This window comes from Chryseobacterium mulctrae (assembly GCF_006175945.1).
Taxonomy (GTDB): Bacteria; Bacteroidota; Bacteroidia; order Flavobacteriales; family Weeksellaceae; genus Chryseobacterium; species Chryseobacterium mulctrae.
On sequence record NZ_VAJL01000003.1, the window covers coordinates 1 to 41172 of the forward strand.

The 41172-nt window shown below is 29.1% G+C and carries 42 protein-coding genes; 21 read left to right on the forward strand and 21 right to left on the reverse strand.

The window, feature by feature from the left end; all coding sequences use genetic code 11:
* Positions 1-288 (forward strand): hypothetical protein (locus tag FDY99_RS23110; protein ID WP_162304204.1); only part of this gene is annotated, 288 nt, incomplete at its 5' end.
* Positions 289-301: 13 nt separating this feature from the next.
* Here FDY99_RS23110 and FDY99_RS22565 read toward each other — a convergent pair.
* From FDY99_RS22565 to FDY99_RS22575, 3 genes are all read right to left on the reverse strand, one after another.
* A complete protein-coding gene (locus tag FDY99_RS22565; protein WP_139423917.1) occupies positions 302-505 on the reverse strand; it encodes a helix-turn-helix domain-containing protein in 204 nt (67 codons plus the stop codon).
* 501 nt (positions 506-1006) lie between these two features.
* Positions 1007-2269 carry a hypothetical protein gene (locus FDY99_RS22570; protein ID WP_139423918.1) on the reverse strand — a complete coding sequence of 421 codons (1263 nt, stop codon included), beginning with the start codon at positions 2267-2269 and terminating at the stop codon, positions 1007-1009.
* Positions 2270-2274: 5 nt separating this feature from the next.
* Entirely contained in the window at positions 2275-3207 is a 933-nt protein-coding gene (locus FDY99_RS22575; RefSeq protein WP_228448985.1) for a lytic transglycosylase domain-containing protein, read from the reverse strand.
* 20 nt (positions 3208-3227) lie between these two features.
* Between FDY99_RS22575 and FDY99_RS22580 the strand changes: the two genes are divergently transcribed.
* On the forward strand, positions 3228-3623 hold the full coding sequence (locus tag FDY99_RS22580) for a hypothetical protein (RefSeq protein ID WP_139423920.1): 396 nt from the start codon (positions 3228-3230) through the stop codon (positions 3621-3623).
* On the opposite strand, the gene FDY99_RS22585 is transcribed toward FDY99_RS22580, so the two are convergent.
* The 18 genes from FDY99_RS22585 to FDY99_RS22670 form a co-directional block, all read right to left on the reverse strand.
* The gene (locus FDY99_RS22585) at positions 3607-3987 is read right to left on the reverse strand and encodes a hypothetical protein (RefSeq protein ID WP_139423921.1); all 381 of its coding nucleotides are present in this window, start codon (positions 3985-3987) and stop codon (positions 3607-3609) included. The genes FDY99_RS22580 and FDY99_RS22585 overlap by 17 nt on opposite strands.
* Positions 3980-4261, reverse strand: coding sequence for a hypothetical protein (locus FDY99_RS22590; RefSeq protein ID WP_139423922.1), 282 nt, complete (start codon positions 4259-4261; stop codon positions 3980-3982). Before FDY99_RS22590 ends, FDY99_RS22585 begins: the two co-directional genes overlap by 8 nt.
* Positions 4262-4340: 79 nt before the next feature.
* Positions 4341-5315 carry a hypothetical protein gene (locus FDY99_RS22595; protein WP_139423923.1) on the reverse strand — a complete coding sequence of 325 codons (975 nt, stop codon included), beginning with the start codon at positions 5313-5315 and terminating at the stop codon, positions 4341-4343.
* Positions 5316-5375: 60 nt separating this feature from the next.
* On the reverse strand, positions 5376-5852 hold the full coding sequence (locus FDY99_RS22600) for a hypothetical protein (RefSeq protein WP_139423924.1): 477 nt from the start codon (positions 5850-5852) through the stop codon (positions 5376-5378).
* Positions 5853-6009: 157 nt separating this feature from the next.
* On the reverse strand, positions 6010-7251 hold the full coding sequence (locus FDY99_RS22605) for a Y-family DNA polymerase (RefSeq protein ID WP_139423925.1): 1242 nt from the start codon (positions 7249-7251) through the stop codon (positions 6010-6012).
* Positions 7251-7724, reverse strand: coding sequence for a LexA family protein (locus FDY99_RS22610; RefSeq protein ID WP_139423926.1), 474 nt, complete (start codon positions 7722-7724; stop codon positions 7251-7253). Before FDY99_RS22610 ends, FDY99_RS22605 begins: the two co-directional genes overlap by 1 nt.
* Positions 7725-8045: 321 nt before the next feature.
* Entirely contained in the window at positions 8046-13610 is a 5565-nt protein-coding gene (locus tag FDY99_RS22615; RefSeq protein ID WP_162304205.1) for a hypothetical protein, read from the reverse strand.
* 10 nt (positions 13611-13620) lie between these two features.
* Positions 13621-13971, reverse strand: a complete 351-nt coding sequence (locus FDY99_RS22620) for a hypothetical protein (protein ID WP_139423928.1) — start codon at positions 13969-13971, stop codon at positions 13621-13623.
* A gap of 5 nt (positions 13972-13976) precedes the next feature.
* Positions 13977-15371, reverse strand: coding sequence for a toprim domain-containing protein (locus FDY99_RS22625; RefSeq protein WP_139423929.1), 1395 nt, complete (start codon positions 15369-15371; stop codon positions 13977-13979).
* Between the two features lie 37 nt (positions 15372-15408).
* Positions 15409-17388 (reverse strand): TraM recognition domain-containing protein, encoded by a 1980-nt coding sequence (locus tag FDY99_RS22630; RefSeq protein WP_139423930.1) that lies wholly within the window; start codon positions 17386-17388, stop codon positions 15409-15411.
* A gap of 2 nt (positions 17389-17390) precedes the next feature.
* On the reverse strand, positions 17391-19529 hold the full coding sequence (locus tag FDY99_RS22635) for a DNA topoisomerase (RefSeq protein ID WP_139423931.1): 2139 nt from the start codon (positions 19527-19529) through the stop codon (positions 17391-17393).
* A gap of 78 nt (positions 19530-19607) precedes the next feature.
* Positions 19608-19967, reverse strand: coding sequence for a single-stranded DNA-binding protein (locus FDY99_RS22640; protein ID WP_139423932.1), 360 nt, complete (start codon positions 19965-19967; stop codon positions 19608-19610).
* A 24-nt stretch (positions 19968-19991) separates the two neighbouring features.
* Positions 19992-20426 (reverse strand): hypothetical protein, encoded by a 435-nt coding sequence (locus FDY99_RS22645; RefSeq protein WP_139423933.1) that lies wholly within the window; start codon positions 20424-20426, stop codon positions 19992-19994.
* Positions 20427-20614: 188 nt separating this feature from the next.
* On the reverse strand, positions 20615-21784 hold the full coding sequence (locus tag FDY99_RS22650; protein ID WP_139423934.1) for a hypothetical protein: 1170 nt from the start codon (positions 21782-21784) through the stop codon (positions 20615-20617).
* 70 nt (positions 21785-21854) lie between these two features.
* Entirely contained in the window at positions 21855-23708 is a 1854-nt protein-coding gene (locus tag FDY99_RS22655; protein WP_139423935.1) for a hypothetical protein, read from the reverse strand.
* A gap of 77 nt (positions 23709-23785) precedes the next feature.
* Complete coding sequence (locus tag FDY99_RS22660; RefSeq protein WP_139423936.1) at positions 23786-24508, reverse strand: hypothetical protein; 723 nt, start codon at positions 24506-24508, stop codon at positions 23786-23788.
* A complete protein-coding gene (locus FDY99_RS22665; protein ID WP_162304206.1) occupies positions 24505-25290 on the reverse strand; it encodes a relaxase/mobilization nuclease domain-containing protein in 786 nt (261 codons plus the stop codon). Before FDY99_RS22665 ends, FDY99_RS22660 begins: the two co-directional genes overlap by 4 nt.
* On the reverse strand, positions 25280-25651 hold the full coding sequence (locus FDY99_RS22670; protein ID WP_139423938.1) for a plasmid mobilization protein: 372 nt from the start codon (positions 25649-25651) through the stop codon (positions 25280-25282). Before FDY99_RS22670 ends, FDY99_RS22665 begins: the two co-directional genes overlap by 11 nt.
* Positions 25652-26263: 612 nt before the next feature.
* Here FDY99_RS22670 and FDY99_RS22675 point away from each other — a divergent pair.
* From FDY99_RS22675 to FDY99_RS22765, 19 genes are all read left to right on the forward strand, one after another.
* A complete protein-coding gene (locus FDY99_RS22675; RefSeq protein ID WP_139423939.1) occupies positions 26264-27034 on the forward strand; it encodes a ParA family protein in 771 nt (256 codons plus the stop codon).
* Positions 27035-27049: 15 nt separating this feature from the next.
* Positions 27050-27316, forward strand: coding sequence for a hypothetical protein (locus FDY99_RS22680; protein ID WP_139423940.1), 267 nt, complete (start codon positions 27050-27052; stop codon positions 27314-27316).
* Positions 27317-27597: 281 nt separating this feature from the next.
* The gene (locus FDY99_RS22685; protein WP_139423941.1) at positions 27598-28305 is read left to right on the forward strand and encodes a hypothetical protein; all 708 of its coding nucleotides are present in this window, start codon (positions 27598-27600) and stop codon (positions 28303-28305) included.
* Between the two features lie 18 nt (positions 28306-28323).
* Entirely contained in the window at positions 28324-28629 is a 306-nt protein-coding gene (locus tag FDY99_RS22690; protein ID WP_139423942.1) for a DUF4134 domain-containing protein, read from the forward strand.
* Between the two features lie 4 nt (positions 28630-28633).
* Entirely contained in the window at positions 28634-28939 is a 306-nt protein-coding gene (locus FDY99_RS22695) for a hypothetical protein (protein ID WP_139423943.1), read from the forward strand.
* Positions 28940-29104: 165 nt separating this feature from the next.
* Positions 29105-31627, forward strand: a complete 2523-nt coding sequence (locus tag FDY99_RS22700; protein ID WP_139423944.1) for a TraG family conjugative transposon ATPase — start codon at positions 29105-29107, stop codon at positions 31625-31627.
* 54 nt (positions 31628-31681) lie between these two features.
* Positions 31682-32266, forward strand: a complete 585-nt coding sequence (locus FDY99_RS22705) for a hypothetical protein (protein ID WP_139423945.1) — start codon at positions 31682-31684, stop codon at positions 32264-32266.
* A 4-nt stretch (positions 32267-32270) separates the two neighbouring features.
* Complete coding sequence (locus FDY99_RS22710) at positions 32271-33365, forward strand: hypothetical protein (protein ID WP_139423946.1); 1095 nt, start codon at positions 32271-32273, stop codon at positions 33363-33365.
* A gap of 7 nt (positions 33366-33372) precedes the next feature.
* Positions 33373-34074 carry a hypothetical protein gene (locus tag FDY99_RS22715; RefSeq protein ID WP_139423947.1) on the forward strand — a complete coding sequence of 234 codons (702 nt, stop codon included), beginning with the start codon at positions 33373-33375 and terminating at the stop codon, positions 34072-34074.
* Positions 34064-35134, forward strand: a complete 1071-nt coding sequence (gene traM, locus FDY99_RS22720) for a conjugative transposon protein TraM (protein WP_139423948.1) — start codon at positions 34064-34066, stop codon at positions 35132-35134. Before FDY99_RS22715 ends, traM begins: the two co-directional genes overlap by 11 nt.
* 18 nt (positions 35135-35152) lie before the next feature.
* On the forward strand, positions 35153-35833 hold the full coding sequence (locus tag FDY99_RS22725; protein ID WP_139423949.1) for a DUF4138 domain-containing protein: 681 nt from the start codon (positions 35153-35155) through the stop codon (positions 35831-35833).
* A gap of 7 nt (positions 35834-35840) precedes the next feature.
* Complete coding sequence (locus tag FDY99_RS22730; RefSeq protein WP_139423950.1) at positions 35841-36413, forward strand: hypothetical protein; 573 nt, start codon at positions 35841-35843, stop codon at positions 36411-36413.
* Between the two features lie 12 nt (positions 36414-36425).
* The gene (locus FDY99_RS22735; protein WP_139423951.1) at positions 36426-37880 is read left to right on the forward strand and encodes a hypothetical protein; all 1455 of its coding nucleotides are present in this window, start codon (positions 36426-36428) and stop codon (positions 37878-37880) included.
* A 193-nt stretch (positions 37881-38073) separates the two neighbouring features.
* Entirely contained in the window at positions 38074-38313 is a 240-nt protein-coding gene (locus FDY99_RS22740; RefSeq protein ID WP_139423952.1) for a helix-turn-helix domain-containing protein, read from the forward strand.
* A gap of 609 nt (positions 38314-38922) precedes the next feature.
* Entirely contained in the window at positions 38923-39153 is a 231-nt protein-coding gene (locus tag FDY99_RS22745) for a helix-turn-helix domain-containing protein (RefSeq protein ID WP_139423953.1), read from the forward strand.
* A 16-nt stretch (positions 39154-39169) separates the two neighbouring features.
* Positions 39170-39790, forward strand: a complete 621-nt coding sequence (locus tag FDY99_RS22750) for a recombinase family protein (RefSeq protein WP_139423954.1) — start codon at positions 39170-39172, stop codon at positions 39788-39790.
* 18 nt (positions 39791-39808) lie between these two features.
* Entirely contained in the window at positions 39809-40033 is a 225-nt protein-coding gene (locus tag FDY99_RS22755) for a hypothetical protein (protein ID WP_139423955.1), read from the forward strand.
* A gap of 39 nt (positions 40034-40072) precedes the next feature.
* Positions 40073-40408, forward strand: a complete 336-nt coding sequence (locus FDY99_RS22760) for a hypothetical protein (RefSeq protein ID WP_139423956.1) — start codon at positions 40073-40075, stop codon at positions 40406-40408.
* 18 nt (positions 40409-40426) lie between these two features.
* Positions 40427-40771, forward strand: coding sequence for a hypothetical protein (locus tag FDY99_RS22765; RefSeq protein WP_139423957.1), 345 nt, complete (start codon positions 40427-40429; stop codon positions 40769-40771).
* Positions 40772-41172 lie beyond the last annotated feature (401 nt).

Genomic DNA, 41172 nt, shown 5'->3' on the forward strand with positions numbered 1-41172 from the left:
ATGGTATTAACGAAAATACAGGAAATAGAAATTAAAACTATCGCTCTTAATTTTTTTGAAGGTTTAGGAGAAATACAAACAATTACAGTTAATCAATCTGATATTTTTTTTAATATTAACATATTCCCAAAATCATCATTAGTTTTTGGATTTCATGATATAGAGACATTTACAGAAAAATTGGAAGACAATAATTTTCCATTAAGACATTCTGCAAATTTAATTGTTATTGATTTTAACTTATTAAATCATTGTATAATACTTTCATTAAATTTTTTAGAAGTATAATGTTAAAAAACAATCAACTTTGGAAATCTAATTGATAAAGAATATATCCCAAATGAAACATAGTCTTTGCTCCATATTCTTTGCGCATTACGCTTAGATATTTTTCTACTGTACTCAAGCTATTCGGTTTTATTTCAAGTTTAACCAATTGTTCAGAAATTTCTTTTTGATTCATTCCTTTCTTTAGTAAATTTAAAATTATAGTATTTACTTCCATAAAGTAAAATTAAGAATGTGAGCTTATAAATAATTACGGAATACCGTAGTTTTAATAAATATCTAACTAAAATTATTTATAGGTAGTGAAAATGAGACATAAAATACAAATATTGTGGATAGGTAGTGAAAATGAGAAAAAAGGTAGTGAAAATGAGATTTACAGGTAGTGAAAATGAGACTCTTTTTTTTAAACTTTTCTTTTAATGTCATTTTAATATATAAAAAGGATCGTTATTTTTATTTTTTCTCCTTTATTTTATTAATAAAAAGCACATGAGCCGTTAGGCGAATTCCTTTTTTATAAAAACTATACACTTTCTATAATACTTTTTAGACCCCCGAAATCACCTTTATTCATCGGGCTTTAAGGCACTATCTTGGTAGTGAAAATGAGATTTACAGGTAGTGAAAATGAGACAATAGGTAGTGAAAATGAGACAATCTCTACTTTTCAAGGTAGTGAAAATGAGAAAAGCCCGTATGGGCTTTCTCAATTCTATTATATTCTTGGATATCCATTCGGATAATCTTTGTATCGTTGAGACTTTTTATATTCTTCAAAAATGTAGGTATTCCATTTACTTAAAAACTCGTCCCCTTGATACTCTAGTACAGAAACTTTAATTTCTTTGCTTCTACAAAACCTTTTAAATTCATTGTAAGCGTTTTTTAATGTGTTTTTATCAAGGTTCGAACTTTTAATGACGTCAAGTATGCTTTGTTTTTTTTCCTTGCTTAAACCATGCCTTCTGCTTACATAGTTAGCAAAGTGATTTTCATCTAATTTTTCAAGAGTTTTCGTTTCTAACTGGATATCATTTTTTGCAACAATATTTTTCATTTCATACGGGTATATTAAAATGTTCTCTCCTTTAACCCTATATTGAAAACTTCTTAGTGAGTTTTTATCTAACTTATGTCTTACCTCTCTAAAAAAACCTTTTGCCAAACTGTTTGCATCTGAGTAATTGAGTTCAAAGATATCATTGATATTTTGGTAGTTCCAAGGTTTCCATTGATTTCGTTCAAATCTTTCTAAGTAAAGAGAAAATAAAACATGCCTAGTATTCTTAAGTAATTGTGGTAACTGAAGTAAGGTAGTGTTGTAAACCTTTAAGTTTATCAATTTTTCTAGCCAAAAGACATTCATATCAAAACAGACTATTCCGTTTGTAAATGAAGGTGATTCTATGAAAGATTGTTTATAATCTGTAGTCTTACCATTGGAATTTTTACCAACAACCCAAACAAATAAATTATACTGAAGAAAGTCTATGGCTTCCCGAACTTTTTCTCTTCTACCTTTTACTTTTCCATCAGCTCTTACATTGAATGAGAGATCCTTAATATTAATCACTACTGATACTTTAGCATTTTGCTTTGTTTTGTACTCTTCTTCAAAAAGTTCTAATTGTAATGGCCGAGACTTAGAGTTGAATTGTTTCGACTTTACTAAAGCAATCGTTCTAAACAATAAATTCATTGCCGCAATGGGCATGTCCATTAAACTTACTTTCGTTGAATTATTACCCGTTTTTATTCCTAAAAGAAGATCAATAAATTCGTTAGGCACATCAATTTCATCAGTTCTTACTTCTTTATCAAATATTCTAATAATCGTATTGGGTTTGTCTTCGTCTATTAAAAAAATTTCTTCAGTATCAATGATCCTTATATTTTCAGTCTCATTTTCACTACCTAAATTTTCTTTAGAATTATCAGATAACTTCTTAATCTTGTCAGTCCATTTCTTATTATTCATAATTTTTATTTTGTGTAAATGATTGAATTTGTTGGAATATAATCTGTGATAAACTGTGGATTTGCAAACCTCAAAAAAGCAGTATCGCCATTTATGTTTTTGAAGGTAGTTGGATTAGAATTTGAAATCATCCGGACATCATAAAAATTATATTTAAAGTACATTGGTTTTATACTGTGTAATTTATAATAATTGAAAATATAATTTACAGCTATAAAGCTAGGAACATAAGCCTGTGTTTCTTTAGGAAGGAATTGTCGTACTTTCCAATAACTCTTTGTGCCAGCTTTTCTGATAGCCTTATTGACATTTCCTGCACCACAGTTATAAGCAGATATTGCAAGATTCCAATCTCCCAATTGTCTGTATAAATCTCGCAAATAACGTGCAGCTGCGTCAGAACTTTTCACTGGATCATAGAAACCACTATAATACTTCGTATCATACAATCCATATTCTTTACCTGTTGCTTGCATAAATTGCCAGATTCCTTTTGCTCCTGCCCAGGATCCCGCACGAGGATTTAGTGCACTTTCGACAACTGCTAAATATTTTATTTCTTTAGGTAATCCGTACTTTTCCAACGCAGCTTCAAAAAGAGGAAAATAGTAAGAAGACAATCCTATAATTCTATGATACCATCTATAGGATAAGTATTTTTTAACATAGGAATAGGTAACATCATTGTAATCAATATTTAATCTTGTGTTAGCATCGAGTAGATAAAACCGTTCCTTATAAGTGTCCAGAGATAAGGTATTTTCATAGCTTTCTCCGGTGTTATTATCATATTTTTCAAGTGACTTAACCCAATTTTCATCCACCTTTAAAAATACTTCATTACCTTCTTGGTAAACTCTAGATTTATCTTGTGAGTTAAAGAATAAAGGGGTAAAAGAAAAGAAAATTAAGAGTTTTTTTACATTAAAATTCTTCATATTTTCATACATTTGTTTTTATGAGCGAGTTATTAAACGACATAGTATTTAAGAGACTAATCTTTCTTAGGAAAGAACTAAACTTTACGCAAAGTGAATTCGTTGATAATTTTAATAATTTCATCAAAATAAATAATATTAAACTTACTAATAAAAGTAATAATCCATTAAAAGCGGATAACTACAGTAATATTGAAAGAAGACTAACTTCTCAGACTGAAACTTTTATACATTTTGTAAAATATTACCAAGTAGAACATGACATTAATCCTGCTTGGCTCTTTACTGAAGACAATACCTTAGTTTCAAAATATATGACAAAAGATTTAGAAGCTGGCCGTTATAATGTATTAAAAGAAAAATTATCAAAACTTAAAGAATTCGTTGATAAAATGCAGCTTACTCTGAAGGAGTAGCAATTGCTCTTTCTTTTATCGTATAATTTCCCTGGTTAATAAGTGTTGTTTTACCATCCTGATGATAAATAACCAACTGGTCTTTTTTCTTAATGTATTTATACTTGACATTTACATAGTTAATAATCTGTCCATTATTATTTAGTTCAATATCATAACTTTTCAAATTCCCTCGAATTAATGATAAAAAGAAAATTATAGCAAAGGTTACTAAAAGTAGATATAAGGGTAAGTTTAAAGACAGCATAATCCAATTAGAAATTAAAATAAGTAGCATAACTACAATTAAGTGATTAGCTGTGCTTATTGAACTATATTTTTCTAAATAAGATTTAATTTTGGGTAGTACTTGATTTTTATTCATTATGTTTTGTTTTAAATATTAAAAGTTTTTTTGCTTCAAGTTGTAAATCATCGGAAGCTTCTTTTAAAAATTCATTTTTATTTTTACTTATAAAATCCTGAAGCGCTTCTGATATGATGTCAGTTCTTGTATATGCAAGTTTGTCGTATCCTTGCTCATGCTTATATTGTACAAAAAGAGACATAAATTGAATTTGATTTTCGTACACTTTAAAAAGCACAGGTTTTTTAAGATTAGAGTTTTTAGATCCTCTCTTATATTTTTTCTCATTCATAACTTATTTTTCTATTACTAAAGGATTATTAATCATTTTTATATACCAGAATTATTTGGATCATCGTGAGCTGACCCCATTAAGAACAACTAAGAAAACTACTATGCAATAATTCTGTTCTTTCTTTGGAAATAAATTCATAAAAACAATTCTTAAATAATGTCAGATTAATATTTTCCATTTCTGCTATTTTAGATATCTGATAGCATTTCTTAAATGTTTCTAATGTTTCTTTTATATTCATTTCTTCATTCAAACAAAATTCTTTTATATCGTCATAAAGAAGTTTATTCATTTGAAAATTCAGATCCTTTTGAATAAATTCAAAAATAGTGTCGTAATCTTTATTAGTTGTTTTAGAAAGGCATTTAATTTTTTTATAAGGAAATTTATTATTTCCAATATCCGTTTTATAGGTACAGCCCTCTAAAAAATTTTGAGTAGCATTCAGCCCTGAAAAAATAATTTTAATACCCAAATTTTTATATAAATGATAAAAATAATTAATATTATTATTTTTTATTTTTTTTAATGTATTAAATTCATCTACAGTCGTTTCTGAATCCCAAAGATCATCAGATGTTCTCTCAATTTTAATCCCATAATGTACTAAATCAATAGACCCCATCTTAAAAAGATAATCTGAATTTTCAACTATCAAATTTTTGCAATCTAAATTTTTAAGAAGATTATATATTTTATTGGTATCATTATAAGTTTGAGGAGTAGCAAAACATTCTTTTCCAATTTTAGCGTCAATTGTGCTTGTATCTAAAACAATCCTATCAAGGGTTATTTTTACGCATGGATTTTTAACTTGACTATCCTTTCCTATATAAGCTGGAAATTTTTGATTATAACAAGTTGCAATATATGTTCTAAAGCTTTCTTCCATACCGTACAAAAGGACAAAACTGTTTGTAGTATCAATTGTTTTGAAAATCCTTTTAATTTGTGAAGTTTGTAATATTGGTTTCGCAGGAATAGAACTATTAAAAGCATCTTCCCATTCCTCTTCCTGATTATTCCAATCATTTAGATTATTATTTTTCATAATATTTTGTATTTGGTTGAATTTAGTATTTTATAAAAATTTGGTTAACATAACTTATAATTATAGGGAAAAATCTTTTAACATCCTTGCAATATTTTTTTGCATTGTTTCCGGATCTGGTCTGATAGAAATAGGATTTTGGAAATAATAATCAGATATATTCTGCAATAGTAAATTTTGATCTGCAGTATTAAAAATAAGAGATCTTTTATTGTTGATAAACAGAAGGGAAATACCTGTTAATTTTCCTCTTTCCTTTATTGTAAAAACCGATAATTTCAGATCAGGAATCACATGATGGTAAACCAAAAAATATTTATTATTTAAGCACAACCCATCGGCAACAGTTTTGTCGATAAATGAATCTGATAAATTATTCAGTGAATTCTCAAGTTCATTTAATATTGGATTAGATAAAGGATCACTTTCAAGGTCTGTTTTCTTAAGAAAGAAATGAAGATTATTCATTGCGTCTCTTTCTATGAAATATTCTTCGCCAAGAATATGATAAGTTTTAAGGAATTTAATATCAGACATTTTTTATTTGCAGACTTTATCCACCTGCTCCGGTGTAAATGATTTGATTGGACTTTAACTATTTTATAATGACAAATATATAAAAAATAATTAGGTATATATATATACTTAACTTTATTTCTATAATTTTCCGAAAGATGTTGAAATGTTAATCAAATTAATATGCTCTCAAAGTTAAAATTTCATTAGCTGTTAAATATTCCTGTTTCATGATCCAAGTCTTAACAAGGTTCATTCCTGCAAGTTTTACCTTAGGAACACCAAGCTTTTTATTGATGCTATCTACTGCATCCATTACAGGTTTATGTTTCGGAAACAGATCATCATCATATAGGCTAATTATTCTCTCATTTTCCGGAACAAAGGTGCTTAGTATTACTCCTGCCTTTTTATATTGAAATCCTTTTTTATATACTCTATTTAAAGCGATTTTAGCATATTTAGCAATCTCTATTGATGAATTGTAAGGGTTAGGTAAAGTAATGGTAAAACTGTTACTGTATTGAGGCTGATCAGGTCTGAAAAAGTTTGTTGTTAAATATACAGTTACATGACGGCAACAGCTTTTTTGATTTCTCAATTTGCGGGAGCATTCTGCCGAAAATGTTACAACCCTCTCCTGTATAAAATCAAAATCATCTGTACCTGTGTCAAATGTTCTAGTTGTCGCTATTTGCTTATTGGGCTCACTGAAAGAAATATCATATTGTCTAATACCCAATAATTCATTTTTCATCCGGATTCCGTAAATACCCATTTCCTTTTTTATAAAAGCATCCGGTAGATTAACAAAATCAATCGCTTTTTTTACACCATAATTTAAGAATCGCTTTTCATATTTTCTTCCAATGCCCCAAACATCGCCAATGGGAAACCATTTCAAAGCTTTCTCTATTTTTTCCTGTGAATCAATTGTGTAGACGTGGCCAAGATCAGCAGAGTATTTTTTTACTATTTTGTTGGCTACTTTTGAGAGCGTTTTTGTTGGGGCGATTCCCACAGATGTGGCAAGATCAAGACCTGTGAAAATTTTGTTTCTCATTTCTAGCATTTTATTTTCAAAATCTGAGTGACCATCACCAAAAATAAAACTTTCATCCACGGAATATGATTCTGTTTGATCGCAGTATCTGTTTATAATAGATTTCATTCGGTTACTGAGTTCACCGTAAAGTTGAAAGTTACCAGAACAGATTATTAAGCCATGAGATTTTACAAAGTGTAGTATTTTAAACTTAGGTTCACTCATTTGTATGCCAAGTTCTTTTGCTTCCTTACTTCTGGCCACGACACAACCATCATTATTCGAGAGAACAACTAAGGGTTTTCCCCTGTATTTTACATTGTAAAATCCTTCGGCACTTGCATAAAAGTTGTTGGCATCGACTAAAGCTATCATTATCTATATTTTCTTACTATCCCAATAATTACACCCCATAAAATGAATTCTGAATCTTCATTTATATCAAAGTCCGGATAATCTATGTTTGCTGTTTTAAACTTTATAGATTCTAAACGGTTATTATCTCCATATTTAGGCTTAAATCTCTTAATATAGGGTTCACCATCAATATATACAGCAACAAGATCAAGATCATTTGGCTGAATCCCTTTTTCAATTATCGCCCAGTCTTTATCAAAAACACCAATGTCATTGAGGCAATCTCCCTCTATTCGTGCTGGAAATGAAACGTCAATATCTTTTATCAAAAATTTAAATAGATCCATTTCCGGAAAATCTTCAGCTGGGCTTGAAAAACTTTGGTATCCACCCGCTTTTAATGGTTCATTAAAAGGCCGTAATATAATCGGATCAGTACAGGCAATACTGAATATTTCTAATTTTCCGCTATGTTTTGTAGGGCTTTTCATAATGCAAAATTAGGTGTTTTTGAGAAGGCAATTTTATGATTAAGATTTATTTTTTTTCAATATAACAGAATTAATACGACAGATCTTGACGTATAAAATAATTTTAACATATTATTCTGCGAAGTGTTATCCTGGCTAAATAGATATCCGGATCCGGAAAGAGTTCCGGCAGCAGCTGGCCAACATCACCGGGTGTGATCAGGATCCGGAACCGGTGCCCTGGGAAGATCGCCTGCAGACAAAAATTAATAGTTAAAAAATATTTTAAGACGATATTCAAAAGCAGAAGGCATACACGATTGTATGCCTTCCTTCTCTATATTACAAATTTTGTTTATTTCTAATTTTCTTGCTCTGCCGTTCAACCTCTATACTTTGTTTAAGATCTACTATCTGTTTTGTTACCTTTTCAATTTCGCTATCTCCATCAAATTTTTTGTAATCATTTTTTAGACTTGAAAAATAGTGAAGCTTTTCTTTCGATCCAGTAATATCAATTTCTACATTTTCAATTAATCTGGGTATTCTCTTTGATATTTCATTATAAATAATAGTAGCAGCTTCTATTGGATCCTTCGGTATTACATCCATCCTTTTTTGGATTTTAAGTGAGTTAAAATCATTGTCTAACATAATTTTAAGATGTCCTTTTTTAATTTCACTAAAAGAAATATTAGTTAAAGTCATATTAAGATTAAACGCTCCTATTTTGCATAGAGGAATTTTGTAAGCTACACTTCCAGAAATTACAGTTCTGTATGGTTCCAAATTTCTTAAATTGTTAGTGTCAACAATATTAAGCACTGCTTCATATTTTTTACGAAGCTCTGTACCAATCAATTTGAGATCTTGTACCCCCGATATTTCATCATTCCCATTAAAAAGGCGTATTTCTGGATGATTTTTAAAAGTTTCAGTATTCATATCTTCAAAAGTCTTTTGAAAATTGCTATAAACTTCCTTATAAAGACTTAATTGAGTAGATTCTTTCTCAAGAATCTCATTATAATAATTAAAGTTTCTGTTAAGTTTTATACCTTCATTTTCAATAGCTTCTTTATTGTTATATAGGTTTTCTAATTTCTTCTCAAGCTTAGCAATCTCTAACATTTGAGGGTTGTCTAGGATGTAGGCTTTCATCAACGAATAATTTGTTCCATTACCATCACCATCGATTTCACCTTCATCTAAAATACGTGGTGAATTAGCTCCAATTTTTTTAAATACACTTAGAAATTTTTCTTTTGTTTCATTTGCCTGTGAACGAAAAGCATCAAGAGATTTTTTAGCAAGATATTTATAGTTAAAAACAGTGTTGTCAAAATCCTTAGCTATCTCATTTCCCTGTCTTTTCATTCTTCCTTTTCTTTGCTCCGTTTTACTTGGAGTCCAGGGAATATCTAGATCATGCTCAGCAATACATTTTTTCTGTACATTCATACCTGTTCCTAAAGTCTCAGTAGAGCCAATTGCTATTCTAAACTCACCGGAATTTAATTTATCTTGAAACTCTTTTCTGAGCGCTTTGTCTTTTTTCGTTCCTGAAGCAGCTCTCCAGTCATGAGCAAATTGAATTTCATTTCTAGGTATACCGTATTTTTCAACAAGTATATTTCTAAGTCCATCGTAAACATTAAATTGATCACCATTTCTGGTATTAGGAATTCCAATGTCACAAAAAACCAATTGAACCCCCTTTAGATCATTTGTAAGGTTATATACTTCGAAAATCTTTTCGGCACACAGGTGCAGCTTTCCTTGTCCTGGTTCAATAAAATAATCATCATTTATTAGTCGTGGATCAATTCCGTTTTTTTGAGATAGATTGGATACAATTAGTGAACTTGCTTGTTTCTGTCTGTCATCAAAAGTTTTCTGAATTATACTCTCAAACTCTAAAGCAGATTCAGGATTACCATCTATAAAATCTACTAGTAAATCATTGAATCTTTCCTGCTGAGTGTTAGCTTCAATAATTACCATTTCTGTTTTCACATCCGGAGTTTCTATTGTGAAATTACTATCATTAACAACATGAGCCATTTCTAAATAAAGGGATTTAAGCTCAGGAACATTCACAATATATCTAAATCGTTCTTTTTCTTTTATGGCATTTCCGACAGACAATTCTTGTTGAGCTTCCTTTACAAAGAAATTTTTTGCAAACCTATCGAATGTATTAATATTCAATTGTTTCAATCTTTCTGGTTTAATCCAATTCATTAGATTATAAATTTCGGCCATTGAATTAGAAATGAAAGTACCCGAAAGAACAGTAACACCACTATCTTTAAGATTATATTTTTTCCTAAGCGATCTTGTTAACATTGCATAGTGTTTTGCTCGTTCAGAAGACTGTGTACTTAGCCCGGCAACACCACTATGTATTGTAGTAAAAGGCATATTCTTAAACTTATGAGCTTCATCTATCATAAGATGATCTACGCCTAAGGAATTGAAATCATAGATAGTATTATCTTTATTAGTATTAAGCTTATCAAACATTTTGTCAAGTTTGGCCTCTTCAGATTCCAACTGCTTTTCCAATCTTTTTAAATCTCCGACATTCACACCCTCATCTTTCAACTGCTTTTTATAATAAATATTATCTCTTAAATCGTCAAGGATTTCTTCAGTATATTCAATTTGAATTTCTAATGGAATTGGAATTTTTGCAATTTCTTCATGAGTCATTATAACACAATCCCAATCATTGTTAGCAATTAATGAATATTTCTGTTTCCGTTTTTCTTCAGAGGACAACTTTGTATTTTCATCTAGTTCCGATGTATCAAAAAATATTTTCGATTCCGGATAATGAAATTTAAACTCTTTATAGATTTGTTCAGCTGTTGCTCTTGTAACCGCTAACATCGGTTTCTTTTTTAACCCCGCTTCTCTCATCTTCATTGTAGCACTGAACATTACTAATGATTTTCCGGCTCCAACTTTATGATCTACCACTCCGCCATCGTTTTGAAGAATCATTGATACAGAATCTTTTTGATGTTGATGAGCATCATCTACCCCATTAATATCAGAAAAATCCAAATAAGAACCATTAAATATTTTTGGAACATTTGTGCAAAATGTATTGTTATAAGCCTGTAATATTTCCTTATGGTCTTCAGGGCTTAAACCGTTGAGAAAAGACTTCCATTCTTTTTTTAAAAGTTTTGATTTAAGCTCAGCATCTTTATTGGCTTTAATATCTTTAACATAAAACTCTTTATCTCCGGCTGTTATTTTAGTAGTAAAATTGAAAGATTTATCATTAATAATATCTTTTAATATCTCCCCTCCGGAGATTGTGCGGTTGGCAGCATCTACTGATATTGAATTTAATCCATAAGTTTCCTTAAAAGATTTTTTAGTGATTAGAAATCCATTGAGTTTTGTAAATTCAAAAAAGTCTTCAGATCCATAATCAAATTTATTCTGTAGAAACTTCTCCAGGTATTTTTTATCAAGCCATTCTGCATTGATATTTATTGTCAGATCTTCAAAATTTACAATACTGATATCGTGCTGTTTTAAAATAGAAAGATCTTCCCGAAGTTTAGAATCTGGCATATAATCAAATGACTTTTCATTTTGAATAACATGCTCTAAAATTTTTATTTTCTCCGGAAGATTACCCGAAAGGAATTCTTCTCTAGTAGAAAATTTGTATCTGACTGAATCATCTTTAATATAATAATCATTAAAGATCTTCTCCTTTTCAACTAAATATCTGGCAATACCTACTTTTTTTTCTTCATCTTCAATGTTAAGAAGCTGACAGATATATTGTATTTTAACCTGGCCATTGTATTTCTGAAGAGATTTTATTAAAGCCTGTTCCGGAGTTCTTACTTCTTTATCATTCTCAGTAAAATATTGCTCATTTGTGATTAGGTCAGAAGCAATGAATTTTCCAAGCTTATTTTTAATCTCTAATCCAGCGAATTCTAAAGCATACATATCATCCTTAAAGAACAGTAAAGACTCATTTATGCTTCCAAATGCTTTAGTATAATCATTATACCCACTAATCAAATGATGATGTCTTTCTACTAAATCGGTAGAACCTTTTTTAAGGGAATCCTGAAATAACAAAAAGTCATTCTTTAGAAGTAGCAACTGTTTGTCTTTTTGAGCAATATTTAATAAAGGAGTAGAAGAATATGAATTTCCTTCTTTTCTATCAAGTATGAAGACATTATTTTGATAAACTATGTAAGCCCCTGAGTAATGGAAAATATTTTCTTTCTCCAACTCAATATTAGATAGAATTTGTGACTTAATTTCCTGCTCCTGGGGAATTTCTAAAGCCTTATCTATAACAGAATTAGTGAGAGTTTCAAACTGTTGAATTTCGCTTTCAAAATCAAAAAGAGATAGTTGTACTCCGGCAGCAGGATTTTGTTTTTTATATTGGTTTTTTGAACTCTTCTTCTTTTCTATATCCTTTACAATATTCTCAATTTCATTGATGCTGATAGGCTCCAATATTGTTGCATTTGTGAAAGAATAGTTATCTTCTCTTTTAAAATTCTCTAAATAATTTTTAACTCTATATTGGTCAGAATTTGAAACAGAAATATTTTGGAGATCATTGATATCAGGTGTTTTTAATAAATCTACAGTTTGTTGTATATGATCTTCAAATTCAGGTCTCTTGATTGCTTTTGAGAAAACATTAAATCTCTTGTCAGGATCTTTTAATGTTGAGGACAATGTATAGCCATTGTGCATAAAATTAGTTTGCAATTCTCCCACCAATATTTTATCCTGTCTTTGGTAAACGAAAGAATTTATATTATACTCCTGGTCTTTATTTTTATTTGGGTTATTTACTTCAGTAATAAAGAGACTATCTGCTTTTAAGCTAATAGAATGAATCACTTGATTAAGAACCTTTGTTTCTAAACTTGTGATTAAACTTTTTCTGTGCGTATGAATATAATCTGTCTGCACCTCAGTGCCTAGAAATGTTTCTTTAGGAAGACGGACAATATTTTTAACGCTATTATTATTTTGAAAAAATAAAGCTCTGTCTATTTCGTTTCCAGGAGAATCAAGAAAATTACTACTCGTAATAAATCCGATATCTCCATCATTTTTTAAAAGTGCAGATGATTTTAAAAAAAAATAACTGTGGATATTCGGAACTTTCTGAAGTTGAAAATTTGACTGAATCAGTTCGTCTAATATTTTTGTACTACCGAAGGGAATATTACTTGTTATAATATCAAATTTACGATCAGTCAAAATTTGAAAGTTTTCAAATTTACTGTTATGTGCAGAATAAGTAATATTTTCTGAATCTAAAATTTCATTTTTTATACTACTTAAAATTCTAAATGAAATTGTTTCCGGTTCTATTGCATATATTCTGAATGCAGCACCCTCATTGATAAGACCTTCCTCTTTTAGAATTCTTATATTGTCAACAATACTTTTCACAAAAACTCCTGTCCCGGCACTTGGTTCTAATATCATGAAAGGTGCATTATTGCTGCTTTCATTTATTGAATCTAATTTTTGTGAAAGTAAACTTTTAGTGATCTGATCTACATAATCTTTATCGGTAAAATAAGCATACAATGCACTCCTTGCTATCTTCTGAAAAACAGATTTAAGATGATCATTTGATATTCCTGCAGTATTAAGATCGTTAATAAGAATTCTTATTTCATCATAGTACTTTTTAGTAGTTTTGCTGTCAAACTTTTCTGAAAGAATATCATTTATAGGCATAGTAAAATAAGGAAAATTGCCAAACCCGGTAAACAGATTTGACAACTCACTATACTTTAGATCTTTTTCTGAATTTAAAGCAATTAGTTTTAATGCTTCTATATTATTTTTGAACCTCTGAAAATCGCTCAAATTTTTTATCATGATATTGGTATTAATTTGCAAATTGTTCTCTAATAAACTCAAACCCTCTTTGTAATTCAAGCTCAGGAAGATTCTGAATACTAACATCAGAATGTTCTAACAACTCTTTACTATACTCAACAATATGTAAAAAAGCATCAGTTAAGATTTGGTCTTCTTGTCCAAGAATTTTTATTCTTCTTACATATTCACTTTCTAATTCTGGTAAATCCTGAAGTAATTCTTCATTTAGATATCTTTGTAGATACTTGTAATAAGGTAATCTCTTTCTGTTTGGAATAATACTATTAATTACCGTTTCATTTTGAGCATAAATAGAGTTTATCAGTACTCCATCTATGCTAATTAAATTTTCATTCATATTAATTAAATTTTTAAACTTTTCTTCTTGGGAATATCATTTTCAATCTTGTTATTTTTAATCAATTTCAGATCGTCATTCCAATCTTTAGAAATAGACTTTTGAATAGATATTTTCTTATTTAATCCAGGGAAAATTTGCAGTGATAAATTATTAAACGATTCCAAATATTCTTTAGTATTTGGTACTATAAATTCAAGTTCAGATTTAGAGTTCCTCTTAACATAAGATATTACCATTTCTTGATTAATAATCTCTATTGCCATATTTCTTGGTAATACATCAGAAAGAAAATTTACTGTTTTCTTATCAATTTCTTTAAATTTTGAAGCAATTTTTTCAGCCTTTGCAAAGCTTTCTTTGTCATGTAAACTTAGTGATATAGATAAAAAATCGGTATCCTTATAATTAATTTTTATTTCTGGTATGAGTGAGGATATAATTATCGTATCAAAAAAAGATCCTCTTTTATCATTATCCGTTGCTAAAGTAATTTTTTCAAATGCCCTGAGTTCAAAATATTGTTTTAATTTAAAAGCTTTATTCTCACCAATCTCACCATTTGTGCTAATATACTCAGCATTTTGAGGTTTATTTACTTCAAAGTGTGCCATTGCATCCCAGAGCGATTCAGTTACAAATAAATTTCTTCCTCCTTGTTTAGTATTTACCTGGAGATTAATTTTATCAATTTCGACTGTATTTGAAAAACCAAAACCAACATCATTTTGTGTTCCACTAACAAAGCGTTTTGAATTGAAATTATCATAATCTGGATTTGTATTTATTTTTTGAACCCCTACAACTTTTCCAGATGTATCTTTAATTTCAAAAGCTAAAGTGAAAAAAGGATCTTTTTCATCTTTAAAACTTTTAACAATATTTTGAAATAATGGATGATTTAAAGTTTCTATCGAAATTTGACGATAATTTGTAACATAGTCTTTTTGGTTCTGGTGGATAGGATAAAATTTGCCCTTTAAAATAAATTCATCTGATAATTCCCTCGTAAACATTTTATTCCTAAAATCTTCATTTAATTTTTGCTTTTCATATACAGTAGTTAAATTTTGTTTAATAGTTTCTAAATTACTTTTATAAGCAATAAGTTCTCTGTTAACACCCTCCCAAACTTTTGATTCATGTTGTACTACAAAATTTTTAATAAAATGTATTAAATTTCCTGGGGTTCCAGAACCGCGGACAAAATAATTTTGTCTTCCGTCTTTTCCTTTTCCAAACTGAAATTTATTAGTTCTTAATTTTGGATCTAGATTATCAACAAAAGCATCTCGACTTTTATCATAAAAAAAATTAGGAAATTTATATACAAAGAAATCCATAAGATTAATTTCATTCATTGCTTGATCCCAATTGATCATAAGTGGTTTATCGTTCATAACAAAGTAGTTTTAGTGGTGTGTTTTCTATTCGTATTTATGATTCTGTCAAAGTACGTTCTAAAAGTTGATCTATATCGGATTTTACCTGATTAAAATTATCCAATAAAACTTGATTTATATCTTTATCAGAAAGAGGCTGATTTTGAGCATCTAGAAAAATAGTTAAGTCTGGCAGTTCTCCACTCTCTAATTTTTTAGTTTTAACAGGATCTACATGTATTGTAGAATAAAAGAATTTTTGATCAATCTTCTCTGTAAAATTATCTGCAATTTTTCCACAGAATACACCCTGAGACAATGTACTGATCTCTGATTCCGGAATAAGTTCTTCCATCTGTTCTGAATAAGATATCGATGTTCCACTGTCAGAGATTGACTGAGATTCTTTCTTCACTTTAATTTTACCAAACATCCTGGCTAATCTTTGTGCGGTTTCACCAGAAACCTGCCCAGCAAAAATATTACCCATTGTATTTACAATTGATTCTGCATTTTCTTTAGAAAAGTCCCTTACAGCCTGTGTTATATCCTGAAATCCTAGCCAAGTCGCTATCTCATTACTTCTCCCTGTCGCTATTATATTATCGAGTGTTCCTTTAGGAAATGACATAGTTGTCAACTCATCTAATACTAAGGCTGTTTTATTTTGATGCTTTTTATTAATTACCTTCATTATTTTAGTTGTAAACAATGAGATACAAACACTGTATATTTTTTCTCTTTCAGGGTTGTTGCCAATGCAAAGAATTTTTGGTCTTTTCGGATCATTAATTTTCAAATTAATCCCATCAATTTCATTACCTTCTTCATCTTTGTCTGTTGTCATAACCCAGTAAACAATTGGTGATGTCATTCTGGATAGTCCTAAACGAGCAGAAGCAATTTGTCCTTCAAGCTGATCAGTAGCTTGATTTTGATAAGCAGATATAAATGGTGCAGCCATGTTAGAAATTGTACCATCTTCGATAGAGGAAAGAAATTCAAACTGCTTTTCATAAGATCTTGATAATAGTTCAATCAAGTGTGGCAAAGAACAAAACTTTCCATCCTCAGTACAGCGAAGCGCCCAAATTAAACAGGCCACATAGTTGATTGGTGATTCTACGAAAAAATCCCCTTGCTTAGAATTCCAGGATCTGTTAAGTGCAATCATAAGAACCTGGGCAGCTTCAACTGCATCTACAGAATCTATTAGTAATTCTGGCTGTAGAGGATTACATCGATGAGATTTACGTGGGTCGTCAAAATTAATAACACAGAATTCCGGTTCTACTTTATAGTTCTTCTTATAAAGTTCTAAGCAATTATATGTGAATACAGATAATGTCGGAAATTTATAATCATAAACACACATTGCAAATCCTTTTTCAATATGCTGTTCGATTGCTGGCTGTAATATGGCAAAGGATTTTCCGGAACCGGGAGTTCCAATTACAAGAGTTGCTCTGAAAGGATTTACAACATTAATCCATCCATCATCTGTTTTTAAATTAACAGAAAACTCATTTTCCATCAACTCTTGTGTCTGTTGGAATTTTCTTCCTTCTTTGCCAAATCTATCTTTACCAAATGAAGAATTTATTGTTGTCATAATCTCTCCAAAGTAATAGATCATAAGGAAATACGTTACAAGGCTTATGATAGTATAAAATGAAAATATACCGGCATTCATCCCGACATGGTATAGCATGTATGAAAATATAAATACAATACAGCATATAGCTGCTTTTAAAATTAGTGATTGAATATTTACATTATCTTTCAGTCTTTTCTTTGGTTTTCCACCAAATACAGAAAATAAAACCAAAATTACAATAAACAATCTCACTAAATAATACCTCCCACCACTATAAAATCCCATATTTAAGATTCTATTTGAAAAAGGAGTAAAGAAGTCAAAACCCAACTTTGTAAGGGAAACATTTCCAAGAGTTACTATATCTATCCCAAGTAATAACATGGATAGTAAGAAAAATAACCCAGTATATACTTCTAAATTTTTATCCTGTGCCATAATTAATTATTCTTGCTTTTAAATTTGCTGTTACCTACACCTGGGTTAGACTGCTTTTGTTGAGTCTCAATCTGATTTGTTTCTCTATTAAAGATCAGATCAATGGTATAAGATTTATTATCTTTTGTTTTACACTTCGCATTTGGAGATTTCCCCTTTGTTAAAAGTTCTGCCAATCGTTTCTCTGTAATATTTTGTCCTCTAAAATTCTTATAGAGTTTGTACTGACAACCCTGATCATCTTCACAATGATAATAAAATTTATTCTGTAGTAATTTTGATTTCTTACATTTAGGACAAGAATGAGTTGTCTCATTAGGATTAAATGCCAGTTTAGGACTATTCTTTATCTGATTTGTAATTTCATAGGCAAACTTTTTGATATTTTCTTTAAAACTATTTACATTCCCTTTTCCATTCTCAATATCAGTAATTGCACTCTCCCACTCTCCAGTTAATTCTGCCGATAATATTTTCTGGCCATTTAAAGATTTTATCACCTCAAATCCTAGCTTTGTTGGAAGAAGAGTTTTGCCTTTTCTCTCAATGTATTCTCCATCAACAAGTTCTTTTATTATTCCTCCCCTGGTTGCTGAAGTTCCTATTCCCTTTCCTTTTAAAGCTTCCTTCAGTTCCTCATCTTCAATATCCTTTCCACAAGTTTCCATCAATGTGATCAAAGATGCATCATTTAATAAGGGCGGAGCAGTAGTTTGTGATTCTGTAATTGTAGCATTTTTGATTTTATAGGTGCCTTCCTGTAATTCTGGTAATTGTCTCTCCTGTTCCTCCTCCTCATTATCATTATCATCAGTATTTTTTGTTCCTTTCTTTTCTAGGAACAAATCTTTAAAAACTGTAAATCCTTTATTAACAACAACAGATCCTTTAGCTAAAAACGGAATTTCTATACCATTTATAAAGAAAGTATAAGTGGTTACGTTCTTTACTTCTTTTGTCGAAAATGCCTGAAGGAAAGAAGATAGTATAGTAAGATATACATTCTTTTTCTTTTCATCCAGCTGGGCTAGTATCGGCATATTTATAGTAGGAATTATTGCGTGGTGATCGGTAACCTTTTCGTTATTAAAAGGTTTTAAATTTTTATTAAGCAACAGAGGAACTGTTAGATCCTGGCAATTGAAAAAACCTCCAATATCTTCAATCAATTTAAAAACTTCATCCTTCATCTCATCATTTAGATATCTACTATCTGTTCTTGGATATGTTACATTCCCAGCTTCATAAAGAACCTGAAGATAATTTAAAGTCTCATCAGCTGTATACCCAAAGTCTCTGTTACATTTCTTCTGCAATTCCGCTAAATTGAATAAAGCCGGTGCAGCTGAAGATTTTTCTTTTTTATCAATATCACGTAATGTAATGTCGTTTACACTTAATATCTTATCTAGTAATTTTTTAGCTTCAGAAGGATCAAAATATTTATCCTGATAATTTGCTGTAACCTCTCCATGCTCAGAATTAATAGTCACTTTAGGAATGAAAAATTTCTGGGATTTAAAACCCTTATTTTCTAAAAATCTTTTAACAACTAAAAATAATGTAGGAGTTTTTACACGTCCTATTCTAAGCAAAAAACCATTATTTTTAGTCATTGCAATACTAGAGTTAAACCCCAAATACCAATCGGCCATCTGACGTAGCTTACCTCCTAAATATAAACCGTCTTTCTCTTTACCATCAATTAGATTTTTAAATCCATTTTTAATGACATCAGAATTTACAGAAGATATCCATAATCTTTTGAAAGGTTTGCTGCATTTTGCATGTTCATAAATTAATCTAAAAATTAATTCTCCTTCCCTACCAGCATCAGTTGCACATATAATCTCAGTGCTGTCATTGAACAGTTTTTTGATAATCTCATACTGTTTTTTCGCAGTTCCTTCAGAATCTTTTTTTACCTTTAATGGTATATCCTGTGGTAAAAAAGGTAGATCATCATTTTCAATTTTTCTTCCAAGAACTTCTTCCGGAGAACACAACATTACTAGATGACCAAAAGCCCAGGTAACCTGAAATCCATTTCCTTCAAAATAACCATTTTTCCTTTCTCTCGCTCCTATTGTTTCAGCTATTGATTTTGCAACGCTCGGTTTTTCTGCTAATACTACTTTCATAACTTGCTTTTATTTATTATTAAATTCCATATAAAATGATAATAAAGCATTGCTGCTTTATTATCATTAAAATAATTATTAAATGCCCTCAGTGGATTCTGGCTCTTCTGGAGCACTTGATTCGTCCTTAGGGTAAGACTTATGAAGAACAAGCTGATCCACATATTCAGTAGTAGTATATTGGATTCCTTTATCATTTTCATACGAAGTGGTATCACAATAATTACAGTGAACGGTAACTCCCTCTCCCTTTTTCAGTCTGTTTAAAATCTCAGGATTTTCTTTAGACTGGATCCAATAAACACATCTTTTGTATTCTGGATTTTTTTTATTTGGAAAATTAATTGCCACCGTAAAGTTTATAGGTGATCTCTCTTTTTCTAATTGGCTATACGTTGCATCTGCAACTAAATGTCCGGTGAATGTTAATGTGTACATAGTAATATTTTTATTGGGTTTTATTTATATTTTTGGTCCTTTATTTTGAGTAATATCATCATTTTTACTAAAATCAATTCTACCATCAATCTTGTATGATTTTATTGCTTCCTTATTTACCAATTCATTCAATTCATTTTTATTTATGAATTTGTCAGCTATAAAAGTGTTAAGATCTTTATCATAATGCACTTTTACCGTAAAAGGTTTCTCTTCTTTACTAATTCCGTCCACTATAATAGCCCTACCATCCGCAGCATCTTTAATTTGATTTTCATTAAGAACTGTTCCAAATGCCATAGTTGGCATATTATCTTGCTTATTTTTCCAATAAGGTTTTAGGGTAAGTTTATTTTCCTTAGAAGAGTATTCTGGCCTCATTTTAAAAAAATACTCTGTTTTTTGTCCTTCTTTATCTGATACACCTTTAAAAACTGTGTTGGTAAGCTCACCTCTCATTAAACGAGTAATATCACCTTTATTAAGATCAGAGAAATTAATTCCGGCAGGCTTTACTTTAAATAAAAATTTTATTTCTGATCTGTCATACTTTTGTCCAGGAAAGAATTGATAAATTTCATCTTTATGAAACTCTTTAATCTCACCAACTAAACTTTTTAGAATAACTTTATCTCCGTTAATACTTTCTATCTGTCCTTTAAAATAATCGGCTTTTGATAAATTTCATCTTTATGAAACTCTTTAATCTCACCAACTAAACTTTTTAGAATAACTTTATCTCCGTTAATACTTTCTATCTGTCCTTTAAAATAATCGGCTTCATGATTAACAATTGCTAGTTTACCAATTTCTAATTTTGGTAAACTTCTATTCTGATTTACATTTTCTGAGATCCTTAATAATTTTTCTTCTCCATGTGGATAATGTGCTTTAATATTTCCATACTCAGTTATTGAAAAGCTAACAAGTAATTCATCATCATGTTTTGGAGAAGCTATTGAAACAGAACCTTCACTAATTAATATTTCTTTTTGTTTTGGTGAGATTTCAATTCCATCTAAAATATCAGGTATAGCCGATAAATAATAATCCATTTTTTCTTCATTGTAAATTTCATGAACAATATTCAAAAAATTATCAACTTGAATTTGATTATCAGATCCACTCTGTGCGTAAGTATTATCATTAACAATTTTTTCAATTAATGATACTTGATCTTCATCAGCTATAGATTTTAACTCTTTATATTTCTCCAATTTTTCATAACTAGAGGAATCAGCAAAAAAGTTATCAAATTCTTCAGCCTTACTTTTTGTATACAGTATTAACAATTCAATTTCTTCAGGAGAAAGAGTTCTGATTAATTCTTGTACAATCTCTTTTTTGTCTTTTTGATTTTCCATATTTTGATTTTGGTTTTGATTATTACTATTTATTAAGTCTCTTAATAAATATTGATCATCTGGATTGATTGGTCTTAAATAAATAGGATTAGCATCAAGATAATAATCAAATGTATATCCTATAGCTTCACACTCTGACTGGAATTTTTCACATTCATTATAAGAAATTCCATTTTCAATTTTTCCCTCCCATTTTTCATGAAGATCTTTTAACTCATCAGACATAAACTCATAATTTTCAAAAAGATCTATTTCTTGAAACAGTTCATCTTGTTTTAACTCATATAGAGTAAAGAAATATGCTTGTTTCTCATCTATTTGAGTATATGTTAAGCCCTGGCTTAATTCAGTCCTATTTGACAGTTCATTAGCCCACATATCGGACAATCTTTTATATTCTGGCCATGATAATTTTTCATTATCTCCTTTATTATCTTGAAGTTCAGTTGCCATATTTATAATTGCATTTTGGTTTTAATAATATAATATATAAAGAAATTAATACATAAAGATATTAATATCTTTACATTTTAATTCCGGTTCCCTTGTCTATTATTGTTGTTTTCGCAGTAAATTCTTGTGACTTGCCTTCCTTTATTGATTTTGCATAGTTCTCTCCCTTATTTGAATAATATAAAATATCGTTCAGCTGGGCATCATATTTCATATCGCTTTGATACTGAAGAGTACCATTTTTGTCGAATACTTCGAAAACAATCATCTTATTATCCAATAAATCTTTCTTTTGATCTTCAGATAATTTTTGTCCTTTCATTTCAAACTCATCAATTTTAAATTCATTGTTTTTAAAGACTGGTTTTAAAACTAGTTTTCTGTTTTCATCAAATTTAACTACTAGCTTAAAATCTTTATTTTCGGAAATTTTAAAACCTATTTGATCTTGCTTTATATATGTAGAGTTAAAGACCTGAGACATCTCTCCTTTCAATAGATTGATCTTACTTTCATTAGACAGATCATCATATTTTAATTGAATATTACTATCTACAAAAGCTTTTTGAACTTGTTCAATAGTATATTTTTGACCTTTAAATAATTTTGTAGTATTATCTTCAGAAACTTCTTTTACAGACTTATCATATAACTCAATCTTTAGTAAACCTTCATTTTCCCCTATAACTCTCCCCTTTTGATATTTCCCTTTATCTTCAAAAGAAACAATATCATTAATCGCAACTTTTTCTTTATTTACATTCAAAATCTCAATAATTTTTTCTTCAGAATGCAAGGAAAGTTCTTGTTTTTTTACTTCTACGAATTCAGTTATTACACTTGAGATACTATTGTCTTGGAGACTTTCATATTTTTTTATTAACTGTACCATATCTTCATCAGACAGTTCTCCATTCTTAAATTTATGCGTAAAATCGTCTATAAACTTAAGGTCTTCCAATTTGCTTTCTTCATTAATAACATTGACTAAAGCATTCATTCTTTTTTGTAGTGTTTGACTTTCATCCTCTATTATTGGTTGAAACATCTTATAAACAGCAGAAATTGTCTTTTTTGCTTGGAAAGATTCTGATTTCTTGATACAGACGAAAATCTCATTAAAAACGTCCTCAAAATTCGCGTTCCGGGCAACTCCCTTTAAAATGTTTTGTGAGTCTCGTAGTGAATCATCAAATAATTTTTTAAGAGAAAATTTATTTTTTGTTAGTGCCTTTTCTACTTTAGGGGAAATGATATGTTTAGTCTTTGAGCTAATTTCTAATTCAGGATTTACTCCTTCTTTTTTAATTAGGTCTTTCCATACATCTATCCCTGTTTTTTGTTCCAGAATTTTTGTTATTTCTTTATTTTGAATCAAAATTGATTCTTGATTTCTTAATAATTTTAAATCTTCTGGGTTTTCAGTGTCAGTTTGAAAAAATGGTATTACACTTGAAAAATTTTCACCATTATAAACAATATCTTCTCGTACAATACCGAAAATTTCAACTCCATCTTTAAGAAAAGAAACAAAATCATATCTCTCCTTATTATCTGGCTCCTTTAGTAACTCTTCAATTTGAGATCGTAAGATTAACGACTTATTCTCCTGGTTAATACGAGAAGCCTTTTTATCATTTATAAACCTTTTATTTAAATCTAAAACCTTGTCGATTAGAGCTTGTTTTTCTGATGGTGTTTTCGCAATTTCAGTAAAATTGAATTCTCCACCCATATCCTCTTGCAGCCCATTAAATGCATCGTCTTCAATTAAAAATTCATTTATTGAAGATTGGAAAAGGTCTATGTTCTCTGAAATCTCTTTTTCAGTAAGTTCATCTGTTTGTAATATTTCATACAATTCTTTGGAAGACAATAAATCAAGACTTCCAGTTTCTTTTAGTTTTTGTGATAATGTGCTCATATTTATTATTTTAGCTAACCAAATTTATGAAATAATTTCGTATTATTTAAAACAGCCTTATTTATTTCATAATATTGTCATAAATTTTGTTTAGGATTATTAGACTTATTTTTTATATTTTTCTCTGATTTATCAAATAAATCCAATATTTTATCAAATCCTTTTACTAGAATTTCCCCAATATTCGACTCTTGTGATTTCATATCATCTTCACTGATAACCTCTTTATTTATTTGATTTTGGAATTTCCAAACTTGGGATCTGTAGTTTTTAGCATGCACCATGTTAGAAATTTCATTAAAATCTAACTTGTTTATAGGTATTTTAACCGAAGCATAATCACTTTCTTTAGGGTTTTTATTTGAATAATTATTAAATCTTAATTTACCTTCATAAACGTCTGGCACCATCCCATTTTGAGCCATAAACATTACATAATGTTGAGGGTCTAAACTCTTTGATTTTGATGGATACAATTCTTTATATTTTTTATCGAGTACAAAAACTAGTGTATCATTATGATACTTATAATTTCTGTTTATCTTAGTTCCAAACTTTTGTTTTACACTACCGTAGCTAAGATCCCTGTTTATAGATGAAGGTTTGTAGTGAATGTTCTCTCTTTTATCAAAAAATCTGTAAGCAGCAACTACACCATTTTTATAAGTATACTTTACTTCAATATCTATTTTATTAAGTTCTTTTTCAAATATTTCATGAGTCAGAATATTATACTTTGCAAATACTTTGTTTTTTATAAAATCATTAATTTCTTTTTCTCTCTTTATTCTATAATTCAAATTGCTTTTAAAAAGTCTATCAATTTTCTTCTGGCCGGGTTACTATATAAAGTAGATGCATTTATTGGTAAATCATTTATTCCTTCCATTTTGTATTTATATCCGATTCTATCTATACCATCCTTATCCGTGTATTCATTAGTAATAACTTCTAGTCCCACTAACTTTAATTGACTATTGTACTCAGAAATAGATGTAGGATGATAATTTTTAAGAATATAATCTACAGCATATGAATATCTTTTTCTCTTATCTAGTGTATCCTGCAGCTCTTCTTTTATTACAATATCTTCAGGAACTTTCTTTAAACCATTTTTTACACTACTAACCAGAGTTAGTTCATACTTTTTTTCTAATTCTCTAGTTATAGTCTGAGATCTTAAAAAAAGATTTGAATCATTTATTATCTTCTTCCCTTCTGTTATTTTCGGAGTTACGATATGAATATGCGGTTGAAAAGTATCAAAATGCCTATAAACTATAAAAGGGTGATCTTCCGAAAAACCTAATTTTAGTAAATAATCTTTAGTTATTTCTAATAGTTTAATATTGTCTAGTTTCTTTAAATCTTCAATTGGAAAGTTTAAAGATATGTGCATGTTTTTATCCTTCCTTTTACTATCTCTTGTGTGCAAAGCGAAGTGTGAAATAACCACATTTTTATCAGCATCAGAATTGAAACCGGAGTAGTGTATTCTCTCAGCTTCTCCCTTTTTAACTTTCTTTTCGTTATACTCTATGAGTGGTTTTACTTGTTCTGTATGTGAAATATTAGCTATCAATTTTACTATTTAGTTTGGTTAGAATGTCCTCAAACATCTTATTCAAAATTGCAATTTCTGACTTAATATTACTAAGATCATTGTTATTTATCTCTTTTGTTGTATTAATTTTTTTTGCAATCTGATTAATATTACTACCTATTTTATTTACTTCTGAGATATATTTTTCAAAATTAATAGGTACATATATTTGTTTATTATTACCTAATAAAAGTGTTCTAAATCCCTCTGACAATGATAAATTATCAGGAATGTTTTTGATTATTTTTTTATATTCATCAATTGTTACATAAAACCCTATATGTTTATCTCTCCTTTTTTTTGGATCTTCAACTACTGGTCTACCTCCTTTATTTTTCATAAAAAATAATAAATTAAAATATATAAATATGCGACTGGAACGAGCATATTATTCAACTTGCTCCGCAGGACAAGGAGGTTTTTCTTGCAGAAAAACACAACTTGCTATGTTTAAACACAAACTTACGAAAAAAATATCTTAATATATTTATATATTAAAGGATCTTTTTGAAAATAACAGCAAATAAATTTATTTATATATAAATTCCTTTATATCTTATTTTACTATTTTGCAATATTACATATAAATATCTTTATATATTAATTCCTTTGATCAAACTTTTTAAAAAAATATATTAGTTCCTTTATGTCTTAATTTATTTATATTTTAATTTATAAATATTTTAATATTTTTATTTCTTTATATCAAAATTTTTTAATACATTTGTATATGTATATATTAATTTATTAATTCCTTTAAAAATTAGTGTCTTAATTTATTTATATATTTGTAGCTATATATATTCAATTTATGTTTAATTAAAATTTAATATTATGGAAAATGCTTTTGCTTTAATGTTTCATTTTACGGTACGTGTGATATTTAATTGTATAGCAACATTCATTAATCTCTTTGTTGCAATTTTTAAATTAATTATAAAGCGTAAATAATATGATAGTATCATTCAGTTCACAAAAAGGAGGATCCGGTAAAACATCTTCTACAATGTTAGGTGCCACATACATCAACTACTATTTTAATAAGAAAATTTGTGTTGTTGATGTAGATATCCAAAAATCACTTTTCAATAAAAGGAAAGATGAATTAGAATATATTCAGAATTTAGCAAATCAGAATAATGGCCAGCTGTTACCTCAGATGAGAGAAGCAAAAATGCTTAAGAAGCTAGACGAAGAAGGAAAGTCTTTGTTTCCAATCTTTGCTTATTCATTTAAAGATGACAACGTAATAGAAAAGATTCTTGATCTTGAAAAACAATATGATATTGTCTTCATTGATTTCCCTGGTACATTAGACTTTAAAGAAATTTCTTTCATTCTATTAATTCTAGACTATATATTCATTCCTTTCTATTCAGAAGAAAAGAATTTCAAGAGTGCTTTTGATTTTGAAAAAGTCCTGCGTGGAATAAAAAACAGTCAAATTGATTCTCCTAATTCATCACGTTTAAAGGATCATTATGCCTACTTTTTTAAGTACAATGAAAATACAACTAAAATGGAGTGGGAATTTTTAGAAAATATGTTTAAGAAGAGAGGAATCAATAAAATGAAAAACTCAATTCATGAAAATAAAAAGTTAGAAATGGAAGTTTCTACAGTCAATATTGTTAGTGGTGTTCCGTTAGCAAAAAGTCCAGTAAAATTTGTTGAGGAAATTATGTCTATTTTATTTCCAGACGAATTCACAATTAATCAATAAAAGATAGAAAAAGATATGAGTAAAAAAGATTACCTGTCAAACTTAGGAAACTCTTTAGTAGATGATTCAGCAGAAAATATTGTTGAAAAAAAATCTAATGAGATCGGGAAGATTATTAACAATGAAGGAGAACCCGAAGAAAAGCCAATAGGAGAGAGTGAAAACCATTCAGTAAATAAGAATGTTTCTTCTAAATATAAAAATAGAAATACTAGCTCTACTTCTCCAAAAAAAAACCTAAAAAAGAAATTGATACTCTCGCAAAATTTTCACCATCTGTAAAAAAAATTCTTCAAAAGAATAATGATCTTGAGTATTCTGATACTACAAATACCAAAATATCAAATGAAGCCAATAGAGCCTTAAAAATTATTTCTTTGTCTTCTGAGGTTCCTGGATATAAAGTAATGAGTAGTTTAATTTTAGACTTCTACAATAAACATAGTGAAGAATTTAAACTATAAGATATGTTGCTATATGTAATGTTCTTTATAATAACAGTTGTTCTAATAACTATTTTCTACATAAAAAGGCATCTAAATAAAGGAGAAGAAAATAAAACAATGCCGAAAATTTCACAAACTGTAAAAAATGAGATAGAACAATTGCCTGGTGACCAAAATTTAAGTTTTGATGTCAGAAATAATCAAACAGTTGAAATTGATACCACAAAAAAAGCAATTAAAAAAATAGTCAGACGCTATTCAAATATTAATTCTTTAACAGTTCAAACTGAAGAGCCTGATTTGATAAAAGAAGAAAATACTAAAGCTGCCGGACTTGAAAACATATCAATTAGTACAGGATCCGCTTTTGATGATATCGAAATAGATTTTGATACAATTAGTGACCAAGAAAATCAACCATCGTTGAGTGAGCTGACTTCAATAAGTGAAATAGTTTCGGATAAGGGTGAGACAGAATTATATAAGATACTTGATGTTTCTTTACATAATAAAATATCAAATCAATTGGAACAAATTTCACAAGGAGAATCTGATGATGATGATTTAATGGATGAGTTCAAGAGCTTTAAGTTTGCTAACTCTTATGCTGAGAATACAAATGATATTTTTAATGATCTAGACAATGTAGAGGATGAAGTAGAGGAAAAAGTAATTGAAAATGAAGAAAAAACACTTCAAAAAGATGAAATATTTACGGTTCATAACGAAAAATCATTTAGTTTTACCGAAGATTTAAATAGTACAACAGATAGCACTCTAGATTTCAATTTTGACTTTGAAGAAGTTGAAGAAAATGATAATTAAAAAATAAAATATTAAACAATGAAAAATGAATTAAATTACAAAAAAACGCTTAGAATTGTTACAGGAATGTTTGTTATTCTATTGCTATTAACTCCTGAAATGATGTTTGCAGACATTAATGGGGAAATTTCTAAGTGGAAAGGAACTGCCAGAACTGTTGGTAAATCCATTATTGGTCTTGCTGCTATTGGTGGTGCTGTCCTTACTTATTTTAAAATGCAAACAGATGATGGTTCTTCTGGAAAAAAGGCTTTAATGAATTATATTGGAGCATTAATTTTTGGAGCAGTAGCTTTTATCCTAATTGATGAATTTTTAAAATAAATCAATGAAAAACTTTCCAGTTATTAAAAACATCGGTAAGGAACCATTATATTTTGGTTTGAGTTTGAAATCATTTATGATTGTAATTATTGAACTCATTATCTCCATATTTTTAATAAGGGGGTTTGTGACACTTCTAGTTATTGTTCCTGTTATTGGCTTAACATATGCCTTTCTTGGTAAAATGGAAAAGGATCATGGAAATGATTTTTTATCAAAATTTATGAAAAGGTATTTAGAACATTTTGATGGTACTAAAATTGGACTGTCAGAGCTAAAAAAAACGATGAAAAAAAACGATGAAAATTAGACATACTTTACTAAATAATATTATCTAATTAGATAGTATATATCCAAAAATTTACTAATACAAAAATTAAAAGGATTTTAATTACCAGTCTTTAAAAGGTAATAAAAAAGTTTGTCTTCGTATATCTCGTAACAGTAAATTAAAAAATTATTAATAAAACTTTAAATGATGATTAACCCACCTAAAACAGATCATTTTGCACAATTTAATAAGATAGCTGCAATAGATGGAAATGTTATAAAAAACAAATCCAAAGATGTTGCTGTTTGTTATAGGATTCATCTTCCAGAGATATTCACGATGGGTGAGCCTGAGTTTGATTTGATCCATTCTGATTTTCTAAAAGCATTAATGGTTCTTCCGGAAGGAACTGTTCTCCATAAAAAAGATATTTTTAAACAAAAAATTTACAATTCTGAAAATCTTAAAACAGAGACTTATCTTCAGAACAGTACTGCAGAACATTTTAAAGGTAGAATTTACATGAGCCATGATTGTATTCTTTCCTTTATTCTTCCGGATATTCCTACGCTTAGGAAAAACTATGATAAACTTTCAATACTATCTAAAAAAAACACGGTAGCATCAATGGATGAGATTGAGAGTTTTCTGAATAGTGTTGAACAATCTATAAGTGTGATTAATTCATCAACTTTATTAAAAGCTGTTCCGCTAACAGAAGATGAGATATATGAGATTATCTTGGATGAATACACTTTATTTAAGGATGAAGTTGGAGACTATGTTTCATCAGGAAATGATTTTAGGATTGGAGACAATTATATTAAAATTTTCTCCCTGCGGGATGATGGCCAGCAAAAAGATGGAATGCTAAATAATTGTGTTCTTGATCGAAAAAGATCAACAGATAGTTCTCAATTTTTTAGATCATATTGCTATCCTTTAGCTTTGGATTTTAAAAAAGACCATATCTATAACCAATTCATCTTTATAGAGGATCAGACCAAAGTGAAGAAACAGCTTGAATTAAATAGTAAGCGTTTAGGATCATCTAGATTGTTAAGTAGAAAAAACCGATCATTAGCAGATCAAAATAATATTTTTCTAGATAGCGTAGAAAAGGATAATGTTAAAATTGTCCGTATGCATACTAACCTTGTTTTTTGGTCAGATGACAAAGAAGAACTAAAAAATATTACAAATAAGGTAACTGGGTATTATTCGCAAATGGATATTATTCCTTATAATAATTCTCATTTTGATAGAGATTATATTTATTTGGCTAATCATTTGGGAAATGGTGCTTTGTTGCCAGTTGAAGAAACTTTCCTATCATATTTGGACATTTCTTTATGTTATTTTACAACAGAAACTAATTATAAGTCTGATGAATCGGGAATCCTCTTCAATGATAGAATATCTAATGTCCCATTGTATATTGATGTTTTTCATAAACCCTATGAAACAAAGGAAATTCTTAACAGAAATTATATAATAGTTGCTCCATCAGGAGGAGGAAAATCTTTTTTATCGAAAAGTAAGCTAAGACAAAATATAGAAAATCCAGTTAATAATACTGTAGTGTTAAATGTCGGAGGTGATGATAAACTTTGCAGGATGTATCCGGAGGACACTCTATATTTTGAATACAAAGAAGGGCAGCCATTAGAATTAAATCCTTTTTGGGTATTTAATAAACAGATTAGCACGGGAAAAATTGAGTTTCTAACTGAATTTATTGGACTGCTATGGAAAACAGGAGAGGATCTTAGCAATGATGAAAAATCATCATTAGACAAAATTATCATCAAGTTTTATGAAATAGAAGATCTTTCTTTGGATGAAATAGAAGCTGATGAAGATAACAGATTGTACAAAGTCAAAAATTTTGATAATAATTCATTACCTAAATTCTACAACTTTATAAAAGAAAATTCTTCCCAAATAAAAGAAGAAACATTTGGTCTGTTCAATTTAGATTCTTTAATACTTAATTTAGAAAAGTATGCATCAGGAATGTATAGTAGCCTGTTTATTACAGGAGAACCAAGAACATTTGAAAGTAAAAAATATGTTGAATTCGAATTAGATAATATTAAAGACCACCCAATCTTATTTCCAATATTTGGAATGATTATTTCGGATCTGGTATTTAATACAATGTGGAAAAAAGATGATACTGAAAAGGAATTTTTTGTTGATGAAGCTTGGAAGGTACTCGAGAAGAAGGGAATGGTGAACCTCTTAAAATATCTATTTAAAACGATACGTAAATTCGATGGTTCCGTAGGTATAGCCATACAACAGATTACAGATTTACTTATCCTGGGAGAAGCTAATGAGGGGGCGATACTGGGGAATATGGCATTGAAATATATTCTTGATCATAGAGATGTATTAGGTGATGTTCCCATTTTACAAAAAAAACTCTCATTAAGCAATGCAGATGTAAGTATGTTGTTATCCATTAAAAACAATACAAAACCAACTTCTATAGATCCATTAGCTTACACTGAATTCCTGTTAAAAAAGGGCAGTAGTAATGCTAAAATTTTGAGATTAGAGGTTGCAAAACCTTGCTTGGCCATATATGAAAGTGACAAAAAGAAATTAAAAACATTTAATACTTTATATAGCTATCACAAGAAAAAAATGATACCTGCAATAAATAGTTATATAGATGTAGAGATTAACAAAACTAAATTAATTACGGATTTTTCAATTTAACCGTATTTATTTCAGGTAAAATTATTATATTTGTTTAACTCTAAAAATTACGATATGAAAAAGTTATTTTTAATACTATTCTCGGTGACTTGTTCATCAGTATATTCTCAATGGGTAGTTGAAGATCCAGCAGTAGCAGGCTTACTTGCATCTTTAACGCAGGAACAAGCTGTTTCTAATTCTAAAACAATTGTTCAGGCAGCAAACACGGTAAAACAATTACAATCACAAGGAAAATGGGTTAAAGAGACCGTTGAAAAAGTGGATAATGCAGTCAGAACCTTAAATGTTGTTACCGATATTCAGAAAAATGCAGTTGGAATTGTGAGTGACTATAGAAATGCAGCTAATTCTTTAAGAAGCTATAAAACATTGAATCCTCAGTATGTTCAAAATTCGTTAAATAGATTAGCGAACATTGTCAACAACAATCAGAAAACTGTAGATTTTTTCTCAAATATTATGAAATCAGATTTTCTAAAACTTTCATCCTTTGAAAGAATTAAATTATTACAGGATATCAATTCAAAATTATCAGGATTGCGAGCAAGTATATATAATATTAGTTCGGAAGCTTATCAAAAAAATCAAACTGCAGTAAACCGTCAATCAATATACGGAACACCAATCTTAAAATAAAAGTATGCTTACTTTACTTACATCAGGAATAGAAAACATAGAAGTTTCTTCTATAGTGAATAACATTTTTCAATCCGGAGGATTAGAAAAAATTACTTCAGGAGTTAAAGGTCTTGGATATATTGCACTTGTCTTTTATTTTGTAACTAAAATAACAGCTGTATTCTCCGGGAGCGAACAAATAACTCCAAAATTGTTTGGGCCACCTCTAATTTATGCAGCTATATTACTTAATTGGAATACAATAAACAGTCAATTAGATAGTGGGCTATTAGCAATTCAACAAGAGTTTCAAACAGCAACTCCAAAGGATAGTAAAAGTACAGCAGCCTATCAAAATATTATCTCAAAATGGAGTTCAATTCCATCAAGTGGAGTACAGGAACAACTTCCTCCCACAACTCTAGAGGAAGATAGTTCGTTCTTTAACTTTTCAAAAATAAAAGACAAAATATCTACAATAGTAGATATTATGAATAATCCTGAAATTTTGATATTAAAAACAATAATGTTTTTTACTCATGTTTTTAATACAGTCATTATTATGCTCTTTAATGCATTCTCATATATATGGATTAACCTTTTGAGAATTGGAGGTATAGTAGCTTTAGCTCTGTACTTCTTCCCAACATTTAAAGGAACTTTTACTAACTGGCTTAGAACTTATATTTCAGTTTATTTATGGATACCTGTTGGCTCTATTATGATTTATGTATCTGATCAGATTTTTTTGGCAATTGTAGCAAAAATAGGTAATGTAGATCTTCCAAGTATGATTGGAATGCCTATAGATCCTGAGTTATTAATGAAAATGACCTTTTTAGTAATTTCAGCTCTTGCAACAACTATTTTAAAACTGATCTTACTTTCAAAAGTTCCAAATGTAATTGGATATTGGTTAGGAGGTGGAAATTCTGGTGATATGTTTTCAGCAGCACCTACTATGGTTATGATGTCTACGAGTGTGGCAGGTTCAGCAGCTAATGCAGGTGGCCAAGTGGCATCAGGAGTATTAACTGGCGGAGCAAGTGCAGCAGTAGGTGGAGCAAGTGCAGCAGGAGGAATTGCTGGAAAAGCAGGTGAATCATTAAAAGGATAAAAGATTTATGGAAAATACAAAATTAGAAAATATTAAAAAATACTTTCAGCAATCAGATGATTCAGCAAATAAACTACGAAAAATAATGTTATTTGTTATTTCTTTCTCTTTATTAACAGTATTGGTAAGTGTAGGTTGTCTCTTCTATTTTTACTCGTTAGCCACATCAAATATATATGTAATGGATAAAGGAGGGAATATTGCAACAGCATTTAAACAGGATATAGAAGGGCAAAAAGAGGTTGAAATTGATAATAATGTAAGAATTATTTATAATACTTTTTTTACTTACAATTCAGGAAATTATCGAAGCCAGGTTAACAAGGGTCTAAATGTTATGGGCGAAAAAGGAAGACTTCTTTTTCAAACCTATAAAGAAGCTCAATGGTATAACAATGTTGTCCAAAATAACCTTGATATTTCTTCAGTAATTGACTCAGTAAAAATAGATGCACATGAAAAGCCATATCAATTCAAGGCATACGGAAGGCAATTTATACGAAGATTTAATATTGTTGAAGTTAGACGATTATGGACTCAAGGTGAAATGTATGATGTTCCAAGAGTAATGCAGAAAAATCCACATGGCCTTGAAGCAAATTTAACTATTACAGATAATAGAACCATAAAATCTGATTCAATTATAAATAGACAACAGAACCAGGCTAATTTACAGACAAACCAAAATACACAACAAGATGGCAATTAATTTTCAAGAACTTCTTAAAGACAAAAAAATAAAGAATGCCATTGTCGTTTGTGTGGCATTAATTGCAACCTGTATATTTCTTTATTTTATGTTTGGATCAGGTGATAAAAATGATGAGAGAAATGACAAAGTAGTAATGGTTGGTGATGATGCATCCAGATTAAACTTTGAAGTACCAACAAATCATGATAGTATATTAGAAGGAGGAACTAAGATAGATGCATATGATAAGAAGTTATCCGATTCCTTAAATTATGCAAAGCAGACAACAGATGCTCTAAATCTTTCTAATAGTAGCACATCTTCTAGTAAGACTAATGAAAATGCTGGATTTAGTGATGCAGAATTTGACCAAATGCGTAAGAAGTCACTAAGTAATTCATCACCTACTAATAGTCATAGTACATATGGTAATTCATCCATGTGGAGTAATGATGTACCATCAGGATCTAATATTGGATATAGTGAATTAGGGAATGTTATTACAAAACCACAAGCTTCTCCAAAAAGAAAAAACAGTAATACTTATCAAGCTGCACCGCCAGTAGAAGATAATATAAACTTCGAAACACAATTTAATACACCATCCCAATCGGTATCAACACCAAATGATAGAAATGTTGCTAAAGTAGGGAAATCAGTACGAGGAAAATTAATTTCATCAGGATATGCATCCAATGGAAGGAGCATGTCATTCGTACTTTTGGAAAATTTCACAATTGGTTCTGAATCAGTTAAAAAAGGACAAGTTATTACAGGAACTTCAATGATTAATGACAATAGAATAGTTGTCAATTTTAATACAATTAAAGTAAATGGAAAAGTTATACCAATTAATGCTAGAGTGGTAGGGTATGACGGAGGTAATGGGCTTCTTGTAAGAGGAGAACCAGGAAGTAGTAACGAGGCTGGTAATATTATTAGAGATGAAGCTCAAAGCCAAGCAAGTAGAATTCCGGTAGTAGGTGGAATTATAGGAAGAGCAACTTCAGGTAACTCACGTAAAGAAAACAAAATACAGCTTTCAAATAATGTTGAATGCACAATAATATTTAATTAAATTCAAAATAAACAGAATATGAAAAAGCAATTAATTCTAGTTTTTATACTAGCAAGTTTCTTAGGATTTTCACAAACTAAAAAGAAAGTCTACAAGAAAAAAACAACAAATAAGGGTTATGTAAAAAAGACTGTTGAAAACAAAACAGTTCCTATTGTAGATGTAAAAGAAGAACCCTCAATGATTGAAACTACAGAAAAACCTGTAGAAGTTAATACAGTAGAAGCAGTTCCTGTTAATGTGCAAGAAGAAAAGCCAAAATATGAAATTACAGCAGAAAAAATTCTTAAAGAAAAAGGATATATAAACAATAGAAATTCTGCAATAGTAAATGGCATAGAAGGATTTGTAAAAGGAGTTTACTCAGGAAACGGAAAAATCTATGTTTTACTTGAAATTGACAACAGAAGTAACATTAATTATGATATTGAAAGTGCAGTTTTTATAACGGCTCCAATTGAAAAAGGAAGAGCTTTATATGAAACTGATGAACAAGAAAAAACATTTATGCCTATTTTTTCTAATCAGCCTGAAAGTTTTTCTAGAAAAACTAAAAATAAATTGATCTATGTTTTTGACAAGTTTACAATTTCAGAAAATAAAACAATACAATTTGCATTAAAAGAAATTGAAGGAGAAAGATCATTAACATTAGAAATCAAACCAAAATATATTCTAGAAGCAAACAGTACAAAATAAAAATACAATGAACACAAAATTATTAATCATTTTTATGCTATTCTTAAGCATAATATTGAACGCACAGGGAAGAAGGTCAAATCAATCAGGTATACATGCAGAATACGGTTACATTGCCACAAGCGATACTATTAAAAAAGGTTCATTCATGGCAATAGCAGGTTACAATCATGTATTTGGAGATAAAGGACTATTGGGGAAAGTAGAAGCATTTTACCAAGATACTAAGGTTGGATACACAGATAATCAAATTCTGCCTTATCAAAAATATGGTTTGAATGTATCGGCAGGATATAGCTATGAAGGTTTATATCCGGTATTTCTAAATGCATATTTTGGTGCATTTGGTGCTTACGAAAATGTGAATGATGGAAATCAGAAAGATCCTAAATTTAACGCACAAATTCCGACGAAGGTAAAAGGATTTGTTTACGGTCTTTCAGGTTCTGCAGAAATTGAACTAGTCTTAGTAAGAAGGCTATCATTTTTAGTCAATTATACTCAATTTTATGACTTAAAAAGTGAATTTTCAAAATCTAATTACGCCTTTTTTGGAGGTTTAAAATATTACATCAATTAAAAAATACTTATTATGAAAAATTTATTTTATTTAATCATTGCTTTTTTTAGCTTAACATTTTCTTTAAATTCTTGCGAAGATGATGGAGATTGGGATGATATAACCGGAGGTCAATTTGGTTTTACAATAGAAAGAGATACTTACTTTATTGAAAAATCAGTAGGTGAAAGTAACCAGATAAAATTTAATATTGTACCCAATTACGATTATTCAACAGTGCCGATGAAGTTTAAATACACTTCATCACTAAATGGTACATTAAGTCTTAATGGTCAAAATTTGCAACAAAATGTAGAATATACTTTAACGAATAAAGAAAATATTTTTAGTTATGTTGGAAATGTACAGGGTTCTCACGACATAGTTATGATTGCTCGTAATGACAAAGGCATATCAAAAGAAGAGAAATTTACATTAGAATATGGAATTTCGGAGTTTACACATACGTTTTCAGGGGGAACTGCGAATATTTATCAATCTGATGAAACTCCATATCTAATGAAAATTGTTCCTAATGCTGGACAACCGAATACAGGATTTGAAATTAAATTTAATTCTTACAACGGTAATATTAAATTAAATGGTGTCGCTGTACAGACAGGACAGTTCTATCCGCTGCCAAATATTGATAACTTTACAGTAATTTTAGCAACTAATCAAGTTGGCCAGGGAGCATTAGATTATACAATTAAAAATGCAACAGTTCAAAAAAGTTATAATATTCAACAAACTGTAATTGCAAGACAAATTGTGATTGAATCAATGAATATCAATGCTCTAAATGTTTTACCAAATAGTCAAATGAGTTTGATAGGAGTTGTTAAAAAGACTCCCGTAACAACAAACACAACGATTAAATATAAAACATGGATTAGTGCTTCGAGTAATAATAATACTAACGGTATTCAAAATACAAATAATGCATATGTTCCCTATGCTTTAGGAGCTAATGGGGCATTCAGTATTAATTTCAATGCAGTACAAGCGGGTAATTACACTTATAATATTCAGGCTCAGGACGAATATGGTAATGAAAGTGCTGTTTCAACTTTTAATGTTGTTGTTGCTCCTGAAATTACATTTGTCGGTGCTATGGCTATGAATGTAGATTTTAGGTATGTATTACAATTTTCCGGAGTTCGTACATATTTAAAAGATTTCAAAAGGTCATTTAAAGCTGTAGCTGGTGGTTCGGCAACGATCATTAAAATTGAATACAATATTACATTTGATCACATGGGACAGGCAAGGAATTATAATTTTACAGAAAATGTAACGAATGGTACTAACATTTATGAAGTAACAGATGCTAATTTTGGAACAGGAACTTCAGAAATGGCTTATGTAACGAATGTACCAAATCCACCCATTACAAATTTGCAAGCTAAGATAAAGGCAACGTCATCAACAGGTGCGGTTCTTGAACAAACACTTACACCAACATATAATTTTACAATGGGATTATAATTTGAAAATGTTATAAAAAAAAAGAGCTTTCCTTCGGGAATGCTTTTTTATATTATTAATATTCATTATTTTTGGAATTATTAACTTATCTCATAACTTTAAGTTTATAATAAATACTATTTCTAACTAAGGTCAGTTCACGCTGACCTTTTTGCTTTTGATATATTTAGTACTTTTGATAAATAAAAAAAACATGTCTAAACATCCTAAGACCTTAGATAAAATCACAGATATTTTGCAACGGAAAAGAATAAATGAAAATCTAAGTTTATATGAATTAGAAAATAAAACTTCTAGTTTAGGTCTTAAAATATCTGCAGGAACTATTCAAAAGATTGAAAAAGGAGAAATTATCCCAAAAATAGATCAACTATTAATTTTATTGTCTGCATTAGGTAGTGAAATTGAGATTAGTAGTCTATTAATTAAATAGTTTATAAAAACGATACTTTTAGTAAACTTACATTTAGAGAGTAATTCAAGTAAATTTGGATTGTTTTTATATTTTATATTGTGTTTTACATTTTGAAAAAGTTTACAATTAAAATCTTGAGGTTTAAATAAACTAATTTAAAAATAAGGTTTACTTTATTGGTTTACTTTAATAAATATTTTATATATTTGTACAATAAACACCGGAGCAGGTGGATAAACTCTGCAAATAACATGGAATTTATAAGCTTTGGTAAAATTGAATCACTATCTATCTATATACTTATTATAGTAGTTTTTCTAATATTTTATATTCTTTATGATACTTTAAAACTTATCAGATATATAATTACCAATCATCCTGAGAAATACTTTAAATTAATGGAACTAGGAATTTCCATAATACTTATGATTTTCTTTAGTGCATTACTAATTGAATACAAATAATAAATTGATACACCGGAGCAGGTGGATAAACTCTGCAGATAATTTATGAAATACAAAGTAAAACCACACAAAGATTACTTTACATCTAAAGATGGGGCTATTTTTATATTCCTCTTTATTTTAATAGTAATAGTAGTAGACAACATTAATTTTTAAAAAAAATATGCAAAAATCAGATCTAAATGAAATTAAAAAATCAATTGGTAAGGTTATCATTGATAAAAAAAAACAACTACAAATTACCAATGAAGAGATATGTACAGCTGTTAATATAAAAGTGAATACACTTAACAAAATTGAACAGGGAATGTTTTCTCCAGGAATAGATCTTTTACTATTAATCTTTGAAATTCTAGAAATTAATTTAAAAATTGATTTAGAATTAATTAATTAAATATATAAATATTTTTATGAAATTTGGATACGCAAGGGTTTCAACTAAAGATCAAAATTTAGATGCCCAAATCAAGGTACTTAATAAACTTGGATGTGATAAAATATTCTTTGAGAAAATATCCGGAAAAAATATTGAAAGAACGGAACTTAATAAGCTTTTGGAGATAATTAGAGCTGGAGATACTATTATTGTAATTAAAATTGATAGACTAGCTAGATCTCTAAAAGATTTAATATTTCTTTTGGACGAATTTTCAGCAAGGGAAGTCATTTTGCAAATTGATACAATGCAATTTAATTTCACAACTCCGGAGGGTAGATTATTTGCCACATTATTTGGTAGCGTTGCGCAATATGAAAGAGAATTAATTAATGAGCGTACAATTGCCGGGATGAAAGCTGCAAGAGAAAATGGCAGAATAGGAGGGAAGCCTAAAGGTCTAAATGATGAAGCCAAAAAGAAAGCAACTAAAGCATACGATCTTAGAGTAAAAGAACTTTCTATTAATGATATTTTAATTACTGCTGGGATAAAGAGTAAAAGAACTCTCTACAGCTATCTGCGATACGAAGTTAAAAGACGAAGTATTTTAGAAAATAAAGAAATTTCTGAAGACGGTCTATGGTTATTATAATTTAATAATTAAAATTACATGTTACAATTCAAATCTGATAAATCAGCGATTGATGTACAATATGGCAATCCTCAAATTAATATAAATGAAGTTTTAATGGTAAGCGATTTATTTTCTTTCCATGATATAGAAAATATGAAAACTGATTTAGTACAAGATTATGGAACAGACAAATTTACTGTAAAACAAAGAGAATTTGTTATAATAGAAGAATTAACTGAAGAACCAAATTGCTTTATTTAATTAACACTTGAACCACTCAATAATTAAAATGTAAATACTATGAAACATTGCATTATTACTTTTTATAAATTAGGAAATCATTCTCTGCATTTCAAAGAATCTGGAGATATATTTGTTTCCGATGAAAACATTGTCGATGAAATACTGAAGATGAAAATTTTTGAAAACGGTTTACAGGCATTATTTGAATATAACGGAACTGAATATATGACCTCTGAAAATTTTAAAATTGAGAATGAAGATTCGATTGTAAAATTCGTTAGAGAATTAGCCAAAAATGATGAAATTGAAAGTATTGATATGTACGATTGCTTTACTTTTTCTTTTCCGGATGAATATGTCTACAATAGCCTTGATTGGAAACCACAAGAATAAATAATCTCAAAAAACGATATGAAAAAAACATTATTAACTTTATTACTTGGAATCATTATAGGGGTATCATTCATATATCTTGTATTTGATTACAAAAATAATCACCCTGTTAAAGAGAAAAATAATAAACTATTTTTGAATAAAGAAAAATATACATCATTATATCCTTCAGGCGACATCAAAGAGGATTCTTTATTAATAAAATTTGCTGAAGATAGCAGATATTGTTGGGATACTATTAAATTAATAAATGGTGAAGTTTTGACAGGCTCATTTGCAACTAATTTTGGTGATGGAGATTATTACTTAAGAAAAGAGGATACGCTTTTTATTCCTAAGGAAAGTGTTTTATATTATAAATAATCTCAAAAAACGATACAATGAAAAACTATTTTGTCCCATTTTTGGTTTGAAGCCTACTTACTGTTCTATGCCTGTTTTTGGTTGCATGCATTTACTTTCGTACTGGATATTTCGAATCTTCAATCTCTACAAATGAAACTACATTTCATTTTAAAGATGGGGATTCTATAACTACTCATAAATACTATCGAGATTTATCCGGAAATTGGATTTTACTTTTCGTCGACTGACCCCTACTTGATAAAAAAGTAATTGTTTCAAAAGATGGATGGATTTCAACCTCTGTAAGTACTAACTAAAATGATGTCAAAAAGCTTTTAAAGAATTGAACAAATGGAAAAAAGGGAGAATAATTTTAGACAATTCTTCAAAATAATTAATCTCAAAAACTATAAAATAAT

Bases quoted from the DNA above. Each gene is read 5' to 3' on its own strand.
- FDY99_RS22565 (WP_139423917.1), bottom strand. From the start codon at position 505: ATGGAAGTAAATACTATAATTTTAAATTTACTAAAGAAAGGAATGAAT.
- FDY99_RS22625 (WP_139423929.1), bottom strand. From the start codon at position 15,371: ATGAACGATAAACCACTTATGATCAATTGGGATCAAGCAATGAATGAA.
- FDY99_RS22735 (WP_139423951.1), top strand. From the start codon at position 36,426: ATGAAAAATTTATTTTATTTAATCATTGCTTTTTTTAGCTTAACATTT.
- FDY99_RS22750 (WP_139423954.1), top strand. From the start codon at position 39,170: ATGAAATTTGGATACGCAAGGGTTTCAACTAAAGATCAAAATTTAGAT.
- FDY99_RS22685 (WP_139423941.1), top strand. From the start codon at position 27,598: ATGCCGAAAATTTCACAAACTGTAAAAAATGAGATAGAACAATTGCCT.
- FDY99_RS22765 (WP_139423957.1), top strand. From the start codon at position 40,427: ATGAAAAAAACATTATTAACTTTATTACTTGGAATCATTATAGGGGTA.
- FDY99_RS22730 (WP_139423950.1), top strand. From the start codon at position 35,841: ATGAACACAAAATTATTAATCATTTTTATGCTATTCTTAAGCATAATA.
- FDY99_RS22725 (WP_139423949.1), top strand. From the start codon at position 35,153: ATGAAAAAGCAATTAATTCTAGTTTTTATACTAGCAAGTTTCTTAGGA.
- FDY99_RS22690 (WP_139423942.1), top strand. From the start codon at position 28,324: ATGAAAAATGAATTAAATTACAAAAAAACGCTTAGAATTGTTACAGGA.
- FDY99_RS22615 (WP_162304205.1), bottom strand. From the start codon at position 13,610: ATGATAAAAAATTTGAGCGATTTTCAGAGGTTCAAAAATAATATAGAA.
- FDY99_RS22740 (WP_139423952.1), top strand. From the start codon at position 38,074: ATGTCTAAACATCCTAAGACCTTAGATAAAATCACAGATATTTTGCAA.
- FDY99_RS22595 (WP_139423923.1), bottom strand. From the start codon at position 5,315: ATGAAAAATAATAATCTAAATGATTGGAATAATCAGGAAGAGGAATGG.
- FDY99_RS22710 (WP_139423946.1), top strand. From the start codon at position 32,271: ATGCTTACTTTACTTACATCAGGAATAGAAAACATAGAAGTTTCTTCT.
- FDY99_RS22755 (WP_139423955.1), top strand. From the start codon at position 39,809: ATGTTACAATTCAAATCTGATAAATCAGCGATTGATGTACAATATGGC.
- FDY99_RS22600 (WP_139423924.1), bottom strand. From the start codon at position 5,852: ATGTCTGATATTAAATTCCTTAAAACTTATCATATTCTTGGCGAAGAA.
- FDY99_RS22700 (WP_139423944.1), top strand. From the start codon at position 29,105: ATGATGATTAACCCACCTAAAACAGATCATTTTGCACAATTTAATAAG.
- FDY99_RS22630 (WP_139423930.1), bottom strand. From the start codon at position 17,388: ATGGCACAGGATAAAAATTTAGAAGTATATACTGGGTTATTTTTCTTA.
- FDY99_RS22580 (WP_139423920.1), top strand. From the start codon at position 3,228: ATGAGCGAGTTATTAAACGACATAGTATTTAAGAGACTAATCTTTCTT.
- FDY99_RS22620 (WP_139423928.1), bottom strand. From the start codon at position 13,971: ATGAATGAAAATTTAATTAGCATAGATGGAGTACTGATAAACTCTATT.
- FDY99_RS22570 (WP_139423918.1), bottom strand. From the start codon at position 2,269: ATGAATAATAAGAAATGGACTGACAAGATTAAGAAGTTATCTGATAAT.
- FDY99_RS22695 (WP_139423943.1), top strand. From the start codon at position 28,634: ATGAAAAACTTTCCAGTTATTAAAAACATCGGTAAGGAACCATTATAT.
- FDY99_RS22640 (WP_139423932.1), bottom strand. From the start codon at position 19,967: ATGTACACATTAACATTCACCGGACATTTAGTTGCAGATGCAACGTAT.
- FDY99_RS22635 (WP_139423931.1), bottom strand. From the start codon at position 19,529: ATGAAAGTAGTATTAGCAGAAAAACCGAGCGTTGCAAAATCAATAGCT.
- FDY99_RS22670 (WP_139423938.1), bottom strand. From the start codon at position 25,651: ATGAAAAATAAAGGAGGTAGACCAGTAGTTGAAGATCCAAAAAAAAGG.
- FDY99_RS22715 (WP_139423947.1), top strand. From the start codon at position 33,373: ATGGAAAATACAAAATTAGAAAATATTAAAAAATACTTTCAGCAATCA.
- FDY99_RS22655 (WP_139423935.1), bottom strand. From the start codon at position 23,708: ATGAGCACATTATCACAAAAACTAAAAGAAACTGGAAGTCTTGATTTA.
- traM (WP_139423948.1), top strand. From the start codon at position 34,064: ATGGCAATTAATTTTCAAGAACTTCTTAAAGACAAAAAAATAAAGAAT.
- FDY99_RS22675 (WP_139423939.1), top strand. From the start codon at position 26,264: ATGATAGTATCATTCAGTTCACAAAAAGGAGGATCCGGTAAAACATCT.
- FDY99_RS22590 (WP_139423922.1), bottom strand. From the start codon at position 4,261: ATGAATGAGAAAAAATATAAGAGAGGATCTAAAAACTCTAATCTTAAA.
- FDY99_RS22610 (WP_139423926.1), bottom strand. From the start codon at position 7,724: ATGAAAAGCCCTACAAAACATAGCGGAAAATTAGAAATATTCAGTATT.
- FDY99_RS22760 (WP_139423956.1), top strand. From the start codon at position 40,073: ATGAAACATTGCATTATTACTTTTTATAAATTAGGAAATCATTCTCTG.
- FDY99_RS22645 (WP_139423933.1), bottom strand. From the start codon at position 20,426: ATGAGAGGTGAGCTTACCAACACAGTTTTTAAAGGTGTATCAGATAAA.
- FDY99_RS22605 (WP_139423925.1), bottom strand. From the start codon at position 7,251: ATGATAGCTTTAGTCGATGCCAACAACTTTTATGCAAGTGCCGAAGGA.
- FDY99_RS22745 (WP_139423953.1), top strand. From the start codon at position 38,923: ATGCAAAAATCAGATCTAAATGAAATTAAAAAATCAATTGGTAAGGTT.
- FDY99_RS22585 (WP_139423921.1), bottom strand. From the start codon at position 3,987: ATGAATAAAAATCAAGTACTACCCAAAATTAAATCTTATTTAGAAAAA.
- FDY99_RS22680 (WP_139423940.1), top strand. From the start codon at position 27,050: ATGAGTAAAAAAGATTACCTGTCAAACTTAGGAAACTCTTTAGTAGAT.
- FDY99_RS22705 (WP_139423945.1), top strand. From the start codon at position 31,682: ATGAAAAAGTTATTTTTAATACTATTCTCGGTGACTTGTTCATCAGTA.
- FDY99_RS22575 (WP_228448985.1), bottom strand. From the start codon at position 3,207: ATGAAGAATTTTAATGTAAAAAAACTCTTAATTTTCTTTTCTTTTACC.
- FDY99_RS22650 (WP_139423934.1), bottom strand. From the start codon at position 21,784: ATGGCAACTGAACTTCAAGATAATAAAGGAGATAATGAAAAATTATCA.